Genomic DNA, 57671 nt, shown 5'->3' on the forward strand with positions numbered 1-57671 from the left:
CTCGACAGGCCCGCCCGAAGCCCCCGCCCCCGGCCCCGCCAGGGGCCCCTGCACGGCCCCGCCGTAGTACCCCGAGAACCCCGCCCACTCCGGCTCCGGATCCCGCGGCCCGAACGCCGCCGTCAGCAGCAGGTGGACCCCCATCGCCGCGAACGGCCACGCCAGCACCGCCGCCCACACCGCGTGCAGCTCCAGCGGGGCGTCGAACGTCACGCCCCGGCCCGCCTCCCGGGCCCGCGCCACCACGTCGGAGGAGGGCCCGAGCCAGACGCCGACGCGCCAGGCGATCAGCGAGGCGGCGAGCGCGCCGAGCGCCAGACCCACGACGACGAGGACGCCCCCGCGCCGCAGCCGCCAGAAGACGGCGGCCGCCGAGAGCGCGCCGAAGCCGAGGGCCAGCAGCACGAACGTTCCGTCCGCCCCGATCGCCTCCTCGCCCTCGCTGTTCTTCAAGAAGACGGCCGTGTCGTCGGCGACCAGCGGAACGCGCGGCGCGAGCCACAGCCACAGCAGCCCGAGCACGATGCCCGCGAGCGCGACCAGGACGGCGACGAGGGCGGCCTGACGGAGCTCCGTGGCCGTGTCCGGGTCGTCCTGGGAGCCCGAGGCGTACGCGAGGTGGGAGCCCGAGGGCGGGGCCTGCCACGGATCGTGGGGGCCGGGCTGGTCGGGCGGCGTCAGAGGTGCGGTCACCGTGCCATCGTGCCAGGCCACCCTGTGCGGCGCCTCACCGGATGCCGCACCCGTGCCCAGCGTCCCGTACCGGCGTCGGACGGCGGACGACACGCCCGCGCCACGCAGGCGGGGGACGGACCCTCGAACGCGGGGACCGGCCCCTACCGAACGGCCGCCCGCCGGTACGCCCACGTGGCGACCGCCAGCGACAGCACGCCCACCGCCGCGCAGACCGCCAGGAAGAACGCGATGAGCCCCCAGTCCGGGCGGGCGTCGAAGGAGCGGGCCAGCGCCTCGACCCCGTACGTCGAGGGCAGCAGGTCGCGCGCCCAGCCCACCGGCCCCGGCAGCCGCTCGGCGGGCAGCACCCCGAGCAGCAGGGCGGCCGACATCCCGAGCTGGCCCAGGAGCGTCGCCAGCTCCGGGCGCGGGGCGAGCAGCCCGAGGGCCGCGCCGAGCCCGGCCAGGGCGGCCCCGGAGAGCGGGACGACGGCGACCAGGACCCACAGATGGGTGAGCGGCAGCTGGAACAGCACGCTTCCGGTGATCGCGGTGAAGACCGTGCCCGGCACGGTGAACGAGGCGTACGCGGCGGCCGCCCCGAGCACCACGGCGGCGGGCGGCACCGGCAGCGTCGCGTAGTGGTCGAGTCCGCCGCTCGCCCGCAGCTGTCCGAAGTACTGGGCGAGCAGGTTGAGCGCGACGAACGCCACGACCAGGACGCTGGAGCCCGCGACCACGGCTCGCGCCTCCGCGCCGCCGTCCACGACGCCCCGCATCAGGATCATGATCCCCACGGACTGGAACGTCGCCACGAAGAGCAGCGGGATGCGCGCGACCCGCGCCCGGGAGAGCTGGGCGCGGTAGACGGCGGCCAGCGAGGGCAGCAGCCGGGCGCGCGGGGCGAGGGGGGCCGGGGCGGTCCGGGGGGAGGCCGGCCCCGCGGGGCCGGAGGCGGGGCGGACGCGCGACGGTGCGGTCCTGGCCGGAATGATGCTCGTCACCTGCGGCCGCTCCCCTCGTACACGTCCCACCCGTCCCGCCTGTCGCGTCCCTCCGGTCCGGTCACCGCGTCCACGCCGACCACCGCACGGCCCACGAGGCCCACGCCTCCCCTGCCGCCCGCACCATCCGCGCCGAACCTGCCGCTCACGCCTTCACCAGTCCCTTGGTCGCATCGGCCGCGTCCCCGCCGAGCGCGAGGTAGACATCTTCCAGGCTGGGTGTGGCCAGGGTGAAATCGTCCAGCGCGGCGAAGGCCGCGCCGCCCGTCACCGCGGCGACCGCGGCCCGTGCCTCGTCGGGTCCGAGCCGCAGCACCCAGCGCCGTCCGGACTCCTGGGCGGACGGTCGCAGCGCCGCCACCTCGGGGACGTCCAGCGGGGCCCGTTCGCGCCACACCAGCTCGACGCGGACCTCGCCGGCGACCTGTTCCTTGAGCCCGGCGGGCGTGTCGCAGGCGATGACCCGGCCGCGTTCGAGGACGGCGACCCGGTCGAGGACCGTCTCCGCCTCGATGACGTTGTGGGTGACCAGCAGGACCGTGGCCCCGCGCTCGGCCCGGCGGCGGTCGACGGCGGCCCAGACGGCGCGGCGGGCGACGGGGTCCATGCCGGTGGTCGGTTCGTCCAGGACCAGGACGGGCCGTTCCCCGACCAGGGCGGCGGCGAAACAGGCGAGGCGGCGCTGTCCGCCGGAGAGCTTCTTCAGGGGCCGCCCGGCGAGCGCGGTGAGGCCCAGCTCCTCCAGGACCGCGTCGCGTTCGGCGCGGGCCTCGCGGACGGGGAGGCCGCGCAGCCGTCCGGTGGTCTCGGCGGCGAGCGCGACGGTCAGCTCGTCGAGGGCGGTGGACTCCTGCCCGAGGTAGCCGATCAGCCGGGAGGCCCGCTCGGGGTGGCGTACGAGGTCGTGGCCCAGCACCTCGACGCTGCCGGAGTCGGGCCGCATGAGTCCGGTGAGCTGGCGGACCAGGGTGGACTTGCCGGCGCCGTTGGGGCCGAGCAGTCCGAAGATCTCACCGCGCTCGACGTCCAGGCTGATGCTGTCGGTGGCGCGGATCTCGGGCGCCGCCGGGGCGCCGCGGCGGCCCCGGGTCGCGGGATAGGTCTTGACCAGATCGCGCACCGCGCACACGGTGCCTGTGTCCCGCTGCGCCTGTGCTGTGCCCGTACTCACGAGGTACGAGGGTACGGGGTCACATGCCCCGGTTCGCGCCCGGGGCCACCCCGCGTCGCCCGTCCGCAGGGGCGGCTACTCCGCCGCCGGCACGTGCTCGGCGGCGGCCCGCACGTCGATCTCCCGCCAGAAGCCGGCCCGGATCGCGTAGCGGTCGTGCTCGTCGATCTGGTCGTCCTTGTGGGCCAGGAGCCCGAAGCGGGCCGCGTACCGCAGGAGTTCGCCGTCGATCCGGTGCGGGATGCGCGGGTACATGGTGGAGAGCTTCTGCAGGTGGACGGTCTCCGGGAGGCGTTCCATCCAGCGGCGGGCGAAGACCTGGCCCACCTCGAAGGGGTCGCCGCCGACGGTGGTGATGTCCTCCTCCCGGTCGGCCCAGCGCTGTTCGGCGCTGGTGACCTGGGCGAGGGTCGGCAGGGACGCGGTCTCCGGGGGTTCGCCGAGGCCCCCGCCGCGCTCCACCCACCCCTTGTCGGAGGACCAGCGCAGCGTGGCGCCGGCGGGCTGGTGCGGCTGCGGGCGGTCCGGCTGGGGGGCGTGGGCGCGCAGCGCGGCCAGGTCCTTGGGGGTGGGGACGCCCTTGTGGCCGGCGGCGGGCGTGTCGGGCACGGCCGGCTCGACGGCGGGGGCGGTCTCGTCCGGGGCCGGGGGGCCTCCCCGGGCGGCGGCGGCCCGGGTTGCCTCGGAGGCGCGTTCGGCGGAGGCGGCGAGGGCCGCCTCGGGCAGCGGCGCGGAGAGGATCGCGGCGATCTCGGGACGGGTGGCGGGCGGCGGCGCGCAGACGCCGCCGGTGTCCTTGGCGCGGACGGCCTTGGTGATCCAGGCCCGGTCGAGGACCCGGCGCTCGTCGGCCTCGGCGACCAGGTCCTCGGACTGGTTGTAGTCGCCGTCGGCGGCCTGTACGGCCCAGAGGTGGACGGCGACCCCGTGTTCCTTGGCGGACATCAGTCCGGGCAGCAGATCGCCGTCGCCGGTCACCAGGACGATGTCGGAGCAGGCCCGGTTGCGGGCCAGTTCGGTCAGCTCCGCGTGCATCGCGGCGTCGACGCCCTTCTGCGCCCAGCGCCCGTCGCTGCGGGTCAGGGCGCCCAGCCGTACGGTCACGCGGGGCATCACGCGGAGCCGGCGGTGTTCGGGCTGGGGCACCCGGTCGGGGGCTCCGTCGAACCAGTAGATGCGCAGCAGCGGCTGCTGGGTGTCGGCCTCGGCTCGTTCGCGCAGTCCCTGGATGAGGGCCGCGTGATCCACGGTGATGCGGGAACGCGCGGGCTCTCCGGCCAGCAGACTCGCGGCTGCGCCCAGCAAGTAGCCGGCGTCCACCAGGACGACGCAACGGTCCACGCGTTCCACCCTCTTCCAGGACTCGGGAGCGGTTCGGCGCCCGCTCCCCGGTGACCGGGCCCGCTCACCCAGGGTTTTTGTCGAGTCTGCCCGACCGCGCGGGGCTTGACGGCCGGAACTCGATCATCGGCGTGGCGAATCGGGAGAGGAATGGTGAAAGAAGGCGGAAAGGGAACGAAGCGGCGGCGGGAGCGGTGATGTGCCGACCGGAAGCCGGCCGGCCACCACGGCGCACCTTACGCACGGTAATGATCCAACATGCACGGTTTGCGGGGCTATGTGAGTCTGACAGCGGTCCTGGACAGCCAGGACTCCCCACAGGAGGCATTCACCATGGCCAAGAACAAGAACCGCAAGCAGGGCAGCCGGCACGATCGCTCGTCCGCGTCGGAGCGTAGTGCGGAGCAGGCCAAGTCGACGGCGTTCGAGTCGCAGACCCAGACCCAGACGCAGGCGCAGGTCCAGGGCAGCCCGTCCGACGTGGCGCGCAAGCACCAGCGGCGCTTCGGCCACAACTGACGCGTCGGCCGCTCGCGGTCATCATGACGAGAGGGGCGTCCCGCACCGGCGGGACGCCCCTCTCGTCAGATCCGCGCGTCGGGCTCAGCCGGCCAGGCAGGACGGGCCGAGCAGCACCTTGAGGTCGCCGAAGAGGGCCGAGTCGGCCTTGACCCGGTGCCGGTCGAGCCGCAGGACCGTCGTCTTGCGGGGGCCCTGGAGCCTGATCCGCACCTCGGTGTCGCCCCGGTGGTGGCTGAGCACCTCGCCGAGCCGGGAGACCATGGGCGGGGTGATCTTCACGGTGGGGATGGTGAGGATGACGGGCGCGTTGGTCCCCGCGTTGGAGATGTCGGGGACCTGCATCTCCATCGCGACCAGCCGGGGCACGTCCTCGCGCTTGTCGAGGCGCCCCTTGACGAAGACGACGGTGTCCTCGACGAGCTGGGTGGAGACCAGCTGGTAGGTGGCGGGGAAGAACATGCACTCGATGGTGCCCGCCAGGTCCTCCACCGTGGCGATGGCCCAGGCGTTGCCCTGCTTGGTCATCTTGCGCTGGAGGCCGGAGATGATGCCGCCGACGGTGACGACGGAACCGTCCGAGTAGTCCCCGCCGGTGAGCTGGGAGATCGAGGCGTCGGCCTTGTCGGACAGCACGTGCTCCAGCCCGAACAGCGGGTGGTCGGAGACGTACAGGCCGAGCATCTCCCGCTCCTGGGCGAGCAGGTAGGACTTCTCCCACTCGATGTCGGAGAACTCCACGTCGAGCCCGAAGCCCGGCTCGCCGCTCTCCTCCTCGCCGCCGCCGAAGAGGTCGAACTGCCCCTCGGCCTCCTTGCGCTTGACCTGCACCACGTTGTCGATCATCGGCTCGTGGTGGGCGACGAGCCCCTTGCGGGTGTGGCCCATCTCGTCGAAGGCGCCGGCCTTGATCAGCGACTCGACGGTGCGCTTGTTGCAGACGACGGCCTCGACCTTGTCCAGGAAGTCGGGGAAGGAGCTGTACTTCCCCTTCGCCTTCCGCGACCGGATGATCGAGTCGACGACGTTCTGGCCGACGTTGCGGACGGCGGTCAGGCCGAAGAGGATCACGTCGTCGCCCTGGGCGGCGAAGTTGGACAGCGACTCGTTGACGTTGGGCGGGAGCACCTTGATGCCCATGCGGCGGCACTCGTTGAGGTAGACCGCGGACTTGTCCTTGTCGTCCTTGACCGAGGTCAGCAGGGCCGCCATGTACTCGGCCGGGTAGTTCGCCTTCAGGTAGGCGGTCCAGTAGGTGACCAGCCCGTACGCCGAGGAGTGCGCCTTGTTGAACGCGTATCCGGCGAACGGCACCAGGACGTCCCACAGCGCCTTGATAGCCGCGTCGGAGAAGCCCTTCTCCTTGGCGCCCTTCTCGAAGAGGACGAAGTTCTTCGCCAGTTCCTCGGGCTTCTTCTTGCCCATCACGCGGCGCAGGATGTCGGCCTCGCCGAGCGAGTACCCGGCGACGATCTGGGCGGCCTTCTGGACCTGCTCCTGGTAGACGATCAGGCCGTAGGTGAGGCCGAGGACCTCCTTGAGGGGCTCCTCCAGCTCCGGGTGGATCGGGGTGATCTCCTGGCGGCCGTTCTTGCGCTCCGCGTAGTTCGTGTGCGAGTTCATGCCCATCGGGCCCGGCCGGTAGAGGGCCGAGACGGCGGAGATGTCCTCGAAGTTGTCGGGCTGCATCTGGCGCAGCAGGGAGCGCATGGGCCCGCCGTCGAACTGGAAGACGCCGAGCGTGTCACCGCGGCAGAGCAGTTCGTACGTCTTGGGGTCGTCCAGCGGCAGGGCGAGCATCTCCAGGTCGATGCCCTTGTTGGACTTCACCATCTTGATGGCGTCGTCCATGATCGTCAGGTTGCGCAGGCCGAGGAAGTCCATCTTCAGCAGGCCGAGCGACTCGCACTGCGGGTAGTCCCACTGGGTGATGGTGACGCCGTCGGTGTGCCGCACCCAGACGGGGGCGTGGTCGACGATCGGCTCGCTGGACATGATGACGCCGGCGGCGTGCACGCCCATCTGCCGGACCAGGCCCTCGACGCCCTTGGCGGTGTCGATGACCTTCTTGACGTCCGGCTCGTTCTCGTACATCCCCCGGATCTCGCCCGCCTCGCTGTAGCGCGGGTGCTTGGGGTCGGTGATGCCGTTGAGGTCGATGCCCTTGCCGAGGACGTCGGCGGGCATGGCCTTGGTGAGGCGGTCGCCCATCGCGTACGGGTAGCCCAGCACGCGGGCGGAGTCCTTGATGGCGTTCTTCGCCTTGATCTTGCCGTACGTGCCGATCATGGCGACCTTGTCGGCGCCGTACTTCTCGGTCACGTACCGGATCACCTCGACGCGCCGGCGCTCGTCGAAGTCGATGTCGACGTCGGGCATGGAGACGCGCTCGGGGTTGAGGAACCGCTCGAAGATCAGCCCGTGCTCGATCGGGTCGAGGTCGGTGATGCCCATGGCGTACGCCACGATCGAACCGGCCGCCGAACCACGGCCGGGGCCCACCGCGATGCCGTTGTTCTTGGCCCACATGATGAAGTCGGCGACGACGAGGAAGTACCCCGGGAACCCCATCTGGATGATGATGTCCATCTCGTACTCGACCTGCTTCTGCCGGTCGTCGGGGACCCCGTTCGGGAAGCGGCGGGCCATGCCGACCCGGACCTCCTCCTGGAACCAGGTGACCTCGGTGAAGCCCTCCGGGATCTCGAACTTCGGCATCAGGTCGCGCTTCTCGAACATGCCGGTGGTGTCGATCTGCTGCGCGACCAGGAGGGTGTTGCGGCACCCCTCCTGCCAGGCGTCGGAGGAGTCGACGGCGTACATCTCGTCCGTCGTCTTCAGGTAGTAGCCGGTGCCGTCGAAGCGGAAGCGGTCCGGGTCCGAGAGGTTCTTGCCGGTCTGGATGCAGAGCAGGGCGTCGTGGGCGGTGGCCTCGTGCGCGTACGTGTAGTGGGAGTCGTTCGTCACGAGCGGCGGGATGCCGAGCTTCTTGCCGATCTCCAGGAGTCCGTCGCGGACCCGGCGCTCGATCTCGATGCCGTGGTCCATCAGCTCCAGGAAGTACCGGCCCTCGCCGAAGATGTCCTTGTAGTCGGAGGCCGCCTGCACCGCCTCGTCGAACTGGCCGAGCCTCAGCCGGGTCTGCACCTCGCCCGAGGGGCAGCCGGTGGAGGCGATGAGTCCCTCGGACCACTGGGAGATGGTCTCCTTGTCCATCCGGGGCCACTTCTGGAGCCAGCCCTCGGCGTACGCGTCGGAGGAGAGCCGGAAGAGGTTGTGCAGCCCGGTCCTGTTCGCCGCCCAGATGGTCTTGTGGGTGTACCCACCGGATCCGGACACGTCGTCGCGCTTCTGGTGCGGCTGCCCCCACTGCACCTTGCGCTTGTGCTTGCGCGACTCCGGGGCGACGTACGCCTCGATGCCGATGATCGGCGTGACCTCCGCCTTCTGCGCCGAGTGGAAGAAGTCGTAGGCCCCGTGGAGGTTGCCGTGGTCGGTCATCGCGATGTGCGTCATGCCCATCTCGTTGGCCGCTTCGAACATGTCCTTGAGCCGCGCCGCACCGTCCAGCAGCGAGTACTGGGTGTGAACGTGCAGGTGCGTGAAGGGCGGCTTGGTCACGGCGTCGGGCCTCCGGGAAGTCGGGCGATGACGGACGGGGGGACAGCGTGGAAGTCTACGACGTGACGGAGTCGGACGACGGGCACTCCAGGCTTCCGCCGAGCGTTGGAGAAGGCGGGACACGTGTCCGTTTTGTCATGCACTCGGTCACGTCGGTCCCCGGTTCGGCCCATACGCCAGCTACAGCAGGAGGCAGCCAGAGATGTCGGAGACGCAGACCGGCGCGGAGCGGCGCGGGGAGCAGATTCTCGCCGTTTTCGACACCGCGTTCGGAGAGCTGCTGGCCGCCGATCCGGCGGCCTTCCGGGTCAAGTTCCGCAAGATGGCGGGGTCGGCCTTCGCGTTCTACCGGGGCACCGCCTGCCTGTTCTACGGCGACCTGGAGCGGGAGCGGCACGGCGGCCCGTACGTGGACGAGCGCACCGGCCGGGTGTGGATCCACGGTGATCTGCACGCGGAGAACTTCGGCACCTACATGGACGCCAACGGCCGCCTCGTCTTCAACGTGAACGACTTCGACGAGGCGTACGTGGGCCCCTTCACCTGGGACCTGAAGCGGTTCGCCGCCTCCGTGGCGCTCATCGGGTACGCCAAGGCCCTGGCCGACGAGCAGATCACCGACCTCGTCGGGACCTACGCCGCCGCCTACCGCGAGCGGATCCGCGCGCTGGCGACCGGCGCGAAGAACGACGAGGTGCCGCCGTTCACGCTGGACACGGCTCAGGGACCGCTGCTGGGCGCGCTGCGGGCGGCCCGCTCGCTCACCCGGTTCTCGCTGCTGGACTCGATGACGGTGATCCGGGACTTCGAGCGCCGGTTCGCGGACGGCGGCGGGGCGATCGACCTGGACGCGGCGACGCGGTACAAGGTGCTGGCCGCGTTCGACGGCTATCTGGAGACGCTGCCGGAGTCGAGTCTGACCCGCCCCGACTCCTACCGGGTCAAGGACGTGGTGGGCCGCCGGGGCATCGGCATCGGATCGGCCGGGCTGCCCTCGTACAACATCCTCCTGGAGGGCAACAGCGACGCCCTGGAGAACGATGTGGTGATCTACCTCAAGCAGGCGCAGACCCCGGCGGTGTCCCGGCACATCACCGACGCCGCCGTGCGGGACTACTTCCAGCACGAGGGCCACCGCACGGTGATCTCGCAGCGGGCGCTCCAGGCGCACGCGGACCCGTGGCTGGGCTGGACCGAGCTGGACGGGGCGGGCCAGCTCGTCGCGGAGGTCTCGCCGTACGCGGTCGACCTGGACTGGTCCGAGATCGACGAGGTGGACGAGATCGCGGCGGTCGTCGCGGACCTGGGCCGGGCGACGGCCACGATGCACGCGGCGGCGGACGACGAGAGCGGCCACTCGCTGGTGCCGTTCTCCACGGAGCGGGCGATCGACGCGGCGATCGCCGCCGACGAGGAGGGGTTCGCGCCGATGCTGGTCGACTTCGCCCACGACTACGGGGCGCGGGCCCGCGCGGACCACCAGATCTTCGTGGACCTGTTCCGCAACGGGAAGATCCCCGGGCTGCGGGGGCCCGCCTGAGCACGAGGCGGGCCCGGCCGCCGGGCTCCCGCCCCTCCGGAAGCCCGGGCCCGGTCCCTCGCCGGACTCTCAGCCTCTTTTAAGGTCCGCTTACCTCGGCGCATGACACACTTTCCGGCGATGGACATCTCAGGGACGCAGCTCAGGGTCGCGCGCGCGGCAATCTTCACCGCGCTCGTCGTCACCCTGTCCACGGCGTCCCACGTGCTGCTCTCCCGGGTCCCGCTGCCGCTGACCGCGGTCGGTCTGCTGGCCGCGGTGGTCTTCGCCGTGGCGTATGCGCTGGCCGGCCGGGAGCGCGGCTTCGGGGCGATCGCGGGGCTGCTGGTCCCGCTGGAGCTGGCCGCCGACACGCTCTTCACCACCGGCCAGCACCTCTGCTACGGGGCGGCCGGCGGCCCGGTCGCGGGCCCGCTGCGCGCGGTGGGCTTCGACGTGCTGTGCGGCGGCGGCGAGGTCGGCACGGGCGGGGCCCGGATCGCGGGCGTCGGCGCGGTGGGCACCCCGCTCGCCGACGTGGCCGGGGCGGGCGACCGCGCCGCCGCCCTGCTGGCGCACCCCGGGCCGGCCGTGCCGTGGCTGCTGCTCGCCGCCCATGTGGCGGTCGGGCTGCTGGCCGCGGCCTGGTTGCGGCGCGGTGAGGCGGCCCTGTCGGGGCTGGTGCGCACGGCGGCGCTGCTGGCGTTCCGGCCGCTGCTGACGGCGGTCGCGGTGGTGGGCGCGGGCGTCCGGTCGGCGGCCCGCCGCTCCCGGCCCGCCGACCGCCCGTACCCGCCGCTGACCGCCCGTTTCCTGGTGCACTGCGTGGGCCGCAGGGGCCCGCCGTCCGTGACGTACGCCGCTGCCTGAGGGGCACGGCGGGACGACGACGGCAGGACCCTTCACTCCCCGCACACGTACCGACGGAGAACGATCATGAGCAAGCGCAACACCCAGGCGAACAAGGCAGCGGCCCGTGAGCGGCTGCGCGCCGAGCGCGAGCGCCAGGCCAAGAAGGACAAGACCCGCAAGCAGCTCGTCGTCGCGGGCTCGGTCGTCGCCGCCCTCGCGGTGATCGGCGGCATCAGCTACGGCGTGATGCAGCTGAACAAGCCGGGCGCCTGGGAGGAGGCCGCCGACGCGAAGAACGTCAGCGCGCCGAAGAACACCTCGGGCAAGGACGGCACCACCGTGGTGATCGGCAAGGCCGGCGCGAAGAAGACGCTGGAGCTCTACGAGGACTCGCGCTGCCCGGTCTGCGCCACGTTCGAGCAGGGTGTCGGCGAGACGGTCTCGAAGGACGTCGAGGCCGGAAAGTACAAGGTCAAGTACGTCGGTGCGACCTTCATCGACAACACCGACAACGGCGAGGGCTCCAAGAACGCCCTGAGCGCGCTCGGCGCGGCGCTGGACGTGAGCCCCGAGGCGTTCATGGAGTACAAGGCGGCGCTGTACTCGGCGGAGTTCCACCCCGAGGAGAGCGACGACAAGTTCTCCAAGGACAGCTACCTGATCAAGGTGGCGGACTCGGTCGAGGCGCTGAAGGGGAACAAGGACTTCCAGAAGAACGTCGAGGACGGCACGTACGACGCCTGGGCGATGAAGATGTCCAAGACGTTCGACAAGAGCGGGGTGCGGGGCACGCCGACCCTGAAGATGGACGGCGAGAAGATCACGTCCGAGGGCAGCGACAACGCCCCGATGACGGCCGACGAGTTCACCAAGGCCGTCGACAAGGCGCTCAAGGCGTAACGTCCCGCGACGTCGTGGAACCCGGCGTTCCCGGGCGGCTCGACCGCCCGGGAACGCCGGGTTCTCCGCGTTTCTACAGCGTGGCGAGGAAGCCGAGCGCGACCTTCCAGGTCTGCTCGGCGGCCGCCTGGTCGTAGTCGTGCCGGTCCGGGTCGGTGAACAGGTGCCCGGCCCCGGGGTAGCGGTAGATCTCCACGTCCGCTCCGGTGCGCCGCATCTGGAGGTACCAGCTGTTCAGCCAGTCGTGGGACTCGAAGGGGTCCGGGTCCGCGACGTGCAGCTGGACCGGCAGCTCGTCCACCGAGGCGTTCTCCGCGATGTCCGACGTGCCGTGGAACAGCAGCAGCCCGCGGGCCTTCGCGTCGCCGAGCGCCAGGGTCTGCGCGGTGGCCGCCCCGAGGGAGAAGCCGGCGTAGACGAGTCCCTGGTCGGAGTAGGGCGCGGAGGCCAGCACGGCCCGCTTCAGCAGCTCGTCCTTGCCGACCGCGTCCTTGTGAGCCATGCCCTCTTCCACCGTGTCAAAGGTGTGCCCCTCGAACAGATCGGGCACGCGCACCTCATGGCCGGCGTCCCTGAGGCGTGCGGCTGCCGCGTGCACGGCGGGCGTCAGCCCGTACGTCGAGTGGAAAAGCATGATGTTCATGAGGCCCATGGTGCCATTCGCACCCTTCGAGGGCCGCCCTACAGCTGGGAGGACGAGCGAATGGAGAGCGTGCTGCGCCCGCTGATCGTGATCGGCGGTTCCGTGGTGGTCACGCTGTTGGCCGGCTGGGCGGTCGACCTGCTTCTGCGGCGGGCCGACAGCCGTCACCACGAGACCCCGCTGTGGGGGCTGCTCCGACGCTGCCGGCCACCCTTGCAAGTGGTGATCATCACGGCGCTGCTGCGCGGAAGCTACCGCCAGACGAAGATCGACTGGGTGTGGGAGCACCGGGCCGGCATCGGTCAGGCGCTGTCCCTGGTGCTGATCGGTGCGTCGGCCTGGCTGGTGGTGCGGGCCGCGGCGACGGTCGTGGAGGCGAGCTACGCCCGGTACGCGACGTCCACCCGCGACCCGGCCCGGGTCCGCCGGGTCCGCACGCAGGTGACGCTGATCCAGCGGGTCGTCATAGCGGTGGTGACGGTGGTCGCGATCGCCGCGATGCTCCTGACCTTCCCCCCGATGCGGGGCGTCGGCACGTCGATGCTGGCCTCGGCCGGTCTGCTCGGCATCGTCGCCGGTGTCGCCGCCCAGTCGACCCTCGGCAACCTCTTCGCCGGGCTCCAGATCGCGTTCGGCGACATGGTGCGGATCGGCGACACCGTGGTGGTGGACGGCGAGTGGGGCACGATCGACGAGATCACCCTGACGTTCCTGGCGGTCCGGACCTGGGACGAGCGGCGGATCACGATGCCGGTCTCGTACTTCACCAGCCAGCCGTTCGAGAACTGGTCGCGCGGCGGGGTGCAGATGACCGGCACGGTCTACTTCCACCTCGACCACTCCGCCCCGGTCGCCGCGATGCGGAAGAAGCTGCGGGACATCCTCGGGGACATCGCCGCCTGGGACGGCCGGGACTGGTCGCTGGCGGTCACGGACACCACGCCGTCCACGATCCAGGTGCGGGCCGTGGTCACGGCGAAGGACGCGGACGACATCTGGACGGTGCGCTGCGCGGTGCGCGAGCAGCTGATCGGCTGGCTGCGGGACCACCACCCGTACGCGCTGCCGCGGATCGCCACCTCGCCCGCCGCCCTGCCGCCGGGCGAGCAGTGGGCGGAGCTGACCGGCGCCGGGGTCCGGCCGCGCCGCAACGGGACCTCGTCCCCCGCGGAGCCGGCCCCGCGCACGGGCCGCGGCTGACCGGAGCCCGGGGCGGGCGCCCCGGGCTCACCGCAGCGAGCGGTAGTCCAGGTACTGCAGCACCCGGTCCACGACCTCCGGGTCGGAGCCGGGCTCGCTGCGCGCGGAGAGCACTTCGTGGCGGGCGGCCGACATCATCTCGCGCTGGACGCGGCTGATCGCCTTGAAGCGCTCCGCCCGCTTGGCGACCGCCTCGCGCCGCTCCTCGTCGACCATGTCGGGGCTGATCCGGGCGCCGATGTCGTACGCGGCGCGCTGGAGCCGCTCCACCACCTCCTCGGGGAACTCCTCGACCTCCTGGATCTCCTTGAGCCGGTACTTGGCGGCCTTGGCGGCCCGGATCGCGAGGTCGCGCTCCAGGGCCTCCTCGGCGGCGGTGTCGGCCCGGACGTTCAGCTTCCGCACCAGCCAGGGCAGGGTGAGCCCCTGGAAGACCAGGGTGGCCATGATCACGGCGAACGCGATGAAGATGATCTCCTCGCGGCCGGGGAAGGGCTGCCCGTCGTCGGTCTCCAGCGGGATCGCCAGCGCCAGGGCGACGGAGGCCACCCCGCGCATCCCCGCCCACCACATCACCACGGTCTCGCGCCAGCTGGTGGGGATCTCCTCGCTGACGTCGCGCCGGGTGTGCAGCCGTTTGGCCAGCCAGGTTGCGGGGAGCAGCCAGAGCAGCCGTACGCCGACGACGACCGCGACGACCGCGAGCCCCCAGCCGACCATCTCCAGGGCGTGCCCGTCGGCGGTGCCGAACACCGTGTGCAGCTCCAGGCCGATCAGCCCGAAGGCCACGCCGGTGACGAGGGTGTCGACGATGTCCCAGAAGGTACGTCCGGTGAGCCGGCCCAGCACGTCGTCGGCGTCGGCGGTGTGCTCGGCGAGGAACAGGGCCACGGTCAGCACGGCCAGCACCCCGGAGCCCTCCAGCTCCTCGGCGAGGACGTAGGCGACGAAGGGCACCAGCAGGGTCAGGCCCACCTGGAGCGTGGCGTCGCCGAGCAGGTTCATCAGCTTGATGGTGACCCAGCCGAGCGCGAGGCCGACGGCCACCGCGACGACCGCGGAGAGGACCAGCAGCCCGAACGCCTCGGGGAGCGAGAAGGTGCCGCTGACGGCGGCGGCGATCGCCACGTGGTAGAGCACGATGGCGGTCACGTCGTTGAAGAGGCCCTCGCCCTCCAGGATCGACACCAGCCGCCGCGGCAGCCCCACCGAGCCCGCCACGGCCGTCGCGGCGACCGGGTCGGGCGGGGCGACGAGCGCGCCGAGCGCGACGGCCGCGGCGATCGGCAGCCCCGGCACGATGGCGTTGGCGACCGCGGCGACGGCGGCCGTGGTGACGAACACGAGGGCGACGGCCAGCAGGAAGATCGGGCGCCGGTTGGCGGCGAACTGCCTCCAGGAGGTGCGCTGCACCGTCGCGTAGAGCAGCGGCGGGAGCAGGGCGGGGAGGATGATCTCCGGCGGGATGTCGACGTTCGGGACGAACGGCATGAACGCCATCGCGACGCCGGCGAGGGTCATCAGCACCGGGGCGGGCAGCCCGAGCCGGTCGCCCAGCGGCACCGTGACCACGGCTCCGAGCAGCAGCAGGAGCAGGAGGGACATCTGTTCCACGGGTGGCCTTCCGGAGCGTGCGGGTCCGGCGGGTCACAAGCGGCCGAACAGGGGTCCACCCTGCCATGCACGGTGCACGATTCGGCCGATACCCCCCTCTTCCGGCACTCAGGCCGGGTGGATCTCCCGCCGCATCGCCCGGTGCGGCATGCCCGCGTCGGGGAATTCGGGGCCGTACGCGACGTATCCGAGCCGCTCGTAGAAGCCGAGGGCGTGGGTCTGGGCGTGCAGGTCGACGGCGGTCAGGCCGAGTGCGCGCGCCTCGTCCTCGATGGCGCGGACGAGCGCCGCGCCGACCCCGAGGCCCCGGGCCTCCCGGCCCACGGCGAGCCGGCCGAGCGAGCCGACGCCCGGGGCGCCGCCGGTCTTCCCGGCCGCGGCCGCGCCGTGCAGCAGGCGCCCGGTGCCGAGCGCGGTGCCGTCCGCCGCGACGGCCAGCACGTGCACGGCGGTCGCGTCGTACGCGTCGTACTCCAGCCTCTCGGGCACGTTCTGCTCGCCGACGAAGACGTCCTTGCGGACCTGGAAGCAGGCCGCCAGATCGCTCTCCTCGACGGCCCTGCGCGTGCTGTACGCGCCGGGTCCGGGCGTCACTGGCTCTCCGCCGCGATGGTGTCGAGGGCCTGCCGCAGATCGGCGGGGTACTCGCTGGAGAACTCCACCCAGCTCCCGTCCGCCGGGTGCTCGAAGCCCAGCCGGACGGCGTGCAGCCACTGCCGGGTCAGCTTGAGGCGCTTGGCCAGCGTGGGGTCCGCGCCGTAGGTGATGTCCCCGACGCAGGGGTGGCGGTGAGCCGACATGTGGACCCGGATCTGGTGGGTGCGGCCCGTCTCCAACTTGATGTCGAGGAGGCTGGCGGAGCGGTACGCCTCGATCAGGTCGTAATGGGTCACCGACGGCTTGCCCTCGGCGGTGACCGCCCACTTGTAGTCGTGGTTGGGGTGGCGGCCGATGGGGGCGTCGATGGTGCCGCTCATCGGGTCCGGGTGGCCCTGGACGAGGGCGTGGTACTTCTTCTCGACGACCCGGTCGCGGAACTGGGCCTTGAGCAGGGTGTACGCGCGCTCGGACTTGGCGACGACCATCAGTCCGGAGGTGCCGACGTCGAGGCGGTGGACGATGCCCTGGCGCTCGGCGGCGCCGGAGGTCGAGATCCGGTACCCGGCGGCGGCGAGGCCGCCGATGACGGTGGTGCCGGTCCAGCCGGGGCTGGGGTGGGCGGCGACGCCGACCGGCTTCACGATGACCACGATGTCGTCGTCGTCGTGGACGATCTCCATGCCCTCGACGGGCTCGGCGACGATCTGGACCGGCGGAGCGGCCTGCGGCATCTCCACCTCCAGCCAGGCGCCCCCGTGGACCCGCTCGGACTTCCCGGCCACCGAGCCGTCCACCTGGACCTTCCCGGCGGCGGCCAGCTCGGCGGCCTTGGTGCGGGAGAAGCCGAACATGCGGGCGATGGCGGCGTCGACGCGCTCGCCCTCCAGACCGTCCGGTACGGGCAGGGTGCGGATCTCGGGGTGCGTACTCACCAGTCGAGTATGCCTTGCGCGACACGCTCCCCGTACAGCCCGGTCAGTCCTTGTGGACGGTCCCGTCGGGGTCCAGGCCCTTGAAGGAGAGGATCACGATGAGGATGCCGCCGCAGACGATGGCGGAGTCGGCGAGGTTGAAGACGGCGAAATGCTTGGGGGCGATGAAGTCGACCACCGCGCCCTCGAACACGCCCGGGGCCCGGAAGAGGCGGTCGGTGAGGTTGCCGAGCGCACCGCCCAGGAGGAGTCCCAGGGCGATGGCCCACGGCAGGCTGTAGAGCTTGCGGGCGAGCCGGACGATGACCACGATCACCCCGGCGGCGATGATGGTGAAGATCACCGTGAACGCCTCGCCGAACCCGAACGCGGCGCCCGGGTTCCGGATCGCCCGGAACTGCAGCCAGTCCCCGATGATGTCGATCGGCGGCTGGTGCTCCAGCTTCGCCACCACGATCATCTTCGTGACCAGGTCCAGCGCGTAGGCCACGACGGCCACGGTCAGCAGGGCGAGCACCTTCCGCTTGCCCCTGACCGCGTTCGCGGCGGCGTCGGCGGCGGTGCTGCCGCCCTCGTCCGCGCCCTCGACATCGGGGTTCTCCGGCGTACCGATGATGCGCTCCGCCTCTGCCACGTGAGTCCCTCAACCCTAGGTGCCTGCCTTCGGATGAGGGTACGGCACACCTGTGCGGATCAGCCGCGCCGCTCCTGCTTCTGCTTGTCCTCGACGCAGAGGGTCGCCCGGGGGAACGCCTGCATCCGCGCCTTGCCGATCGGCTTGCCGCAGATCTCGCAGAGCCCGTACGTCCCCGCCTCCAGCCGGGCCAGCGCCCGCTCGGTCTGCTCCAGCATCTCCTGGGCGTTGGCCGCGAGGGCCAGCTCGTGCTCGCGGGTGATGTTCTTGGTGCCGGTGTCGGCCTCGTCGTCGCCCGCGCCGTCGCCGGAGTCCCGCATCAGCCCGGCCAGGGCCGCGCCGGACGTCTCCAGCTCGCTGCGGAGCCGCAGGACCTCGCTGGTCAGCAGGGTGCGCGCCTCGGTGACCTCCTCGGGCGTCCAGGGATCCTCGCCGGGCCGGACGGCCAACTCGTCGGGAGCGGCGGCACGGGCGGGCGGCACGGGGGCGGCGGCCCCCGCGCCTGCTGCGGGACGACTCGCGCTCTTCTTGGCTACCACCGTGGGGGCTCCCGTCTGCTCGGCGGCCGGGGCCGCCTCCGTGGCCGCCGGTGCGGCCTTGTCCGACGCCTTCTCGGCGGCGTCCTGCTCGTCGGCCGGCTCCGTGCCGGCCGCCGTCTTCACGGCCTTCTTCGCCGCCGTCTTCCTGGCGGCGCTCTTCTTCTTCGCCGCCGTCTTCTTGGCGGCGGCCTTCCCGGTGCTCCCGCCGGCCGTCTTGTCCGCGGCCTTCTTCGCCGCCCTCCCGGCCGCCTTCTTCACGGTTCCGGCCGGTGGCTCGTGGGCGTCGTCGTGCTCGGCCGCGGTCTCGTCCGCCGTCTTCTTCGCCACCATGGCCGCGGCCCCTTCACATATTGTGATCTTGCTCGCGAATCGTGCTGGGACGATAAATCGACTCCAGCCCCGCGGCAACGGGGCACGCCGCCCGCTCCCCTTCCCCCGCGTCCGGTCGTGGCACACCTCCCACCGTTGTGCCCAGCTCACCGCCGGGTAATCCGGCCCGCTGGCCCCGTCGCCGGTCCCTCGGGCCCGTCCCGCCACACGGGTCACGCCCGCGCACCCCCGATAACCGGTCGGCCGTCGCCCGTACAGGCCCGTACACTGGCCCCAGCGAGAGGCAGGGACGGGACGAGTAGCGCCGTACGCAGCCGAGAGCGACCCGGGGACGGTGGGAGCCCGGGGGCGAGCGCGTCGTGAAGATCACCCCGGAGCCGCCGGAAGAACACCCCGGACCGTGGACTCCACGGCGCGGGGCCACTAGACCCGGCATCGCACCCCAATGAGGGGGCCGCGGGCGCACGCCCGGGGCCAAGGAGGGTGGTACCGCGGGAGCCGAGACGCTCTCGTCCCTCCGACGGAAGTGGAAGACGTCCGCCGGAGGAAGCCGCACATGACATCGCCGCAGTACCGCCAGGTGCCCGCCCAGGTCGACCTTCCCGCGCTGGAGCACGCCGTGCTCGACTTCTGGCGCGAGAGCAAGGTCTTCGCCAAGAGCCTGGAGCAGTCCGAGGGCCGCCCCGAGTGGGTCTTCTACGAGGGACCGCCCACCGCCAACGGCATGCCGGGCGCCCACCACATCGAGGCCCGCGTCTTCAAGGACGTCTTCCCCCGCTTCCGCACCATGCAGGGCTACCACGTGGGCCGCAAGGCCGGCTGGGACTGCCACGGCCTGCCGGTCGAGCTGGCGGTCGAGAAGGAGCTGGGCTTCAACGGCAAGAAGGACATCGAGGCGTACGGCATCGCCGAGTTCAACGCCAAGTGCCGTGAGTCGGTGACCCGGCACACCGACGCCTTCGCCGAGCTGACGACCCGGATGGGCTACTGGGTCGACCTGGACGACGCGTACCGCACGATGGACCCGGAGTACGTGGACTCCGTGTGGTGGTCGCTGAAGGAGATCTTCGCCAAGGACCTGCTGGTCCAGGACCACCGCGTCGCCCCCTGGTGCCCCCGCTGCGGCACCGGCCTGTCCGACCACGAGCTGGCCCAGGGGTACGAGACGGTCGTCGACCCCTCGGTCTTCGTCCGCTTCCCCCTGACGTCGGGCCCGCTGGCCGGCGAGGCGTCGCTGCTGGTCTGGACGACCACACCCTGGACGCTGGTCTCCAACACGGCGGTCGCCGCGCACCCCGAGGTCCGCTACGTCGTCGCGACGAACGGCGAGGAGAAGCTCGTCGTCGCCGAACCGCTGCTGGAGAAGGCGCTCGGCGAGGGCTGGGAGACGACCGGCGAGTCCTTCACCGGCGCCGAGATGGAACGCTGGACCTACGAACGCCCCTTCGCCCTGGTCGACTTCCCGGCGGAGGCCCATTACGTGGTCAACGCCGAGTACGTCACCACCGAGGACGGTACCGGTTTGGTCCACCAGTCCCCCGCCTTCGGCGCCGACGACCTCGTGGTCTGCCGCTCCTACGGCCTCCCGGTGGTCAACCCGGTCCGCCCCGACGGCACCTTCGAGGAGGACCTGCCGCTGGTCGGCGGCGTCTTCTTCAAGAAGGCCGACGAGGCCCTCGCCGCGGACCTGGACGCGCGCGGCAAGCTCTTCCGCCACGTCCCGTACGAGCACAGCTATCCGCACTGCTGGCGCTGCCACACGGCACTGCTCTACTACGCGCAGCCGTCCTGGTACATCCGCACGACGGCGGTCAAGGACAAGCTGCTCCAGGAGAACGAGAAGACCAACTGGTTCCCGGACTCGGTCAAGAACGGCCGGTTCGGCGACTGGCTGAACAACAACGTCGACTGGGCGCTCTCCCGCAACCGCTACTGGGGCACGCCGCTGCCGATCTGGCGCTGCGAGGACGACCACCTGACGTGCGTGGGCTCGCGGGCGGAACTGACGGAGCTGACGGGCCGGGACCAGTCGTCCCTCGACCCCCACCGCCCCTTCATCGACGAGATCACCTTCACCTGCACGCACGAGAACTGCCAGTTGGAGGCGTACCGCGTCCCGGAGGTCATCGACGCCTGGTACGACTCGGGCTCGATGCCGTTCGCGCAGTGGGGCTACCCGTACAAGAACAAGGAAGTCTTCGAGAGCCGCTACCCGGCGCAGTTCATCTCGGAGGCCATCGACCAGACCCGCGGCTGGTTCTACACGCTGATGGCGGTCGGCACCCTGGTCTTCGACAAGTCGTCCTACGAGAACGTGGTCTGCCTGGGCCACATCCTCGCCGAGGACGGCCGCAAGATGTCCAAGCACCTGGGCAACATCCTCCAGCCGATCCCGCTGATGGACCAGCACGGGGCGGACGCGGTGCGGTGGTTCATGGCCGCCGGCGGCTCCCCGTGGGCGGCCCGCCGGGTGGGCCACGGCACGATCCAGGAGGTCGTCCGCAAGACCCTCCTGACGTACTGGAACACGGTCGCCTTCCAGGCCCTGTACGCGCGCACCTCCGGCTGGGCGCCCTCGGAGGCCGACCCGGCCCCGGCGGACCGCACGGTCCTGGACCGCTGGCTGCTGAGCGAACTCAACGCGCTGGTCGAGCAGATGACGGTCGCGCTGGAGAGCTACGACACCCAGCGCGCCGGCAAGCTGCTCTCGGCGTTCGTCGACGACCTCTCCAACTGGTACGTCCGCCGCTCCCGCCGCCGCTTCTGGCAGGGCGACAAGGCCGCGCTGCGCACGCTGCACGAAGTGGTCGAGACGGTCACGCGGCTGATGGCCCCGCTGGTCCCGTTCATCACCGAGCGGGTCTGGCAGGACCTGGTCGTCCCGGTCACCCCGGGCGCCCCGGAGTCGGTCCACCTGTCGTCGTGGCCCACGGCGGACACCTCGGCGGTCGACCCGACGCTCTCCTCGCAGATGGCGCTGGTGCGCCGCCTGGTGGAGCTGGGCCGGGCGACCCGTGCCGAGTCCGGCGTGAAGACGCGCCAGCCCCTCTCCCGCGCGCTGGTCGCGGCGAGCGGCTTCGAGCACCTCTCCTCCGAACTGCGCGCCCAGATCACGGAGGAGCTGAACGTCTCGTCGCTGGCGTCGCTCTCCGAGGTCGGCGGCTCGCTGGTCGACACGACGGCGAAGGCCAACTTCCGCGCCCTGGGCAAGCGGTTCGGCAAGGGCGTCCAGGCCGTGGCGAAGGCCGTGGCGAACGCGGACGCGGCGGCGCTCTCCCAGGCCCTGCGCGAAGGCACGGCGTCGGTGGAGGTGGAGGGCGAACGGATCGCCCTCGCCCCCGACGAGGTCATCATCACGGAGACCCCGCGCGAGGGCTGGTCGGTCGCCTCGGACTCGGGCGCGACGGTCGCCCTGGACCTGGAGATCACCCCGGAACTGCGCCGCGCCGGTCTGGCCCGTGACGCGATCCGCCTGATCCAGGAGGCCCGCAAGAACAGCGGCCTGGACGTGGCGGACCGTATCGCCGTCCGCTGGACCTCGACGTCCCCCGCGACGGCCGAGGCCCTCACCGAGCACGCCTCCCTCATCGCGGAGGAGGTGCTCGCCCCGGACTACGCACAGGGCGAGGCGGACGAGACGTACGGCACCCCCTTCGAGGACGAGGGCCTGTCCCTCACGTTCCGCCTCCGCAAGCGGTAGCCGCACCCGACCCGCACGACCAGGAGGGCCCGCCGACCCGGCGGGCCCTCCCGCGTACCCGCACAGGCCCTCCCATCCGGTCCGCCCGGCACTACCGAGGACATCTCCCAGCCTCTCCCGCACTTGAGGAACGGGACCCGGCACAGCACCACCCGCGGTCTTCGTCTTCCCAGCCCTTCCGGCACTTGAGGAACGGGACCCGGCGCAGCACCACCGGCAATCTTCGTGCTCCCAACCCCTCCGGCACTTGAGGAACGGAGCCCGGCGCAGCACCACCCGCAGTCTTCGTCTTCCCAGCCTCTCCGGCACTTGAGGAACGGAGCCCGGCGCAGCACCACCCGCAGTCTTCGTCTTCCCAGCCTCTCCGGCACTTGAGGAGCGGAGCCTGGAGCGGAGTCACCCGCAGTCTCCATCTCCCAGCCCCTCCGGCGTTTGAGGAGCGGGGTCCGGGGCGGAGCCCCGGTTTCGGGAAGGGGCGGGGAGGGGAACAGCCCGCCGCAGGCGCCCGCCCCCAGCCCGGCCCGCCCCGGTGGCCGGGGCCCACGCCAAAGGGCCGGGCCCCGGGGAAAATCCCCGGGGCCCGGCCCTCAGCCTGCCGACGGCTACGCGCTCAGCGAGCGCGCCCCGCTCAGTTGTCGTCCTCGTCGATCAGGAACCCGCGCATCGGCGACGGCGCCTGCTGCATCGGCTGCGGCGCCTGCGGCCGCACCGGCGCCATCGGCTGCGTCATCGCGGGCGACATCTGCTGCTGGCCGCCGTAGGACGGCGCGCCGCCCAGCGAGGACTGACCGCCACCCATCTGCTGGCCGCCGTGCCCACCGTGGCTGGAGCTGCCCATGGAGTGACCCATCGCACCCGCACCGGCCGGGGCCAGCGACGGGGACGGCGGCAGCGAAGCCGCGGCCGGGGTCCGCGGCGGGGCGAGCGAGTCGTCCGCCTGGGTCTCCAGCTGACGCAGCTGGCTCTCCAGGTACGACTTCAGCCGCGTGCGGTACTCGCGCTCGAAGCCGCGCAGGTCCTCGACCTTGCGCTCCAGCGTCGCGCGGGCGGACTCCAGCGAGCCCATCGCCACGCGGTGCTTCTCCTGCGCGTCCCGCTCCAGGGCGTCCGCCTTGGCACGGGCGTCCCGCTCCAGGCCCTCGGCGCGGCTGCGCGCCTCGCCGACGATCTTGTTGGCCTCGGAACGGGCCTCCGCGATCGCCTGGTCGGCGGTCTGCTGCGCGAGCGAGAGGACACGGGCGGCGCTGTCGCCACCGGGGCCCTGCCCCTGCTGCTGCATCTGCGGCGGCTGCATCTGCTGCATCTGCTGCTGGGGGTGCTGACCCATGGGGCCGCCCATCGGGCCACCCATGGGACCGCCCTGCATCGGGCCGGGGCCGTGCGGGCCCTGCGGACCGGGGCCGTGGCCACCCTGGGGGCCGTGACCACTGGGACCTGCGGGCAGCTGCGGCGCGCCACCGGGCAGCTGGGGCGGACCCATCTGCGGCTGCTGCTGCTGCTGCGGCGGTCCCGATATGGCGGCGGGCACGGGGGCCCCGGGCCGGTCCTGCTGCTCCGGGGGCTTGCGCATACCCTGCTGCTGCTGTTGCTGCTGCTGGTTCTGCGCGGCGGCACGCGTCGCGGCGGCCAGCTTGGCGCGCAGGTCCTCGTTCTCGCGGAGCAGACGGGTCAGCTCCGATTCGACCTCGTCGAGAAAGGCATCGACCTCGTCCTCGTCATAGCCTTCTCGGAGGCGGACGGTCGTGAACTGCTTGTTCCGCACGTCCTCGGGGGTCAACGGCATCTCTTCTTCACCTCTACGTAGTCGTCGGCAGTCGGCAAGACCGTATCGCTCACAACTTGATCACAACGCTGATCAGGATGTAGACGATGATCATCAGAACGAAGAAGGACAGGTCGAGTGCCACGCCCCCGAGACGCAGCGGCGGAATGAACCGCCGCAGAAGCTTGAGCGGTGGATCGGTGACAGTGTAGGTGGCCTCAAGGACCACCACCATCGCCTTGCCGGGTTGCCATGAACGTGCGAACTGGAAGACGTAGTCCATGACCAGCCGGAAGATCAGCACGATGAGGAAACACATCAGCGCGATGTAGACCACATCCAGTGCGACGCCCATGTCTCGCGCTTCCCTCTCCCCTGGCTCTCGTCAGCTCCGGCCTCATGGCCGGCACCGGCCTCTCGGCCGGGTCGTTCCCGGTGTCGTGTTCTCAGCTCTGGTTGAAGAATCCGCCCTCTGCGATGCGGGCCTTGTCCTCCGCCGTGACATCGACGTTAGCAGGCGACAACAGGAACACCTTCTGCGTCACGCGCTCAATGCTGCCATGGAGACCGAAGACGAGTCCCGCGGCAAAGTCGACAAGTCGCTTCGCGTCCGTATCGTCCATCTCCGTGAGATTCATGATCACCGGAGTGCCCTCACGGAAGTGTTCCCCGATGGTACGGGCCTCGTTGTAGGTCCTGGGGTGCAGCGTGGTGATGCGGTACGGCTCCCGCTCGGACACGACCTTGGGCATGATCACCGGTGCGTTCTTCTCCATGTTGGGACGTTCAGGTGTGATGGACGCCACGGGTGCGATCCGGGCGGGTCGCGGGCTTTCCGCGGGGAGCTGAACCGGCTCGCGCGGAGCGGGCGGTTGCACTACTCGTACCGGTTCGTCCCTTTCGCGCTCACGCTCGCGTTCGCGCTCCACCTGATGTGGGGGCTGGTGCCGCCGCCGGTCGCGTTCGGGCTCCGGCTCAGGTTCGAATTCGTCGTCGGGGTCGAACCCCGGGCCGTCGTACCCATCGTCCTCCACGAGGCCGAGGTAGACCGCCATCTTGCGCATCGCGCCGGCCATGCTCCGAGTCCTCCGCTCTGTGGTGGATCGGCATTCGTCACCAAGTGCCCGCGATCCACGGTGGCCTGCCCGCCATGAGCGGGAATGACCATATTTTCTGCTGTGGTCCGACCTGCTTCGCGACGTTACCCGAGCCGGGGTCGGACTCCGAGTACCGCCGTACCGACGCGGACATGTGTCGCTCCGGCCGCCACCGCGTCCTCCAAGTCCCCGCTCATACCCGCGGAGACCATGTTCGCAGCCGGATGAGCCGACCGCAGTCGGGATGAGATTTCCATCAGCCGCTCGAACGCGGCCCGTTGCCGTCCGGCGTACTCACCGGCCAGCGGGGCCACGGTCATCAGCCCGCCGAGCCGGAGCCCGGGAGCCGCCGCGATCGCGTCCGCCAACTCCTCGACCCCGTCCGGCGCGACGCCGCCGCGCTCACCGCGCTCGCCGCTCTCCGCGTCCAGGGCGACCTGGATCAGACAGCCGAGTTCCCGCTCACCGCGGACCGCGGCGGCCGAGAGCGCGGTGACCAGCTTGGGGCGGTCCACCGACTGCACGATATCGGCATAACTGGTCACAGAACGAACCTTGTTCGTCTGCAGCTGTCCGACAAAGTGCCATGTCAGCGAAAGATCCGCACAGGCGGCGGCCTTGGGGGCGGCGTCCTGGTCACGATTCTCGGCGACATGGCGCACACCGAGTTCGCGCAGGATCCGCACATCGCTCGCGGGGTAGGTCTTGGTGACCACGACGAGGGTCACGTCCTCGCGCGCGCGGCCGGCCGCCGCGCAGGAGGCGGCGATCCGCTCCTCCACCCGCGCGAGGTTCGCGGCGAGTTCAGCCTTACGGTCCGTCATGCCCTATCCGTCCAGCCAGACATATCCGGCGAGCCGCCCGGTGGTGCGGTCGCGTCGGTACGAGAAGTGGTCACCGGATTCGAGGGTGCAGTGCGGCGAGGAGTGCCGGTCCGTCACCCCGAGGGCGGCGAGCTGGGCGTGGACTCCGCCGGTGACGTCGACCGCCGGGGTTCCCCAGCTCGTCTCGGACCAGGTGCCCGGGACCGCTTCGGCGACCTCGGCGCGCATCGCCTCCGGCACCTCGTAGCACCGGCCGCAGACGGCCGGCCCGGTGTGCGCCGTGATGCGGGAGGGGTGTGCGCCGAGCGCGACCATGGCCTCGACCGTCGCCGGAACGACTCCGGCGACCAGTCCCGGCCGCCCGGCGTGCGCCGCCCCCGCGACCCGGGCGACCGGGTCCGCGAGGAGGACGGGCGTGCAGTCGGCGGCGAGGACCGCGAGCGGCAGCCCGCGCCGGGCGGTCACCACCGCGTCCACCGCAGGGATGTCGGCGTCCGCGCCCCAGGGCCCGTCCACCACGGCGACGTCCCGGCCGTGCACCTGGTTCATCCAGACGACCCGCGCCGGATCGATGCCCAGGTCGCGGGCGGCACGCTCCCGGTTCGCGCCGACGGCGGCGGGGTCGTCTCCGACCGCGCCGCCGAGGTTGAGCTCACCGTACGGGGCGGAGCTCACCCCGCCCCACCGGTCGGTGAAGGCGAAGTGGGCACTGCCCGTGACGGCTACCGCCGGGTGCTGTCCTATCACTTCAAGAAGTCCGGTACGTCCAGCTCTTCGGCCTGGGTGTCCTGGTAGGGACGGGCCGTCGGGACGTGCGGCGGGGAGACGGGCGGGAGCGTGCTCTCGCTCGCGGCCGGCGCGGGGGCCGGCTGCTCGGCCGGGGCCGGGCTCTCCTCGCGCGGCGGAACGGAGCCGAGTCCGCCCGCCGGGCGCACCGGCTCGGGGGTGGCGGGCCTGGCCGGAGCGGCCGGCTCCTCCCGCTTGGCGCTGTTGGCGCCGAGCACGTTCTCGCGGCGGGCCGGCGGCTGTCCGCCGTCGAAGCCGGCGGCGATCACGGTGACCCGGACCTCGTCGCCCAGGGCGTCGTCGATGACGGCCCCGAAGATGATGTTGGCCTCGGGGTGGGCCGCCTCGCTCACCAGTTGGGCGGCCTCGTTGATCTCGAAGAGACCGAGGTCGCTGCCGCCGGAGATGGAGAGCAGGACCCCACGGGCGCCGTCGATGGAGGCTTCCAGGAGCGGCGAGGAGATCGCCATCTCGGCCGCCGCCACCGCGCGGTCGTCGCCGCGCGCCGAACCGATGCCCATGAGCGCCGACCCGGCCTCGGACATGACCGACTTGACGTCGGCGAAGTCGAGGTTGATCAGCCCCGGGGTGGTGATGAGGTCGGTGATGCCCTGGACGCCCGAGAGCAGTACCTGGTCGGCCGACTTGAACGCGTCGAGCACGCTGACCTGGCGGTCCGAGATGGACAGCAGGCGGTCGTTGGGAATGACGATGAGGGTGTCGACCTCTTCGCGGAGCTCGGCGATGCCGTCCTCCGCCTGGTTCGCGCGTCGCCGGCCCTCGAAGGTGAACGGGCGGGTGACCACACCGATCGTCAGGGCGCCGAGCGAGCGCGCGATGTTGGCGACGACAGGTGCGCCGCCGGTGCCGGTGCCGCCGCCTTCTCCGGCGGTGACGAAGACCATGTCGGCCCCCTTGAGGACCTCCTCGATCTCCTCACGGTGGTCCTCTGCCGCCTTACGACCGACGGCCGGGTTCGCCCCGGCGCCGAGGCCCCGGGTGAGTTCACGGCCGACGTCGAGCTTGACGTCGGCGTCGCTCATCAACAGAGCCTGTGCGTCCGTGTTGATGGCGATGAACTCGACGCCCTTGAGACCGACCTCGATCATTCGGTTGATGGCATTGACACCACCGCCGCCGACACCGATGACCTTGATGACTGCGAGGTAGTTCTGCGGTGCTGCCACGTCGAAGGCCTCTCGCCTCGAGTTACGTGTCGTCGCTCTGCGGTGGCCCCGCGGCGACGACTGATGTCGATGGGGACGGTCCGAACGCCGACCCAAACCCTAACGTTCAAGTTTAGGGTTAACAGTGTGTCTGCTTCCTGGACTCTTCCGAACAGGACACTAAGTCGACAAGTGGCGCCCGTTCAACGAACACGCCGAACCTCCCGTTTTTCTTTTCACCCTATGTGATCACCCGTAGCGCTGACCAACCAGGGTGCTGGCCAGCACAAATACCCGTCAACTCCCCGAAACCGCCGGGGCGGTGGGGGCACTTACGTCGAAGTGTTCCGCTTTGGGCGACGCCTTCATCAGCGCGGTCAGGACACGCGCCTTGACCGCCCCGTCCTCGCCGCTCCCCCAGGTCACCACGCGGTCGCGGGTGAGCCGCAGGGAGATGGCGTCGTACGAGAGGACCCGGACGGCTTGCGCGTCGGACGCCACGGCCTCGGGGAGGTCGCCGGCGACCCGGACGGCTTCCCGCACCAGGCGGTCCTCGCCGAACCGGCGCAGACTCACGGACGGTTCGGGCTCCAGTTCCAGCAGGGGAACGCCCTTCGGGGCCTTGTCCACCGTCGCGAAGCGCACGCCCTCGGTGTCCACTTCCACGAACTTCCCGCCCTTTTCGACGAGAAGTACCGGTTTCCGCTCGGTCACCTCGAGGCCGATGCCGTCCGGCCACGACCGAACGACGTCGACTGTGTCGATACGAGGCAACTTCTGGCGCAACCGGCGTTCCATGGCGTCGGTGTCCACGGAGACGAGGGGGGCGCCGAGCGGAGTGGCCGCAGCCGCTTCCACTTCTTCGCGGCTCAGCACCTCGACCCCGCTCGTCCGGACCTCCGCCACGCGGAACCAGGAGGAGCCGTAGAGGGCCCAGACCACGAACGCGGTGAGCAGGGCGGCCGCGACGCCGATCAGGACCAGCAGCAGACGGCGGCCGATCCGGGGCCCCTCGGGGCCGATGTGCGGGGGGCGGGCGGAGGTGTCCGTCCGCCCGGGTGCGCCGCGCTGGGCGGTCGTCGGTCCGGCCACGCTCGCTCCTTCGCCGGACCCGGGGCGCCCGCCCCGGGTCCGCACCGCATCGCGCCGCACGCCTAACGGCGCGCGGCGATCGCTTCGTACACCATGCCGACGAGCAGGTCGTCGGCGTCGCGCCGGCCGAACTCCGCCGCGGCACGTGACATTTCGTACAGCCGGTGCGGATCCGACAGTACCGGCAGGACGTTGCCCTGCACCCATTCCGGGGTGAGCGCCGCGTCGTCCACCAGCAGACCGCCGCCGGCGTTGACCACCGGCTGGGCATTGAGCCGCTGTTCGCCGTTGCCGATGGGCAGCGGGACGTACGCGGCGGGGAGCCCGACGGCGGAGAGTTCGGCGACGGTCATCGCGCCCGCGCGGCAGAGCATCATGTCGGCCGCGGCGTACGCGAGGTCCATCCGGTCCACGTACGGTACCGGGATGTAGGGCGGCATTCCGGGCATGTTGTCCACGCGCGGCAGTTCGTTCTTGGGGCCGACCACGTGGAGGATCTGGATGCCGGAGCGCTGGAGCAGCGGCGCGACCCGCTGGACGACCTCGTTGAGGTGGCGCGCGCCCTGCGAGCCGCCGGAGACCAGCAGCGTCGGCAGGTTGGGGTCGAGCTGGAAGGAGGCGCGGGCCTCCGGCCGGACCCGGGCGCGGTCCAGGGTGGCGATGGTGCGGCGGAGCGGGATGCCGATGTAGCGGGCGCCGCGCAGCTTGCTGTCCGGAGTGGAGACGGCGACCCCGTGCGCGTACCGCGAACCGATCTTGTTGGCCAGGCCCGGGCGGGCGTTGGCCTCGTGGACCACGATCGGCACCCCGGCGCGCTTGGCGGCGAGGTAGCCGGGAAGGGCGACGTAACCGCCGAAGCCGACCACGCAGTCCGCCTTGGTGCGCTCCAGGATCTGCTCGGCGGCCTTGATGGTGCCGCGCAGCCGGCCCGGGACGGTGATCAGCTCGGGCGTGGGCTTGCGGGGCAACGGCACGGCGGGGATGAGCGCCAGCTCGTACCCCCGCTCGGGCACGAGCCTGGTCTCCAGTCCGCGTTCCGTGCCGAGGGCAGTGATTCCCACGGTCGGGTCCTGCCTGCGCAGGGCGTCTGCGAGGGCAAGCGCGGGCTCGATGTGTCCGGCGGTCCCCCCGCCGGCGAGTACGACATGCACCGAAATTCACCGCTCTCCGGACGAACGCTTCTTGACGCGCCGTCTCATCGTCTTCCATCTCACCCCGGGCTTCCGCATGGCCAGGGCCGTCTTCGCGGCGGGGTCGTCCCGCGCGAAGGCGATCATGAGCCCGACCGCGAACATCGTCGGCAGCAGGGCGGACCCGCCGTAGGAGAACAGCGGGAGCGGGACACCGGCAATCGGCAACAGGCCGAGCACCGCACCGATGTTGATCACGGCCTGGGCCATGATCCAGGTGGTCACGCCTCCCGCGGCAAACCTGACGAAGGGGTCCTCCGTGCGTCCGGCCACGCGGATACCCGCATAGCCTAGAGCCGCGAACAGGGCGAGCACGGACAGCGTCCCCGCCAGACCCAGTTCCTCACCGGTGATCGCGAAGATGAAGTCGGTGTGGGGTTCCGGGAGTTGGCCCCATTTTTCCACACTCGCACCCAGCCCGGAACCGAACCATCCGCCGGAGGCCAGCGCGTAGATTCCGTGAGCGGCCTGCCAGCAGCCGGCCTCCGGATCGGGTTCGCCGACGACGCCCATGCAGGAGAGCCGGGACATCCGGTTGGGGCTGGTCCAGATCAGCAGGACCGCCATCGCGGCGGCGAACCCCAGCACTCCGGCGAAGAGCCGCGTGGGGGCCCCGGCCAGCCAGAGCAGCCCGAACAGGATCGCCGTGAGAATGATCGCGGTCCCCATGTCGCCGCCGAGCATGATCAGCCCGAGCAGCATGAAGGCCACGGGGACGAGCGGCACGAGCATGTGCTTCCACTGCGTCAGCAACCGCTTGTCCTGCTTGCGGGCGAGCAGGTCCGCGCCCCACAGGATGAGGGCGAGCTTGCCGAACTCGCTGGGCTGGAGCTGGAACGGGCCGCCGAGGTAGATCCAGTTCTGGTTGCCGTTGACCGACATCCCTATCCCCGGCACCTGGACCAGCACCATGAGGAAGACGGTGACCATCAGTATCGGGTAGGCCAGCGCCCGGTGCAGTTTCACCGGCATGCGGGCGGCGGCGGCCATCAGCCCGCCGCCGATGACCGCGGCGACGAACTGTTTGCCGAAGAAGTACGTCGCGGGCTTGCTGAGGTTCAACGCCTGGATCATCGAGGCGGAGTAGACCATCACCAGGCCCAGCACGGTGATCAGGAGGCTGGAGCCGAGGATCACGTAGTAGGCGGTCAGCGGCCGGTCCCAGGCCCGCCGTGCCCGTTCGTACGCCCGACGCGGCCCGCCGCCGCGTCCGGTGCTCGGAGTACGGGGACCGGAGCCGCCGCGTCCGGAGCCGCGGGGCGTCTCGGGGCGCCGGGAGCCGGTGGCGAGCCGTCCGCGCAGGGCGAGGCCCGCGGGCAGCGGCACGGCGCCCGGGGCGGGCGCCGCGGTCAGGGGGCGCGGCACCGAGGCCCGTGCGCTCCCCCGCCGTACGGCGGATCTCTCGTCGGCCGGCATTGTCGCTGTCCCCTCCACTGCTCGTGCCCGGGGCCCGTGACCCCGGGCGCGGAGGCCCGGTCGGTCAGGCGGTCTCGTCGGCGCGCGCGCGGACCGCGTCCGCGAACGCCTCGCCCCGCTTGTTGTAGTTGGTGAACATGTCCATCGAGGCACAGGCCGGGGCCAGCAGCACCGTGTCGCCCGGCCGGGCGAGCTCGGCGGCCCGCGCCACCGCTTCGGACATCGCCCCAGTGTCGGTCCGGTCGAGGTCGACCACCGGGACGTCGGGGGCGTGTCGTGTGAGGGCTTCGTGGATCAGGGCGCGGTCGGCGCCCATCAGCACGACCCCGCGCAGCCGCTTCGCCGCGCCGGTGACCAGCTCGTCGAAGGTGGCGCCCTTCGCCAGTCCGCCGGCGATCCAGACGATGGAGTCGTAGGCGGCGAGCGACGCCTCGGTGGCATGGGTGTTGGTGGCCTTGGAGTCGTCCACGTAGGCGACTTCGCCGATGTCCGCGACGTGTTCGATGCGGTGGGCGTCCGGCCGGAAGGCCCGCAGCCCGTCGCGTACGGCGGCCGGCTCCACGCCGAACGCGCGGGCCAGGGCCGCGGCCGCGAGGGCGTTGGCGACGTTGTGCGGGGCGGGCGGGTTGACGTCGGCGACCTCGGCCAGCTCCTGGGCCTGCTTCTGGCGGTCGGCGACGAACGCCCGGTCGACGAGGAGGCCGTCGACCACGCCGAGCTGCGAGGGGCCGGGGGTGCCGAGGGTGAAGCCGATGGCGCGGCAGCCCTCCTCGACGTCGGCCTCGCGGACCAGCTCCTCGGTGGCCGGGTCGGCCGCGTTGTAGACGCAGGCGACGGTGTTGCCCTCGTAGACCCGGCCCTTGTCGGCGGCGTACGCCTCCATCGAGCCGTGCCAGTCGAGGTGGTCCGGGGCGAGGTTGAGGACGGCGGCGGAGTGGGCGCGCAGGGAGGGCGCCCAGTGCAGCTGGTAGCTGGAGAGTTCGACGGCGAGGACGTCGTACTCCGTCTCGCCGAGCACGGCGTCCAGCAGCGATACGCCGATGTTGCCGACGGCCGCGGTGCGCAGGCCCGCGGCCTCCAGGATGGACGCCAGCATCCGTACGGTGGTGGTCTTGCCGTTGGTCCCGGTGACCGCGAGCCAGGGCGCGGGCTCGCGGCCGTCGTCGCCGCGCAGGCGCCAGGCGAGTTCGACGTCGCCCCAGACCGGGACGCCCGCCTCGGCGGCAGCCAGGAAGAGCGGTTTGTTCGGCTGCCAGCCGGGGGCGGTGACGACGAGTTCCGTGGACGGCGGCAGGGTGGCGCCGTCGCCGAGGCGCACGGTGACACCGAGCGCCTCCAGTTCGGCCGCCTGCGCGCGGGAGCGTTCGTCGTCGCCGTCGTTGACGACGGTGACGAGCGCGCCGCGCTCGTGCAGGGCGCGGGCAGCGGGGATGCCGCTGACGCCGAGCCCGGCGACGGTGACGTGCTTGCCCTGCCAGTCCACGGTGCTCACTTCTTGGCTGCCCATCCCGCGTAGAAGAGGCCGAGTCCGACGATCACGCACATGCCCTGGATGATCCAGAAGCGGACCACGACGAGGACTTCGGACCAGCCCTTGAGTTCGAAGTGGTGCTGGAGCGGCGCCATCCGGAAGACCCGCTTGCCGGTCATCTTGAACGAACCGACCTGGATGACCACGGACATGGTGATCATCACGAAGAGGCCGCCGAGGATGGCGAGCAGGAACTCCGTGCGGGACAGGATCGCGAGGCCCGCGAGGGCGCCGCCGAGGGCCAGCGAACCGGTGTCGCCCATGAAGATCTTGGCCGGCGAGGTGTTCCACCACAGGAAGCCGAAGCAGGCGCCCATGAGCGCGGCGGCGACGACGGCGAGGTCGAGCGGGTCGCGCACCTCGAAACAGGCGCTCGGGTTGGTCAGGTTGTCAGCGTTGGCACAGGACTCCTGGAACTGCCAGAGGCCGATGAAGGTGTACGCGCCGAAGACCATCACCGAGGCGCCGGTGGCCAGACCGTCGAGGCCGTCGGTGAGGTTCACGCCGTTGGACATGGCGAGGATCATGAACAGCGCCCAGACGCAGAACAGCACCGGGCCGATCGACCAGCCGAAGTCCTCGACGAACGAGAGCCGGGTGGAGGCCGGGGTGTAGTTCATGGAGTTCGGGAACTGGAGCGAGAGCACCGCGAAGGCGATGCCGACGATCAGCTGCCCGGCCATCTTCGCCTTGGCCCGCAGACCGAGCGAACGCTGCTTGACGATCTTGATGTAGTCGTCGAGGAAGCCGACGAGGCCCATGCCCGCCATGAGGAAGAGCACGAGCACGCCGGAGTAGCGGATGTCCTCACCCGTGATGATCTTCGCGAGGAGGTACGCGATGATCGTCGCCAGGATGAAGGCGATACCGCCCATCGTGGGCGTGCCCTTCTTGCTGCCGTGGGTGCGCGGGCCGTCGTCCCGGATGAACTGCCCGTATCCCTTGCGGGCCAGCAGCTTGATCAGCAGCGGGGTACCGACCAGGGTCAGGAAGAGCCCGATGGCCCCCGCGAAGAGGATCTGCCTCATCGGCCGGTGACCTCGCCCTCGGTCGAGTTCTCCAGCAGTGCCTGGGCGACCTTCTCCAGGCCGACCGACCGGGACGCCTTCACCAGCACGACGTCTCCCGGGCGCAGTTCACTGCGCAACAGGTCGACGGCCGCCTGTGCGTCGGACACGTGCACCGACTCCTCACCCCACGAACCCTCGTTAGATGCGCCCAGTTGCAGCCAGGAGGCTTCTCTCCCCCCGACAGCGACGAGCTTGCTGACGTTGAGCCGGACGGCGAGCCGTCCGACCGCGTCGTGCTCGGCGAGCGACGCGTCACCGAGCTCGGCCATCTGACCGAGCACCGCCCAGGTGCGCCCCCCGTCGGCCCCTCGGGCCTGGCCCATGGCGGCCAGCGCACGCAGTGCGGCTCTCATGGATTCGGGGTTCGCGTTGTAGGCGTCGTTGACGACGGTCACACCGTCCGGACGCTCGGTGACCTCCATGCGCCAGCGGGAGAGGGTGCCCGCCTCCGAGAGCGCCTCGGCGATCTCGGTCACGGACATGCCCAACTCATGGGCGACGGCGGCCGCGGCGAGCGCGTTCGACACGTGGTGCTCACCGTACAGGCGCATGGTCACATCGCTGCACCCGGTGGGTGTGTGGAGCTCGAAGGCGGGCCGCCCGTCGGGGGTCATCCGGACCTTCTCGCCCCGTACGTCCGCTTCGGGCGCTTCTCCGAAGAGCAGGACGCGGGCCTTGGTGCGCGAGGCCATCGCCCGGACGAGGGGGTCGTCGGCGTTGAGCACCGCGCAGCCGTCCTCGGGGAGGCCCTCGACCATCTCGCCCTTGGCCTGGGCGATGGCCTCCCGGCTGCCGAACTCGCCGAGGTGCGCGGAGCCGACGTTGAGGACCAGGCCGATGCGGGGCGGGGTCAGCTCGGTGAGGTACCGGATGTGGCCGATGCCCCGGGCGCCCATCTCCAGGACCAGGTGCTCGGTCTCGGGGGTGGCGGTGAGGGCGGTGAGTGGCAGTCCGATCTCGTTGTTGAGCGAGCCGGGCGTCCAGACGGTCGGGCCCTTGCGCTGGAGGAGCTGCGCGATGAGGTCCTTGGTGGACGTCTTGCCCGCCGATCCGGTGAGGGCGACGACGGTGGTGCCGAGGCGCTCCACGGCGGCCCGGGCGAGGGCGCCGAGCGCGCCGACGACGTCGTCCACGACGATCGCCGGAACGCCGACGGGGCGGGCCGCCAGGACGGCTGCCGCACCCGCCTCGACGGCCCGCCGGGCGTAGTCGTGGCCGTCGACCCGCTCGCCGGCGAACGCGGCGAACAGGCTGCCGGGCGCGACCTCGCGGGAGTCGATGACGACGGGCCCGGTCACGGTGACCGCCGGATCCGGTATGTCGTGCGACTGCCCGCCGACGATTTCGGCGATCTCGGCGAGGGAAAGGGTGATCACTTGGTCATCCCTGACTGTTGTTCTCGTGGTGAGGGGCACGGTCGGCGCCGGGGTGCGCCAGGGACCGCTCGATGGCTGCGTACAGGACCTCGCGGTCGTCGAAGGCCCGGACCACGCCGTGGACGTCCTGGCCCTGCTCGTGGCCCTTGCCCGCCACCAGGACGGTGTCGCCGGGCTCGGCGCGGGCGACGGCGGCGGCGATCGCGGCGGCCCGGTCGGCGTCGACCAGGACGTCGCCGCGTTCGTGGACGGGCACCTCGGCGGCGCCGGAGAGCATCGCGGAGAGGATCGCGAGGGGGTCCTCGGAGCGGGGGTTGTCGGAGGTCAGTACGGCGGTGTCGGCGAGCCGGGCCGCGGCGGCGCCCATCGGGCCGCGCTTGGTGGTGTCGCGGTCGCCGCCGCAGCCGAGGACGATGTGCACCTTGCCCTCGGTCACCTTGCGCAGGGAGCGCAGGACGGACTCGACGGCGTCGGTCTTGTGCGCGTAGTCGACGACGGCGAGGTAGGGCTGTCCGGCGTCCACCCGCTCCAGCCGGCCCGGGACGCCGGGGACCGCGGCGACGCCGTCGGCGGCGATCTGCGGGTCGATGCCCGCGACCGCCAGCGTGACGATCGCCGCGAGGGTGTTGGCGACGTTGAACGGGCCGGGCAGCGGGGCGCGGGCGGTGATCCGCTCGCCCTTGGGGCCGACGGCGGTGAAGGTGCTGTCCTGGGGGCCGACCTCGACGTCCTCGGCGTGCCAGTCGGCGTCCGGGTGGCCCTCGGCGGAGAAGGTGGTGACGGGGACGCCGGACTCGGTGATGAGCCTGCGGCCGTACTCGTCGTCGAAGTTGACGACGCCTCGGTGGCTGCGCTCGGGGGTGAAGAGCTGGGCCTTCGCCTGGAAGTAGTCCTCCATGCCGGAGTGGAACTCCATGTGCTCCGGGCTGAGGTTGTTGAAGACGGCGACGTCGAAGACGCAGCCGTCGACCCGGCCGAGCACCAGGGCGTGGCTGGAGACCTCCATCGCGACGGCCTCGACGCCGCGTTCGCGCATGACGGCGAACAGCGCCTGGAGGTCGGTGGCTTCGGGGGTGGTGCGCTCGGACTTGATGCGCTCGTCGCCGATCCGCATCTCGACGGTGCCGATGAGCCCGGTGGGGCGGCCGGCGGCACGCAGTCCGCCCTCGACGAGGTACGCCGTGGTGGTCTTGCCGGAGGTGCCGGTGATGCCGATCTGGAGCAGGCCGATGCCGGGCCGTCCGTAGATGTCGGCGGCCAGTTCGCCCATCACGGCGCGCGGGTTCCCGGTGACCAGGACCGGCAGGCCGGTGGCGGCGGCGCGGTCGGCGCCGGCCGGGTCGGTGAGGACGGCCGCGGCGCCGAGGCCCGCGGCCTGGGCCGCGAAGTCGGCGCCGTGGAGGCGGGCGCCGGGCAGGGCCGCGTACACGTCACCGGGGCGCACGGCCCGTGAGTCGTGCGTGATGCCGGTGATGTCGCCGTCCCCGGCGGTTTCGACGCCGAGCCGCTCGGCCAGCTCGCCGAGGGGGGTGGGCCGGAGCCGGTCCGGTCGGGGCGCTCCCGGGTAGTTCACAGGCGCGTCCTTCTGAGAGGTTTGGGACTGATCAGCGTGGGGCACGGCGGTGAGCGTACCGGGCCGGTGCGGGCTCTCGCGAAGCGAGGCTCCCCGGTTGCGGTGGTTCGCGTTCCGGTTCCCCGGGTCGGGGGTGATGGTTGTCACTGGGGGTTCCCTTGGTGGGGATGCTCGCGCATCCCCTGTTCACTCGCCGGGTTCGAAGGACACCGGCAGCCGGGGCGGCTTGCTGCCGGACGGTGGGATCTGGAGCGACTTGAGCGCGAACTCCATGACCTGCTTGTAGATCGGGCCGCAGATCTGGCCGCCGAAGTAGCTGCCCTTGGTGGGGTTCTGGATCGCGCAGTAGACGGTGATCTGCGGGTCGTCCGCGGGGGCGAAGCCGGCGAAGGAGGCGGTGTAGCCCTTGTAGACGCCCCGGACGGGATCGACCCGGTTGGCCGTACCGGTCTTGCCCGCGACCCGGTAGCCGGGGATGGCTGCCTTGGTGCCGGTCCCCTCGGTGTCGTCGACGACGGACTCCAGCATGGACGCCAGGGTCTTGGCCGTCTTCTCGCTGACCACCCGGGTCTCCTCGGGGGCCTCGGCCGGGGTGAAGCGGCCGTCGGCCCCCTTGGTGCCGCGGACGAGCGTGGGGGCGACCCGTACGCCTCCGTTGGCGACCGTGGAGTAGACCGAGGCGGCCTGGACGGCGTTGATGGAGAGGCCCTGGCCGAAGGGGATCGTGTACTGCTGCGAGGTCGACCAGTCTTTCGGGTGGGCCAGCAGGCCGGGTGACTCGCCGGGGTAGCCGAGACCGGTCTTCTCACCGAGGCCGAACTTGCGCAGGTAGTCGTACAGGACCTTGTTCGACTCCGCCTGGGTCTTGCCGAGCTGACCGGTCGCCAGGATGGTGCCGATGTTGCTGGACTTGGCGAGCACCCCGTTGAGCGTGAGGTACCAGGTGGGGTGGTCGACGTCGTCCTTGAAGAGGCGGTCGCCCCGGTGCAGCCGGTTGGGGACGGTCACATGGGTGCCGGGGGCGGCGGCGCCCTCCTCCAGCACGGCGGCGATCGACATGACCTTGCTGGTGGAGCCGGGCTCGTACACGTCCTGGAGGGCCGCGTTGCCGAGCGAGGCGGAGGTGGCCTCGGAGAGGTCGTTGGGGTCGTAGCCGGGGGCGTTGGCCATGGCGAGCAGCTCGCCGGTCCTCGTGTTCTGGACGATGACGTAGCCGCGATCCGCCTTGGACTTCTCGACCTGGTCGCTGATGGCCTTCTGCGCGGCCCACTGGATGTCGCGGTCGATCGTGAGCTCGATGTCGGATCCGGGAACGGCCGGGGTCTCCTTGCTGCCCGCGGTGGGGACTCGCCGGCCGCCCGACTGGGCGTAGCGGATCTTGCCGTCCTCGCCCGCGAGTTCCTTGTTCAGCTGGGATTCGATCCCGCCGCCGCCCTTGCCGTCGGCGCTGACGAATCCCAGTATCCCGGCGGCGAGACCGCCGTTGGGGTAGACGCGCTTGGTGGTCGGCTCCTGGAGGACGCCGGCCAGGACGTTGGCCCCGGGGCCGCCCTTCAGCTTGTCCTCGGACGCCTTCTCGGCGAAGGCGGCCTTGAGGTCCTTGATCTGCTTCCATACCTGGGGGGTCTGCCGGTGGGCGAGGACGGTGTAGCGGCTCTTGGCGGAGAGCTGCTCGGTCAGCTTCTCGACGTCCTTGCCGAGGATCGGGGCGAGCAGGGCGGCGGCCTGTCGCGGGGCGTCGGGCGCCTTGCTCTCCTCGGGCGTGAAGAGCTTGGGGTCGGCCGTGATGTTGTGCGCGTCGACGCTGGTGGCGAGGGCGACGCCCCTGCGGTCGGTGATCTCGCCGCGCTCGGCGGCGACCGTGTACTCCAGGTAGCGGTTCTTCTGGGCCTTGGAGGCGTACGCGTGGGCGTCGACGGCCTGGACCTGGAGGAGCCGCGCCACGAAGGCGAGCATGACCAGGGTCAGCCCGAGGCCGACGAGCCGCAGCCGGGGGCGCGGGCTGCCCAGGCGCAGGGAACGCGGCGCCTTGCCGCGCCGGGTGGTGCCGCCCGCCGGGGAGCGCGGCCGGCGGGCCTGGGGGCGCGCGGGGCGGCCGGCCGCGCCGCGGGGGCGGGCCGGGCCGGGTACGCGGCGGCGCGGCGGATCCTTGGGCGGCACTGCGTCACCTGCCGGGGCTCGTCGGGGGCGGGCTGTCCTGCGCCGAGGGGACGGCCGCGGGGTCCGGCGCGGGCACGGACCCCGAGGGCGAGGCGGAGGGACCGGGCGCGGGGGCGTCGGGGTCCGCCGTGGCGTCGGCGCTCGGGGTGGGGCTGGGGCTGGGCGACGGGGGCGGGGCGGTGGCCCTGGTGGGCTTGCCGCGGACCGTGCCGTCGGGACCGAGGAAGGCGGGGCTGCCGCCGGGGACCATGCCGAGCTCGCGGGCGCGGCGTTCCAGGGCGTCGGGCTGGGAGCGGCCGTCGACGTCGCGCTGGAGTGCCTGCTGCTCGTCGGTGAGTTCGGTGGTGTCCCGCTTGAGCTCGCTGAGCCGGAACGAGCCTTCGTTGAGGGCGGAGTTCAGCAGGAGCAGGGTGATGAGTCCGCCACCCAGGAGCAGGACGACCAGGAGGACGAAGGGCGTGCGGGCGGCGGTGCTGGGCCCGGTGGACGGCATCAGCCGGGCGAGCCGCGCGGCGCGCCCCTTCAGCGGTGCGGTCGGCTTGGTCACCGCGCCGCTCCCCCGGGTGAGGCCGGGCCGCGCCCGGTCCCGCCGCTCACCGCTCCTCCTCGCGGATGCGCTGGGCGCCGCGCAGCCGGGCGGGGGCGGCGCGCCGGTTCTCGGCGACCTCTTCCTCGGTGGGCAGTTCGGCGCCCCGGGTGAGCTGCTCGAGGCGGGGCTGGTAGCGCTCGGGGACGACGGGCAGGCCGGGGGGCGCGGTGTTGGCGGCGCCGGCCGCGAAGACCTGCTTGACCAGCCGGTCCTCCAGCGAGTGGTACGAGAGCACGGCGATGCGGCCGCCGACGGCGAGGCTGTCGACGGCGGCGGGGATGGCGCGCTCCAGGACGCTCAGCTCGCCGTTGACCTCGATGCGCAGGGCCTGGAAGGTGCGCTTGGCGGGGTTGCCGCCGGTGCGCTTGGCGGCCTGCGGCAGTGCGTCGCGGATCAGCTCGACGAGCCGGGCGCTGTTGCTGAACGGCTCCTTCTCACGTTCGCGGACGACGGCGGAGACGATCCGCTTGGCCTGCTTCTCCTCGCCGTACGCGCGCAGGATGCGGACCAGTTCGCCGGGCGGGTAGGTGTTGAGGACCTCGGCGGCGCCCATGCCGGTGGACTGGTCCATCCGCATGTCGAGCGGGGCGTCCTGGGCATAGGCGAACCCGCGGTCGGCCTCGTCCAGTTGCATCGAGGAGACCCCGAGGTCGAACAGCACGCCCTGGACCTTCGGGACCCCGAGCCGGGCGAGGACCTCGGGGAGTTCGTCGTAGACGGCGTGGACGAGCGTGGGCCGGTCGCCGTAGGGGGCGAGCCGTTCACCGGAGAGGCGGAGCGCTTCCTTGTCGCGGTCCAGAGCGATCAGCCGGGCGGTGGGGAACGCGGCGAGCAGGGCCTCGCTGTGGCCGCCGAGGCCGAGGGTGCAGTCGACGACGACGGGTTCCGGGTGGGCCGGGTCCTCGAGCGCGGGGGCCAGCAGGTCCAGACACCTCTGGAGCATCACCGGGATGTGTCGGGTCTGGCTCAATGCGCCCTCTCAGGCTCTGTCCCGTCCGGCCGGCACGTACGTCCTGGTCCCCGCCCGCTCCGAAGGGGAGGTCCGCCGGCGCCGGGGAAGTGGCGTCGGCCGACCGGGAGCGGGAGAGGGCCGGGCCGCACGTACGCCGCACATCACGGGGGGAAAACGGAATATGCAGGGGTGCAGATGGTGCGGGTGGTGCGATAGGCCGTGGGTACGGAGGGTGGACGGTGACTTCGCGTTACTTTAGTCCACCCTGCCATCCGATCGATGCGCGATCAACGAACCGCCCAGCGCGTCGCGCCACCCGTTCGGACGTGGCGGTCTCACCCATCCGGACGCGTCCGGACGCCCTGTGGGTTACCTCACAACAAGCCGCGTTGACGTTCTTTGTCCGCTCTCACAGCCCCTCGCGCCAGGCCGGAGGGCTACCGTCGTAGCCATGTCGACTTCCGCTCATTCCCCCGCCGGGTCCGTGACGTCCTCCGCTCCGGCGGTCCGTGAAGGGGGCCAGGTCACCGACCGCCTCGTCGCGCTGAACGCCACGTACGCCGAGGACTTCCGCGACCCGGGCATGGACGCCCGCCCCGTCCTCCAGGTCGCCGTCGTCGCCTGCATGGACGCCCGCCTCGACCTGCACGCAGCGCTCGGTCTGGAGCTCGGCGACTGCCACACCATCCGCAACGCGGGCGGTGTGGTGACCGAGGACGTGATCCGCTCCCTGACCATCAGCCAGCGTGCGCTCGGCACCCGCAGCGTGGTCCTGATCCACCACACCAACTGCGGTCTGGAGTCCCTCACCGAGGACTTCCGCAACGACCTGGAGCGCGAGGTCGGCCAGCGGCCGGCCTGGGCGGTGGAGGCGTACAAGGACGCCGACCAGGACGTGCGCCAGTCGATGCAGCGGGTGCGGACCTCGCCCTTCCTGCTGCACACCGACGACGTGCGCGGATTCGTCTTCGACGTGACGACCGGCCTGCTGCGGGAGATCGACTCCGTTTCCTGAACGGATCCCGCCCGCCACCCGGCCCTCAGCCGCACCTCACGCACGCATCGACGTGTCCCGCAGTGCCGGAATCGTGACAGACACCGCCTTTTCGCACCCACTTATCCACAGGCGAGTGACACGAAGCGGTGACGGCAACAAGAATGCGGGTGTGACGTTCCCCGGACCTTCCGGCGGGGTGTCCGATTCTTCGGGGTGGGCCGCGCGGGTACGCGCGACGGCCCCTGTGCGAAAGGGCCGAGGAGGGCCGGGTGACGACCTATGACGATCGAGCGAGCCTCACTGATCTGACCACCACCGCCGAGCGGGTGCGCAGGTCGGTCGAGAGGGTGATCGAGGGCAAGCCCGAGGTCGTACGGCTCTCGCTGACAGTGCTGCTCGCCGAGGGGCACCTGCTCATCGAGGACGTCCCCGGCGTCGGCAAGACGATGCTGGCCAAGGCGCTGGCAAGGTCCATCGACTGCTCGGTGCGGCGCATCCAGTTCACACCGGACCTGCTGCCCTCCGACATCACCGGTGTGTCGATCTTCGACCAGCAGCGTCGGGACTTCGAGTTCAAGCCGGGCGCGATCTTCGCCCAGATCGTGATCGGCGACGAGATCAACCGCGCCTCGCCGAAGACGCAGTCGGCGCTGCTGGAGTCGATGGAGGAGCGCCAGGTCACCATCGACGGACACACCTACGAGCTGCCCGACCCGTTCATGGTGGTGGCCACGCAGAACCCGGTCGAGATGGAGGGCACCTACCCGCTGCCCGAGGCCCAGCGCGACCGCTTCATGGCCCGGGTCTCCATCGGCTATCCCAGCCCGGAGGCCGAACTCCAGATGCTCGACGTGCACGGCGGCCTGTCCCCGCTGGACGACCTCCAGCCGGTGGCCCACGCGCACGACATCGTGAAGCTGATCGACGCGGTGCGCACGGTGCACGTCGCCGACGCCGTACGGCGCTACGCGGTGGAGCTGGTGGCGGCCACCCGCAGCCACCCCGACCTGCGGCTCGGCGCCTCCCCGCGGGCGACGCTGCATCTGCTGCGCGCCGCGAAGGCGTCCGCCGCGCTCTCCGGCCGCGACTACGCGCTGCCGGACGACGTGCAGGCGCTGGCCACCCCGGTCCTCGCGCACCGGCTGCTGCCCACCGCCCAGGCACAGCTGAACCGCCGCACCGCGGAGCAGGTGGTGCTGGAGATCATCCAGCGCACCCCGGTGCCGACCTCGGCGGGCGGAACCGCGCCGCCCGTGCAGCACCAGGGCCGGCCGCTGTACCACCAGCAGCCCGGGACCCGGCAGCCGTGATGGCGGCCGGCGAGCCCGGCGCCGTGGAGGACGGCGACCGGAAGGGCGGCCTCCGCGCGGCCCTGGGCGGACTGACCACCCGGGGGCGCTCGTTCCTGGCCGCCGGCCTGGCCGCCGCCGCCTGCGCGTACGTCCTCGGCCAGAGCGATCTGCTGCGGGTGGGACTGCTGCTCGCCGTGCTGCCCCTGGTCTGTGTGACCGTGCTCTACCGCACCCGCTACCGGGTCACCGGCACCCGGCGGCTCTCGCCGTCCCGGGTGCCGGCGGGCGCGGAGGCCCGGGTGCACTTGCGAATGGAGAACGTCTCCCGGCTGCCCACCGGTCTGCTGATGCTCCAGGACCGGGTCCCGTACGTGCTGGGTCCGCGCCCCCGCTTCGTCCTGGACCGGGTGGAGGCGGCCGGTCGCCGCGAGGTGTCCTACCGGGTCCGCTCCGACCTGCGGGGCCGCTATCCGCTGGGCCCGTTGCAGCTGCGGCTCGGCGACCCGTTCGGGATGTGCGAGCTGACCCGCTCGTTCAGCGCGTACGACACCCTCGTCGTCATCCCGCGGACCGTGCCGCTGCCCGCGTTGCGGCTGGCGGGCGAGGCGTCCGGGTACGGCGACGGGCGGCAGCGCTCGCTCGCGCTGGCCGGCGAGGACGACATCATTCCGCGCGGCTACCGGCACGGCGACGATCTGCGCCGGGTCCACTGGCGCTCCACCGCACGCCACGGCGAGCTGATGGTGCGCCGCGAGGAGCAGCCGCAGCGGGCCAGGTGCACGGTCCTGCTGGACACCCGGCAGATCGGCTACGAGGGCGCCGGGCCCGATTCGGCGTTCGAGTGGGCGGTGTCCGGGGCGGCGTCCGCCCTGGTGCACATGCTGGAGCGGGGCTTCGCCGTCCGGCTGCTCACCGACGACGGGAACGCGGTGCCCGGTGAGGGGACCGGCGGTTTCGCGGGCACGACCCAGGAGTCGGCGGACTCGGCAGGGCTCATGCTCGACACGCTCGCGGTGGTCGGCCACTCCGACGGCGGGGGCCTCTCGCGCGCCCACGACGTGCTGCGCGGCGGCAACGAGGGGCTGCTCATCGCCTTCTTCGGCGATCTGGACGAGGAACAGGCCGCGGTCGCGGCCCGGATGCGGCAGCGCGCCGGGGCGGGAGTCGCCTTCGTGCTGGACAGCGCCGTCTGGGCCGGGGAGGCCGGCGCGGCCGGGCGGGCCGAGGAGCGGCTGCGGCGGCTGCGCGAGTCCGGCTGGACCGCGGTGCCGGTGGAGCCGGGGGACGAACTGCCCGATCTGTGGCAGGTGGCGGGCGGGATGCGCTCGGACACGCCGTCCGCCCCGAGCGGGGGCGCGACGGGATTCGCGGGGGGATGGTCATGAGCGGGCGGACCAGGCTGGCGCTGTGCGCCTACGCGGCGACGCTGCTGGCGGCGGGTTCGCTGATCCCGCTGGTGGAGGAGGCCGGCTGGCTGGTGCCGGCGGCGGTGCTGCTCGGCGTCCAGAGCGGGGTGGGCGCGCTCGCGCGCCGCGCGCCGCTGGCCAGGTCGGTGACGGTCGCCGTCCAGACGCTGGTCACGCTGGTGCTGCTGACGCTGGTGTTCGTCCGGGACCTGGCCCTGTTCGGGGTGGTGCCCACGCCGGGGGCCCTCGTGGGGCTCGGCGAGCTGCTGATGGCGGGCGGCGAGGACGTCGGCACGTACGCCATTCCGGCCCCGCTGACCGACGGCATCGAGCTGATGATGGTCGGCGGTGTCCTCGTGATCGGTCTCGCGGTGGACGCGATGGCGGTCACCTTCCGCAGCGCGGCCCCGGCCGGACTGCCGCTCCTCGCCCTGTACTCGGTCGCGGCCGGGCTCTCCGACGGCGGGGCGGGGTGGCTGTGGTTCGTGCTGGCCGCCTCCGGCTACCTGCTGCTCCTGCTGGCGGAGGGCCGGGACCGGCTCTCCCAGTGGGGCCGCGTCTTCGGCGGCGCCTCGCGGACCAAGGGAGGCCTGGCGGACGGGCTGTCCGGGGTGAGCGGCGGGTCCTCCCCCGTCCGCACCGGCCGGCGGATCGGCGTGCTGGCGCTCGGCGTGGCCCTGGTCGCCCCGCTGGCCCTGCCCTCCCTGGACACCGGTCTGCTGGGCGGCAGCGGGCCGGGCAACGGCCGGGGCAGCGGGGGCGGCACCATCTCCGCCGTCAACCCGCTGGTCTCGCTGCAGAACAACCTCAACCAGCCGGAGAACCGGGAGGTGATGACGTACCGCAGCAACATCCAGGACCCGCAGAGCCTCTATCTCCGCATCCTGGCGCTGGACGAGTTCAACGGCAGCGAGTGGCGTTCCTCCACCCGCCGGCTCACCGACATCCCGGACCGGCTGCCCCTGCCCGAGGGGCTGGGAGCGGACGTCTCCGTCACCGAGGTCCGGACGAACATCTCCGCCTCCCGTTCCTACCAGCAGACGTATCTGCCCCTCCCCTACCCGGCGAGCGAGGTCCGGATCGGCGGCCGGTGGCGGTACGAGCCCGAGGGCCGCACCCTGGTCGGCGACGACGGGCAGACCACGCGCGGGGCGCAGTACGAGGTCGGCAGCCTGGTCGTGGAGCCGACGGCGGAGCAGCTGGCGGCCGCCGGGGCACCGCCGGAGAAGCTCCTGCGGGAGTACACCCGGGTCCCCGACTCGCTGCCGGCCGTGGTCGCCGAGACCGCCGAGCGCGTCACCGAGGGGTCGGCCAACGCCTACGAGCGGGCGGTGAAGCTCCAGGACTGGTTCGCCTCGGAGGGCGGCTTCACGTACGACACGTCGGTCACCTCGGGCACGGGGACGACCGCCATCGCCCGGTTCCTCCGCGACAAGGAGGGCTTCTGCGTCCACTTCTCGTTCTCGATGGCCGCGATGGCCCGGACGCTGGGCATCCCGGCCCGGGTCGCGGTGGGCTTCACCCCGGGCACCATGAAGTCGGACGGGGCGATCTCGGTCGGACTGCGGGACGCGCACGCCTGGCCAGAGCTGTATTTCGAGGGCGTCGGCTGGACCCGTTTCGAGCCCACGCCGAGCCGGGGCAGCACCCCGTCCTGGACCCGGCCCGAGGTACCCACGGACGGCGCGAGCGATGTCGCCGAGCCCTCGGCGACCGCCTCGGCAGCGCCGTCCGCCGCGCCCTCCGCCGAGAACAGCTGCCCGCCGCAGTTGCGCCAGGAGGGTGGCTGCGGCCCCTCGCAGGAGCCGGGAGCGGCGCTGCCGACCGACCGGGGGACCCCGGCGGGGACGGTGCTGCTGGTGGTTCTCACGGCGGTCGCGGTGCTGGTGCTGCCGTTGTCGCCGCTGCTGTGGCGGACCCGGACGCGGAACCGCCGCCTGGGTACGGGGGGCCGGACGCCCGCCGACGCCGCCGCGCGCACGATGGCCGCCTGGCGGGAGGTCTCCGACACGGCCTGGGACCACGGCGTCGCGCCGGACGATTCGCTGACGCCCCGGAAGGCGGCGGCGAGAATCGTGCGGCTGGGCCGCCTCGACACCACCGCGGCCGAGGCCGTGCACCGGATCGCGGGCTCGGTGGAGCAGGTGCTGTACGCCCCCGAGCCGCGCCCCGCGGCCGGGGCGGCCGACGACGCCCTCGCCGTTCGGGCGGGACTGGAGGCGGCCGCGGGCCGGGGGGCCCGGCTGCGGGCGATGTTCCTGCCACGATCGTCCGTCCGGGTGGTGTGGGCGCTCGCCGACCGCCGTGCGGCGCTCGCCGAGCGCTGGGCGGCCCGCCCGGGGGCCGGCCGCTGGTCGGCCCGGCTGCGCCGCCTCTCACGCCAGCACGGCTGACGCGGCCCACGGGTCGAGACCCGTGGGCGCCGCCGGGCGGCCCGTGGGACGGCGGGCGAGCCGTGCGGGCAGGGGGACGGCTGTGGCCGTTGCGGCCCGGGGACCGCAGCCGCTGTGGGGGCTGAGTCCGCGGCTGTGGGACTGCGGCTACGGAGCTGAGGCTGCGGCTGTGCGGCCCATGAGGGAAGGCGTCTGCGGCAACGGCTGAGGGGCGGCCGCGAAAACGCGGCCGCCCCTCACCCATCAGTGGTGTATCCCAGGTCCTCACCCGGCCCTGTCGCGAAGAACAGGGCCGCGGTGTCCTACTGGCCCTGTTCGTCGCGGCGGCGCTGCCACCGCTGCTCGATGCGGTTCATCATCGACCGGCGCTGTCTCGGTCGGCGGCTCGCGCCGCTGTCCCCGCCGCCTGCGGCGGCCGGCTGCTGTTCACCGGGCTTGGGCGCCTTGCGCCATCCGGTGACCGCGAGCACGGCACAACCGAGCATGACGAGGAACCCCACCACGCTGATCCAGATCTGCTGGGCGACCATTCCGGCCATGAGGAGCGCGATACCCACCAGGAAGCCTGCGACCGCCTGGTAGACCCTTCGTCGGGTGTACGTACGCAGTCCGCTTCCCTCGAGCGCTGTCGCGAACTTGGGATCTTCGGCGTACAGCGCTCGCTCCATCTGCTCGAGCATGCGCTGCTCGTGCTCCGAGAGCGGCACGGGATCCTCCTCGTCGTCGGCCGCGGGGGCGACCGGTATGCGGCCCTTCCAGGATAGGCAGGGATTCGCCCCCGTGAAACCCGCCCTCTAGCCTTCAGCCAGTCCGGACCGCTATGTCGGCTCGGCTGTTGAGGCGTAGATTCCCCGACGACCGTTCCGCCATGCCGGATGGTGTACCCCGATCATACGGGGCTCGCGCGCCGTACGGGGGTCCTGAGTCCGAGTCCGTTCGGCGGCTGCGTCGCTGATCAGCGGCGCTTCTCGCCCAGAACGTGGAGCTGGGTGGCGACGGAGTGGAAGGCTGGCTGTTCGGCGACGGCCGCTTCGAGCTTGAGAAGCGCCTCCACCGCGCCCGGTTCGGTGTCCACCAGGACGCCCGGCACCAGGTCGGCGAAGACCCGGACGCCGTGCACGGCGGCGATCTCCAGACCGGCGTCGGAGACCAGGCCGGAGAGCTGTTCGGCGGTGAAGCGGCGGGGCACCGGGTCGCCCTCGCCCCACCGGCCGGCCGGGTCGGTGAGCGCCTGGCGGGCCTCGGTGAAGTGGCCGGCGAGCGCGCGGGCCAGGACGGCTCCGCCGAGACCGGCGGCCAGCAGGCTGAGCGCGCCCGAGGGGCGCAGCGCCTCGACCGCGTTGCGCACGCCCTCGGCGGGCTCGTCGACGTACTCCAGGACGCCGTGGCAGAGCACGGCGTCGAAACCGCCGCGGTCGACGACGTCGAACAGGCCGAGGATGTCGCCCTGGACGCCCCGGACCCGGTCGGCCACCCCGGCCTCGGCCGCGCGGCGCTCCAGTGCGAAGAGCGCGTTGGGGCTCGGGTCGACGACGGTGACGCGGTGGCCGAGCCGGGCGGCGGGCACGGCGAAGTTGCCCGTGCCGCCCCCGGTGTCCAGTACGTCCAGGGCGTCCCGGCCGACCGCCTCGGCCTGACGGTCCAGAGCGTCCTTGAGGACCTCCCAGACCACGGCGGTACGAAGGGAGGCGCGGGGGCGCGGCTGGTCCGACACGGCAGATGACTCCTCGACACGGTGCCGCCGGGAACGGCGGAGCGTGGACAGTGCGGTGGTGATGTGAGCGATCACCACCCTATGGCCTCGCACCGCCGCCGGGTGTGCGGCGTCCGCCTGCCGTCGCCGCCGGGGCGGCGGCACGACGGCGGGCCCCCGGGTCACCCGCCGCCGGGCTGCTCCGCGCGGGGCTGCGGAAGGTCCGGCTGGAGCACCAGGAGCCGTTCGACCAGGCGCAGGAACATGGCGGCGTCGCGCAGCACGTCGTCGGCGTCCCTCCCGCTGGCGGCTCCCGGCATGCCCGCCTCCGCGCGGGCCCGGCGGTCGGCCCCCGCGGCGAAGAGGTCGCTCCATTCGGTCAGCTCCGGCGCTATCTCCGGGAGCACCTCCCAGGCGCTGCGGATGCGGTCGCGGCCGCGCTTGTTCGACTCGGGCCGGCCCCGGGCGGCCAGCACGGCCGCGGCGGTGCGCAGGGCGGCGAGGTGGGCCGTGGCGTACCGCTCGTTGGGCTCGTCGAGCACGGCGGCCTCGTCGAGGCCGGAGCGGGCCTTGGCGAGCAGATCGAGAGCGGCGGGCGGCGCCGTGGTGCGGCGCAGGACGGGGTGGACATCGCTAGCCGGACCGGTCAGTGAGGGGGCAGGGCTGCCTGCGCGGCGCCGCGGGACGGCGGCTGCGGACGAGCTGGCCATGACGAACCTCCTGTCGTCGTGTGACGGCTCCGTGGCCGTCTGTGTCCATGGTGGCAACCACCACTGACAATCGGTTCGTGTACCCCGACGACCTGCGGTTTTGCGTCAGACACCCGTACGGGCTAGTTTTTGCACTGACTGGTCAGTTCATAAAGGGGAGGGTCTGTGGAGAGCCCGCACGGCGCGGCGGTCACCGCCGAGAGCTTGGGAATGAGGGGACCGCGCGGCTGGGTCTTCCGGAACGTGACGTTCAGCGCCGCGCCCGGGGCACTGGTGGCCGTCGAGGGGGCGTCCGGCTCGGGCCGCACCTGTCTGCTGCTCGCCCTGACCGGCCGTATGCGCACCACCGAGGGCCGTGCCGAGACCGGGGGCCTGCGGCTGCCCAAGCAGGCCGCGGCCGTCCGCTCGATCGCCGCCCTCGGGCCGGTGCCGATGGTCAGCGAGCTGGACCCGGCCTTCACGGTCGCCGAGCACTTGGGCGAACGCGCCCTCCTCCAGGGCCGCTACGGGGCCTCCCTGCGCAGCCTGCTGCGGCCGCGCGCCGAGCGCCGCGCCGCCGCGACGGCCCGCGTCGACGAGGCCCTGGAGGCGGCGGGGCTCGACATCGCCGCGCTCCCCAAGGCGGGACGCACCTCCGTACGGGATCTGGAGCGGCTGGAGGCGCTGCGGCTGTCCGTGGCGCTGGCGCTGATCGGCAAGCCGCGCCTGCTCGCCGTGGACGACACCGACCTCAAGCTCTCGGACGCCGAGCGTGACCAGGCATGGGCGCTGCTGCGCTCCGTGGCGGCCGGCGGAACGACCGTGCTCGCGGTGTGCAGCGAGGCCCCCGAGGACGCGCTCGTCGTCCGTACCGACGCGGCGGCCGGCGACCGGGCGCCCGGAACGGACGCCGGGCCGGCCGGCGCGACGGCCGCGGCCGGGACCGCACCCGCCACCGACGACCCGACCACCATCACCACCGACGAGGAGACGGCCGATGCGTTCGCCGAAACTGGCCGCTCTTGAGCTGAAGCGGTTCGGCAGGGGCAAGCTGCCGGCCGCCGCGCTGGTGGCCCTGCTGCTCCTGCCGCTGCTCTACGGCGCCCTGTACCTGTGCTCGTTCTGGGACCCGTACGGAAAGCTCGACAAGCTCCCCGTCGCCCTGGTCAACGACGACAAGGGGGCGACCAACGACGGCAAGCGCCTGGTGGCCGGGGACGACATCAGCGAGAAGCTGCTCGACTCCAAGGTGTTCGACTGGCACGAAGTGGGCTCCGCCGAGGCCGAGAAGGGCGTCGAGGAGGGCACGTACTACCTCTCGCTCACGATGCCTCCGGACTTCAGCGAGAAGATCGCCTCCAGCGGTGGCGACTCCCCCGAGACCGGGGCTCTCCAGGTGCGGACGAACGACGCCAACAACTACATCGTCGGCCAGATCTCCCGGACCGTCTTCGGCGAGGTCCGCAACGCCGCCTCCACGAACGCCTCCCGGTCCTTCCTGGACCGCATCTTCATCAACTTCTCCGACCTGCACGACAAGACCGCCGAGGCGGCCAAGGGCGCCGACGACCTCAAGGGCGGCATAACGAAGGCCAAGAAGGGCTCCAAGGACCTCGCGGACGGCCTCAAGGACTCCAAGGCGGGCAGCAAGAAGCTCTCGGACGGCATCGTCAAGCTGAACCAGGGCTCGCGCGAACTCGCCACGGGCTCCGGCCAGGTCGCCGGGGGCACCCAGCTCCTGGCCGACAAGGTCAACGGCATCGCCGGCGACGTACGCCCCTTCTTCAAGGACAACGGGAAGTCCATCCGCGACACGGCCGTGCTGGTCGCCGACGCCTCCGCGGCCGTACGGCACAACCTCGACCTGCTCGTGAAGAGCGCGCCCGCCGCCGCGTCCGGTTCCAAGAAGGCGGCCGACGAGCTGGCGGAGATCCACCGCACCCAGTGCGAGGAGGCCGAGGAGCCCGACGCCACGGCGTGCCCGGCGCTGGAACGCGCCGAGGTCACCGCCGCCGACGCCGCGAGGATCGCCGCCGACGTGAACACCCTGGTCACCAACCAGAACGGCGACCTGAAGAAGCTGAGCACCCAGCTCACCGCCTTCCAGAAGCAGGCCGAGGACCTCGCGAAGCGCGCGCCCACCCTGGACGACGACCTGGCGGCGGCCGTGGCCAAGGTCAACGAGCTCAACACCGGCGCCCAGAAGGTCGCCAAGGGCGCGCAGGCGCTGCACACGGGCCTCGGCACCGCGCAGACCGGCTCCAGCGACCTGGACACCGGCGTCGGCAAGCTGAAGACCGGCGCGGAGAACCTGGACGGCGGGCTGTTCCGGCTCGGCGACGGTTCGACCGAGCTGGCCCAGGGCCTCAACGACGGCGTGGAGAAGATCCCGGACTACGACAAGAAGGACCGCGACGCCCGGACCGACGTGATGGCCGACCCGGTCAAGCTCGCCTCCCAGTCGCTGCACGCGGCCCCCAACTACGGCACCGGCTTCGCCCCGTACTTCATCCCGCTGTCCCTGTGGGTCGGCGCGATGGTGGCGTACATGCTGATCCAGCCGCTGAACAGGCGGGCGCTCGCCGCCGGGGCCTCCTCCTGGCGGATCGCCCTGGCCGGCTGGCTCCCGGTCGCCGCGATCGGCACGCTCCAGGTCGGCGCGCTGATGGCCGTCCTGCACTGGGGCCTCGGCCTCCAGATGACCCACGCCGCCGGAACGATCGGCTTCCTGGCGCTGGTGACCTGCTGCTTCGCCGCGATCGTGCAGTGGCTGAACGCCTGCTTCGGGGCGGCCGGGCGCATCCTGGTGCTGGTGGTGCTGATGCTCCAGCTGACCTCGGCCGGGGGCACGTACCCCGTCCAGACCAGCCCGGGCTTCTTCGGCGCGATCCACCCGTACCTGCCCATGACGTACGTCGTCGAGGGGCTGCGCCGGCTGATCACGGGCGGTCCGCTGACCCCGGTCTGGCTGGGCTGCGCGGTCCTGGCGGCCTTCACCGTCGGCGCGCTCGCCCTGACCGCCTTCACCGCCCGCCGCAAGCAGGTCTGGAGCCTGAGCCGGCTGCACCCGGAGCTGAGCCTGTGAGCGCCCCCGCCGTCGAACCCCCGGGCACCGTGCGGCCTGGAAGAATCGGCCCCATGGAAAGCAGTGGCACGACGCGCCGCCAGGCCACCCGGCAGAAGCTCTACGAGGCGGCGGTGACCCTCATCGCCGAGAAGGGCTTCTCCACGACCACGGTCGACGAGATCGCCGATCGGGCCGGGGTCGCCAAGGGCACGGTCTACTACAACTTCAAGAGCAAGACCGAACTGTTCGAGGAGTTGCTCCGGCACGGCGTGGGACTGCTCACCGCCTCCCTGCGGGCCGCCGCCGAGGAGTCCGAGGAGCGCGGTGGCACCCGGGTCGAGGCGCTGGACGCGATGATCCGCGCCGGGCTCGCCTTCATCGACCGCTACCCGGCCTTCACCCAGCTGTACGTGGCCGAGCTGTGGCGCACCAACCGCGCCTGGCAGTCCACGCTGCTGGTGGTGCGTCAGGAGGCCGTCGCGGTGGTCGAGGGCGTCCTGCGGGACGGGGTGCGCGACGGTGAGCTGAGCGAGGAGATCGACATCCCGCTGACGGCGGCCGCGCTGGTCGGGATGGTGCTGGTGGCGGCGCTGGACTGGCAGGCGTTCCAGCCGGAGCGCTCGATCGACGAGGTCCACTCGGCGCTGTCCCTGCTGCTGCACGGGCGGGTCAGCGGGCGCTGAGGCCCCGCTTCCGCTCCTCGGCACGAGGAGCGGGCCGCCGGGCCCACCCGCACGGGGCGGCCCATCGGAGCGTGCGTACGGCGACATCGAAGACGCCGGCCGTCGGAGTTCGCGTTCCCCCGTGAACTCCGACGCCGGCGTCTTCCGTACCTCCGGAAACCCGTCCCCCGTGACCCCGTGTCCCCCGTGGTCCCCGGATCTCCGTCGTGCACCCCCGTTCCGTCGGGGGTACCGCGCCGTTCCGCCGCCCCGTGCCGGCGGTACCGGCGCAGCGCCCCTTCCGTGGTCATCACTCTGCCGTCCGCGCAGGTGGGGGCCCATCCGCGCGGGTACTCATCTGCGCTTCTAGGTACGGGTACTCAGAGCCTCGCGCCGAACCTCAGCCGGGGCCTGCGGGCGGTCGCTACGATCGACGGCGTGTCGGTCATACCCCTGGTGTTCACAAGCGGCTGGGCGAGCGGGATCAACGCGTACGCGGTGGTGCTGCTGCTCGGTCTGTTCGGCGCGACCGGCGTCTCGGACGACGTGCCCGCCGCGCTCCAGCGCACCGATGTGCTGATCGTGGCCGCGGTGCTGTTCCTCTGCGAGGCGATCGCCGACAAGGTCCCCTACGTGGACTCGGTCTGGGACACGGCGCACACGGTCGTCCGGCCGGTGGCCGGGGCGGTGGTGGCCGCGCTGCTGGCCGGGGAGAGCGGTTCGCTTCCGGAGCTCGCGGCCGGCGCGATCGGCGGGTCCACGGCGCTGGTGAGCCATCTGGTGAAGGCCGGGACGCGGATGGCCGTCAACACCTCGCCCGAGCCGTTCAGCAACATCGGGATGAGCGTCGTCGAGGATCTCGGGGTCGCCGGGATCATCACCTTCGCGATCTTCAACCCGGTGGCGGCCGCCGTGATCGCGGGCGTGCTGCTGGTGCTCGGCATCGTCGTCGTGCTCTTCCTCGCCTCCCGGATCCGCCGCTTCCTGCGCCGCCGGGCCCAGCGGCGCGAGGAGAAACGCCTGGCCGGCGCGGGTGGGCCCTGGCCACCCGGCTGAGCCGCCGGGGCCGGTCGGTAAAGTCACCGGCATGGCACGCATTGCGGTGATCGGCGCCGGTACGGGCGCGATGGCGGCGGCCGCCCGGCTCGCCGTCGCGGGCGAGAAGGTGACGGTCTACGAGCGGTCCGCTAGCTACGGCGGCTCGGTCGGCCGCCATGAGCACGAGGGCTTCGTCTTCGACACCGGGCCCGGGCTCCTGCACCTGCCCGCCGTCCAGCGCGACCTCTTCGTGAAGACCGGCAAGGAGTCCCTGGAGCAGTGCGTGTCGCTGACCCAGGTCGACCCGGCGAGCCGTCACCTCTTCGCGGACGGCACGGCGGTGTCCCTGCCCAACGCCTCCCGCGCCGGGGTCGCCGCCGCCCTGGACGGGGCGCTGGGCGCGGGCGCCGGGGCGCGCTGGAGCGACTTCATGGACCGGGCCCGGGACGCCTGGGACCGCTCGCGCCGGCCGCTCCTGGAGGAGCCGCTGCGCCCGGACCACCGGGTGCTGGGGCGCGACCCGTACCCGGCGGTGCGGCAGCGGCGGCTGCTGCGTCCGGCCCGGCAGGCGGGGACGGTCGCGGAGATCGGCGCGTGGGAGCTGGCGGACCCCCGGCTGGCCGCCCTGCTCGACGGGTACGCGCTCGCCCACGGCCTGGACCCGCGGACCGCCCCCGCGAGCGCCGCGCTGCTGCCGTACATGGAGCAGACCTTCGGCAGCTGGTACGTGGAGGGCGGGATGCGGGAGCTGGCCCGCGCGGTGTACGAGCGGTGCGTGGCCCGCCGGGTGACGTTCGTCTTCGGGGCCGAGGCGGTCCGGGTCGTCGAGAAGGACGGCCGGGCGGCGGGCGTGGAGCTGGCGGACGGCGAGGTGGCCGAGGCCGACCGGGTGGTGCTCGGGGTCCGGCCGCGCCCGGGGCTGGTGCCGGGTCAGGTGTGGGGCGCGGACGATGTGGCGGTGCGCGCGGGCGCGGCGGGCCGGTTCACGGTGCTGCTGTCGCTGCGCGGGGGCCGGGAGGCGGACGCGGTGCACCGGACCGTGGTGCACGGCGCGGACGGGGCGGCGGAGCAGGAGGCCGTGTTCGGGGGCCGGGTGGCCGCCCACCCCACGGTGACGGTGCTGCGGCCGGACGATCCGGCGACCCGGCCCGACGCGGAGCACGAGGCGGTGACGCTCACCGCGACGACGGCACCGCAGGGTCCGGTGGACTGGCGGGACCCGGAGGTGCGGCGGCGGTTCGCGGACGTCCTGGTGGAGCGGGCCGCGGCGGCCGTTCCCGGGCTGCGGGAGCGGATCCTGCACACGGAGGTCCGCACGCCCGCGGAGACCGAGGCGGAGACGGGGGCCGAGGGCGGTGCGGTGCCGCCGCCCGCGCTGGCCGGGGCGGCGGGCGCGTATCTGCACCCGGGCAACCTGACCCGGCTGCCGGGCCTCTACCTCGCGGGCGGCTGGGCGCACCCGGGCGGCGGGCTCGCGCACGCCGGGATGTCCGGGACGCTGGTGGCCGGGCTCGTGGTGGAGGGCGACGGGTTCCGGGGCTCGCGGTGAGAGGCGGCCTCCGCCGGGCCTGACGCACGCGCCGCGCCGCCGCTCCCGGAGACTCCCGGGTCGGCGGCGCGGTGGGTTCAGTAGCGGTACTGCTCGTTCTGGCCGGTGTCGTAGCCGTTGCCGTAAGGGGTGGGCTGCTCGGACGGCATCGGGGGGTACGGCTCGGCGTCGCGCTGCTGCGGGACCCAGACGCCGCCGGGCGGGGTGTCCGTGGCGTACTGGTCCGTGCCGTGGCCCTGGGCGTAGGGGTCGGTGTGACTCTGCTGCCCGCCCTGGCCGCCCTGGCCGTCGTGGCCGTAGCCGTCGTAACCGCCGTAGGAGGGCGTCCCGTTGGTGGTGCCGATGTACGGGTCGGAGTAGGCGGCGTAGCTCTGCCGGCCGGTGCCGTAGTCGTACGTTCCGGCGTAGGCGTCCTGGTCCGGCTGCCGGTCGTATCCGCCGTACGGGTCGTACGCGGGGTACTGCGACGTCTCCGCGGGATCGGCGTCGGCGTGGCCGGAGTTCTGGTCGCCGGCGCCGCTCGTGTCGTGGCCGGCGGTCCCGTAGACGCCGTACTGGCCGGTGTCGTCCGGCATCGGCTGCGTCTCGTAGACGGACGGGTCGGGTGGTGCGGCCGGGGGTGTGTCGTACCCGGCGGGCTCACCGTCCGAGACCTCCAGGCCGGAGACCCGCAGAGTGGGTTCCTTCGCCTCGGCGCCCTTCGCGCCGGACCTGCGCCGGCGGCTCTCGCCCGGACTGCCGCCGATGGCCCAGCCGGTGGAGAAGCCGCGCCGGAACGACAGCGTCACGAACGTCTGGCCGGTGGCGAAGGCGAGCGTCCCGAGGACGATCACCGGCACCGAGGACAGCAGCACCCCGGCCACCACGCCGAGGAACCCGCCGAAGGCGAGGAGCCGCCAGCGCAGCCGCGCCTTGTACTGGAGCAGCACCTCACCGAGCAGCCACAGCGCCACCAGACCGAATGCGATGTAGAGGACCGTCCAGCCCACGCCCGCCCCCTCCTGCGGCCGTAGCCGCGTCGGCGGCGGGTACGACCGGTCACGACTGCTTGTGCAGTCCGAGTTTCTCGTAGATTTCGAGCGTAGCCGTCGAGTTGTTGAGCGTGATGAAGTGCAGTCCGGGCACACCCTCGGACAGCAGCTCCGCGCAGAACTCCGTTGCGAACTCGATGCCAATGGAGCGTACAGCGGCGGGATCGTCCTTGGCTGCGAGGATGCGCTCTTTCAGCGCCTCGGGGACGGTCGCGTTGCTGAGCTGGGAGAATTTTTCCAGTTGCTTGACGCTCGTGAGGGGCATGACCTCGGGGATCACCGGCGTCTCGCAACCGGCGGCGACCACGCGGTCACGCATCCGGAGGTAGTCCTCGGGGCGGAAGAACATCTGGGTGATCGCGTAGTCCGCGCCGGCGCGGCACTTGTCCACGAAATGGCCGATGTCCGTCTCCCAGTCGGTGGACCGGGGGTGCATCTCCGGGAACGCGGCGACGCCGACGCAGAAGTCGCCCGCCTCCTTGATGAGGCGCACGAGGTCGGCGGCGTACTTCACGCCCTGCGGGTGCTCGATCCACTCGCCCATCGGGTCGCCCGGCGGGTCGCCGCGGACCGCGAGAATGTTCCTGATGCCCGCGTCCGCGTACTGGCCGACCATGTTGCGCAGTTCGGCGACGGAGTGGTTGACGGCGGTGAGGTGGGCGACGGGGGTGAGCGTGGAGTCCGCCGCGATCTCCTGGGTGGCCTTGACCGTCCCGGCGCGGGTGGATCCGCCGGCTCCGTACGTCACCGAGACGAAGCTCGGGCGGACCGCCTCGACCCGGCGCAGCGCGTTCCAGAGGTTCCGCTCGCCCTTCTCCGTCTTGGGCGCCCAGAACTCGAAGGAGTACGACGTCTTGCCGGTCGCTAGCAGGTCACGCACGGTGCGCGCGTGATCCGTCCTGGTGGAGGGTGTGCCGAGGGCCATGAGGGGAGGTTAACCAGGGTGTGGACGCTCCCCCAACCGAGGTGGGGAATTTTGTCTCGTTTCGCCGGACTGTTGTCCACCCATCGGACAGAACCCCGAGACGCCTGCCGCCGGGAGGGCGTGGACTCAGAGGGCGTGGGCGCGCACGCGGCGGGCCAGCTCGGCGGTGGCGGCGGCCGGGTCGGCGGCCTCGGTGATGGCGCGGACGACGACGACCCGCCGGGCCCCCGCGTCCAGCACCTGGTCCAGATTGCCCGTGTCGATCCCGCCGATGGCGAACCAGGGGCGCGGCTGCTCCAGCGAGGCCGCGTAGCGCACGAGGCCGAGCCCGGGGGCGTGGCGGCCGGGCTTGGTGGGGGTGGGCCAGCAGGGGCCGGTGCAGAAGTAGTCCACGCCGTTCTGGGCGACGGCCGCGTCGACCTCGGCCTCGGCGTGCGTGGAGCGGCCGATCAGCCGGTCGGCGCCGATGATCGCGCGGGCGGCGGGGACCGGCAGGTCGCCCTGGCCGAGGTGGAGCACGTCGGCGCCGGCGGCATGGGCCACGTCGGCGC

The 57671-nt window shown here is 72.2% G+C and carries 48 protein-coding genes (1 of these 48 running past the window's edge); 15 read left to right on the forward strand and 33 right to left on the reverse strand.

The window, feature by feature from the left end:
• From IF19_RS0109365 to IF19_RS0109385, 4 genes are all read right to left on the reverse strand, one after another.
• On the reverse strand, positions 1 to 714 hold a 714-nt coding region (locus IF19_RS0109365), incomplete at its 3' end, for a hypothetical protein (protein WP_030289940.1).
• Between the two features lie 122 nt (positions 715 to 836).
• Positions 837 to 1679: an ABC transporter permease gene (locus IF19_RS0109370; RefSeq protein ID WP_030117758.1), complete on the reverse strand. Its 843-nt coding sequence runs from the start codon at positions 1677 to 1679 to the stop codon at positions 837 to 839.
• 145 nt (positions 1680 to 1824) lie between these two features.
• Complete coding sequence (locus IF19_RS0109380; RefSeq protein WP_030117759.1) at positions 1825 to 2808, reverse strand: ABC transporter ATP-binding protein; 984 nt, start codon at positions 2806 to 2808, stop codon at positions 1825 to 1827.
• Positions 2809 to 2925: 117 nt separating this feature from the next.
• Entirely contained in the window at positions 2926 to 4200 is a 1275-nt protein-coding gene (locus IF19_RS0109385) for an NYN domain-containing protein (protein WP_030117760.1), read from the reverse strand.
• Between the two features lie 324 nt (positions 4201 to 4524).
• Here IF19_RS0109385 and IF19_RS0109390 point away from each other — a divergent pair, with 324 nt between their 5' ends.
• Positions 4525 to 4710, forward strand: coding sequence for a hypothetical protein (locus IF19_RS0109390; RefSeq protein ID WP_030117761.1), 186 nt, complete (start codon positions 4525 to 4527; stop codon positions 4708 to 4710).
• An 84-nt stretch (positions 4711 to 4794) separates the two neighbouring features.
• Here the strand turns inward: IF19_RS0109390 and dnaE are convergent, their stop codons facing one another.
• Positions 4795 to 8331 carry a DNA polymerase III subunit alpha gene (gene dnaE, locus IF19_RS0109395; protein WP_030117762.1) on the reverse strand — a complete coding sequence of 1179 codons (3537 nt, stop codon included), beginning with the start codon at positions 8329 to 8331 and terminating at the stop codon, positions 4795 to 4797.
• A gap of 202 nt (positions 8332 to 8533) precedes the next feature.
• Between dnaE and IF19_RS0109400 the strand changes: the two genes are divergently transcribed.
• From IF19_RS0109400 to IF19_RS0109410, 3 genes are all read left to right on the forward strand, one after another.
• Positions 8534 to 9871: a DUF2252 domain-containing protein gene (locus IF19_RS0109400; protein WP_030117763.1), complete on the forward strand. Its 1338-nt coding sequence runs from the start codon at positions 8534 to 8536 to the stop codon at positions 9869 to 9871.
• Positions 9872 to 9991: 120 nt separating this feature from the next.
• Positions 9992 to 10720, forward strand: coding sequence for a hypothetical protein (locus IF19_RS0109405; RefSeq protein ID WP_030277290.1), 729 nt, complete (start codon positions 9992 to 9994; stop codon positions 10718 to 10720).
• Between the two features lie 66 nt (positions 10721 to 10786).
• Complete coding sequence (locus IF19_RS0109410) at positions 10787 to 11602, forward strand: DsbA family protein (protein ID WP_030117766.1); 816 nt, start codon at positions 10787 to 10789, stop codon at positions 11600 to 11602.
• A gap of 73 nt (positions 11603 to 11675) precedes the next feature.
• Here IF19_RS0109410 and IF19_RS0109415 read toward each other — a convergent pair whose 3' ends face one another.
• Entirely contained in the window at positions 11676 to 12254 is a 579-nt protein-coding gene (locus IF19_RS0109415; RefSeq protein ID WP_030117767.1) for a dienelactone hydrolase family protein, read from the reverse strand.
• A 51-nt stretch (positions 12255 to 12305) separates the two neighbouring features.
• Here IF19_RS0109415 and IF19_RS0109420 point away from each other — a divergent pair, with 51 nt between their 5' ends.
• Entirely contained in the window at positions 12306 to 13445 is a 1140-nt protein-coding gene (locus IF19_RS0109420) for a mechanosensitive ion channel family protein (RefSeq protein WP_030117768.1), read from the forward strand.
• Positions 13446 to 13472: 27 nt separating this feature from the next.
• Here IF19_RS0109420 and IF19_RS0109425 read toward each other — a convergent pair whose 3' ends face one another.
• The 5 genes from IF19_RS0109425 to IF19_RS0109445 form a co-directional block, all read right to left on the reverse strand.
• On the reverse strand, positions 13473 to 15059 hold the full coding sequence (locus tag IF19_RS0109425; protein ID WP_030117769.1) for a Na+/H+ antiporter: 1587 nt from the start codon (positions 15057 to 15059) through the stop codon (positions 13473 to 13475).
• A gap of 108 nt (positions 15060 to 15167) precedes the next feature.
• Positions 15168 to 15653 (reverse strand): GNAT family N-acetyltransferase, encoded by a 486-nt coding sequence (locus IF19_RS0109430; RefSeq protein ID WP_030117770.1) that lies wholly within the window; start codon positions 15651 to 15653, stop codon positions 15168 to 15170.
• On the reverse strand, positions 15650 to 16591 hold the full coding sequence (locus tag IF19_RS0109435; RefSeq protein WP_030191712.1) for an RluA family pseudouridine synthase: 942 nt from the start codon (positions 16589 to 16591) through the stop codon (positions 15650 to 15652). Before IF19_RS0109435 ends, IF19_RS0109430 begins: the two co-directional genes overlap by 4 nt.
• Positions 16592 to 16634: 43 nt before the next feature.
• Positions 16635 to 17225, reverse strand: coding sequence for a signal peptidase II (gene lspA, locus IF19_RS0109440; RefSeq protein ID WP_030117772.1), 591 nt, complete (start codon positions 17223 to 17225; stop codon positions 16635 to 16637).
• Positions 17226 to 17284: 59 nt separating this feature from the next.
• Entirely contained in the window at positions 17285 to 18094 is an 810-nt protein-coding gene (locus IF19_RS0109445) for a TraR/DksA family transcriptional regulator (protein ID WP_030117773.1), read from the reverse strand.
• A 556-nt stretch (positions 18095 to 18650) separates the two neighbouring features.
• Here IF19_RS0109445 and ileS point away from each other — a divergent pair.
• Positions 18651 to 21794 carry an isoleucine--tRNA ligase gene (gene ileS, locus IF19_RS0109450; protein WP_030117774.1) on the forward strand — a complete coding sequence of 1048 codons (3144 nt, stop codon included), beginning with the start codon at positions 18651 to 18653 and terminating at the stop codon, positions 21792 to 21794.
• A 628-nt stretch (positions 21795 to 22422) separates the two neighbouring features.
• Here ileS and IF19_RS0109455 read toward each other — a convergent pair.
• The 16 genes from IF19_RS0109455 to rsmH all read right to left on the reverse strand — a co-directional run bounded on the left by IF19_RS0109455 (position 22423) and on the right by rsmH (position 40396).
• Positions 22423 to 23577 carry a DivIVA domain-containing protein gene (locus IF19_RS0109455; RefSeq protein ID WP_030277292.1) on the reverse strand — a complete coding sequence of 385 codons (1155 nt, stop codon included), beginning with the start codon at positions 23575 to 23577 and terminating at the stop codon, positions 22423 to 22425.
• Positions 23578 to 23626: 49 nt separating this feature from the next.
• Complete coding sequence (locus tag IF19_RS0109460) at positions 23627 to 23911, reverse strand: YggT family protein (protein ID WP_030117776.1); 285 nt, start codon at positions 23909 to 23911, stop codon at positions 23627 to 23629.
• 91 nt (positions 23912 to 24002) lie between these two features.
• Entirely contained in the window at positions 24003 to 24632 is a 630-nt protein-coding gene (locus tag IF19_RS0109465; RefSeq protein WP_030117777.1) for a cell division protein SepF, read from the reverse strand.
• Positions 24633 to 24757: 125 nt separating this feature from the next.
• Complete coding sequence (locus tag IF19_RS0109470; RefSeq protein ID WP_030117778.1) at positions 24758 to 25477, reverse strand: YggS family pyridoxal phosphate-dependent enzyme; 720 nt, start codon at positions 25475 to 25477, stop codon at positions 24758 to 24760.
• A 3-nt stretch (positions 25478 to 25480) separates the two neighbouring features.
• A complete protein-coding gene (gene pgeF, locus IF19_RS0109475) occupies positions 25481 to 26224 on the reverse strand; it encodes a peptidoglycan editing factor PgeF (RefSeq protein WP_030117779.1) in 744 nt (247 codons plus the stop codon).
• A complete protein-coding gene (gene ftsZ / locus IF19_RS0109480; RefSeq protein ID WP_030121774.1) occupies positions 26221 to 27450 on the reverse strand; it encodes a cell division protein FtsZ in 1230 nt (409 codons plus the stop codon). Before ftsZ ends, pgeF begins: the two co-directional genes overlap by 4 nt.
• Before the next feature lie 276 nt (positions 27451 to 27726).
• The gene (locus tag IF19_RS0109485) at positions 27727 to 28521 is read right to left on the reverse strand and encodes a cell division protein FtsQ/DivIB (protein ID WP_030117781.1); all 795 of its coding nucleotides are present in this window, start codon (positions 28519 to 28521) and stop codon (positions 27727 to 27729) included.
• A gap of 62 nt (positions 28522 to 28583) precedes the next feature.
• Positions 28584 to 29672, reverse strand: a complete 1089-nt coding sequence (murG, locus tag IF19_RS0109490; protein ID WP_030117782.1) for an undecaprenyldiphospho-muramoylpentapeptide beta-N-acetylglucosaminyltransferase — start codon at positions 29670 to 29672, stop codon at positions 28584 to 28586.
• Between the two features lie 6 nt (positions 29673 to 29678).
• Positions 29679 to 31127: a putative lipid II flippase FtsW gene (gene ftsW, locus IF19_RS0109495; RefSeq protein WP_170757442.1), complete on the reverse strand. Its 1449-nt coding sequence runs from the start codon at positions 31125 to 31127 to the stop codon at positions 29679 to 29681.
• A 64-nt stretch (positions 31128 to 31191) separates the two neighbouring features.
• On the reverse strand, positions 31192 to 32634 hold the full coding sequence (gene murD, locus IF19_RS0109500) for a UDP-N-acetylmuramoyl-L-alanine--D-glutamate ligase (protein WP_172674273.1): 1443 nt from the start codon (positions 32632 to 32634) through the stop codon (positions 31192 to 31194).
• A complete protein-coding gene (gene mraY, locus IF19_RS0109505; protein WP_030117785.1) occupies positions 32616 to 33686 on the reverse strand; it encodes a phospho-N-acetylmuramoyl-pentapeptide-transferase in 1071 nt (356 codons plus the stop codon). Before mraY ends, murD begins: the two co-directional genes overlap by 19 nt.
• On the reverse strand, positions 33683 to 35104 hold the full coding sequence (locus IF19_RS0109510; RefSeq protein WP_030277295.1) for a UDP-N-acetylmuramoyl-tripeptide--D-alanyl-D-alanine ligase: 1422 nt from the start codon (positions 35102 to 35104) through the stop codon (positions 33683 to 33685). Before IF19_RS0109510 ends, mraY begins: the two co-directional genes overlap by 4 nt.
• Before the next feature lie 4 nt (positions 35105 to 35108).
• The gene (locus IF19_RS0109515; RefSeq protein WP_030117788.1) at positions 35109 to 36677 is read right to left on the reverse strand and encodes a UDP-N-acetylmuramoyl-L-alanyl-D-glutamate--2,6-diaminopimelate ligase; all 1569 of its coding nucleotides are present in this window, start codon (positions 36675 to 36677) and stop codon (positions 35109 to 35111) included.
• 186 nt (positions 36678 to 36863) lie between these two features.
• Positions 36864 to 38837 carry a peptidoglycan D,D-transpeptidase FtsI family protein gene (locus IF19_RS0109520; protein ID WP_030277297.1) on the reverse strand — a complete coding sequence of 658 codons (1974 nt, stop codon included), beginning with the start codon at positions 38835 to 38837 and terminating at the stop codon, positions 36864 to 36866.
• A gap of 4 nt (positions 38838 to 38841) precedes the next feature.
• A complete protein-coding gene (ftsL, locus tag IF19_RS0109525) occupies positions 38842 to 39384 on the reverse strand; it encodes a cell division protein FtsL (protein WP_030117790.1) in 543 nt (180 codons plus the stop codon).
• Between the two features lie 46 nt (positions 39385 to 39430).
• A complete protein-coding gene (gene rsmH / locus IF19_RS0109530; protein WP_030117791.1) occupies positions 39431 to 40396 on the reverse strand; it encodes a 16S rRNA (cytosine(1402)-N(4))-methyltransferase RsmH in 966 nt (321 codons plus the stop codon).
• 433 nt (positions 40397 to 40829) lie between these two features.
• Here rsmH and IF19_RS0109535 point away from each other — a divergent pair, with 433 nt between their 5' ends.
• The 4 genes from IF19_RS0109535 (at position 40830) to IF19_RS0109550 (ending at position 46466) form a co-directional block, all read left to right on the forward strand.
• On the forward strand, positions 40830 to 41393 hold the full coding sequence (locus IF19_RS0109535; protein WP_030117792.1) for a beta-class carbonic anhydrase: 564 nt from the start codon (positions 40830 to 40832) through the stop codon (positions 41391 to 41393).
• Between the two features lie 251 nt (positions 41394 to 41644).
• Positions 41645 to 42685, forward strand: coding sequence for an AAA family ATPase (locus IF19_RS0109540; RefSeq protein ID WP_030117793.1), 1041 nt, complete (start codon positions 41645 to 41647; stop codon positions 42683 to 42685).
• Positions 42685 to 44052 (forward strand): DUF58 domain-containing protein, encoded by a 1368-nt coding sequence (locus IF19_RS0109545; protein WP_030277299.1) that lies wholly within the window; start codon positions 42685 to 42687, stop codon positions 44050 to 44052. Before IF19_RS0109540 ends, IF19_RS0109545 begins: the two co-directional genes overlap by 1 nt.
• The gene (locus IF19_RS0109550; protein ID WP_030277301.1) at positions 44049 to 46466 is read left to right on the forward strand and encodes a transglutaminase TgpA family protein; all 2418 of its coding nucleotides are present in this window, start codon (positions 44049 to 44051) and stop codon (positions 46464 to 46466) included. Before IF19_RS0109545 ends, IF19_RS0109550 begins: the two co-directional genes overlap by 4 nt.
• 302 nt (positions 46467 to 46768) lie before the next feature.
• Here IF19_RS0109550 and IF19_RS0109555 read toward each other — a convergent pair whose 3' ends face one another.
• The 3 genes from IF19_RS0109555 to IF19_RS0109565 form a co-directional block, all read right to left on the reverse strand.
• A complete protein-coding gene (locus IF19_RS0109555; RefSeq protein ID WP_030117797.1) occupies positions 46769 to 47173 on the reverse strand; it encodes a DUF3040 domain-containing protein in 405 nt (134 codons plus the stop codon).
• A gap of 248 nt (positions 47174 to 47421) precedes the next feature.
• Entirely contained in the window at positions 47422 to 48180 is a 759-nt protein-coding gene (locus IF19_RS0109560; protein WP_030117798.1) for a methyltransferase, read from the reverse strand.
• Positions 48181 to 48341: 161 nt separating this feature from the next.
• Positions 48342 to 48869: an SAV_6107 family HEPN domain-containing protein gene (locus tag IF19_RS0109565; protein ID WP_030117799.1), complete on the reverse strand. Its 528-nt coding sequence runs from the start codon at positions 48867 to 48869 to the stop codon at positions 48342 to 48344.
• A gap of 165 nt (positions 48870 to 49034) precedes the next feature.
• Here IF19_RS0109565 and IF19_RS0109570 point away from each other — a divergent pair, with 165 nt between their 5' ends.
• From IF19_RS0109570 to IF19_RS0109590, 5 genes are all read left to right on the forward strand, one after another.
• Positions 49035 to 49874, forward strand: coding sequence for an ATP-binding cassette domain-containing protein (locus IF19_RS0109570; protein WP_030117800.1), 840 nt, complete (start codon positions 49035 to 49037; stop codon positions 49872 to 49874).
• Positions 49846 to 51933, forward strand: a complete 2088-nt coding sequence (locus IF19_RS0109575) for a YhgE/Pip family protein (protein ID WP_030277303.1) — start codon at positions 49846 to 49848, stop codon at positions 51931 to 51933. Before IF19_RS0109570 ends, IF19_RS0109575 begins: the two co-directional genes overlap by 29 nt.
• Before the next feature lie 53 nt (positions 51934 to 51986).
• Positions 51987 to 52598 (forward strand): TetR/AcrR family transcriptional regulator, encoded by a 612-nt coding sequence (locus tag IF19_RS0109580; protein WP_030117803.1) that lies wholly within the window; start codon positions 51987 to 51989, stop codon positions 52596 to 52598.
• 417 nt (positions 52599 to 53015) lie between these two features.
• Positions 53016 to 53633, forward strand: a complete 618-nt coding sequence (locus tag IF19_RS0109585) for a DUF4126 domain-containing protein (protein ID WP_030117804.1) — start codon at positions 53016 to 53018, stop codon at positions 53631 to 53633.
• A gap of 31 nt (positions 53634 to 53664) precedes the next feature.
• Positions 53665 to 55164: a phytoene desaturase family protein gene (locus tag IF19_RS0109590; protein WP_172674274.1), complete on the forward strand. Its 1500-nt coding sequence runs from the start codon at positions 53665 to 53667 to the stop codon at positions 55162 to 55164.
• Positions 55165 to 55241: 77 nt separating this feature from the next.
• Here the strand turns inward: IF19_RS0109590 and IF19_RS0109595 are convergent, their stop codons facing one another.
• The 3 genes from IF19_RS0109595 to thiE form a co-directional block, all read right to left on the reverse strand.
• A complete protein-coding gene (locus tag IF19_RS0109595; RefSeq protein WP_030121799.1) occupies positions 55242 to 56153 on the reverse strand; it encodes a hypothetical protein in 912 nt (303 codons plus the stop codon).
• Positions 56154 to 56202: 49 nt separating this feature from the next.
• Positions 56203 to 57120 carry a methylenetetrahydrofolate reductase [NAD(P)H] gene (gene metF / locus IF19_RS0109600; RefSeq protein ID WP_030117808.1) on the reverse strand — a complete coding sequence of 306 codons (918 nt, stop codon included), beginning with the start codon at positions 57118 to 57120 and terminating at the stop codon, positions 56203 to 56205.
• A 126-nt stretch (positions 57121 to 57246) separates the two neighbouring features.
• Positions 57247 to 57671, reverse strand: the 3' portion of a protein-coding gene (gene thiE / locus IF19_RS0109605; protein WP_030117809.1) for a thiamine phosphate synthase. It continues 226 nt past the right edge of the window; the window shows 425 of its 651 coding nt (coding positions 227–651); its start codon lies off the right edge, out of view — the gene reads right to left on this strand; the stop codon is at positions 57247 to 57249.

The organism is Streptomyces californicus (assembly GCF_000717645.1).
Classification (GTDB): Bacteria; Actinomycetota; Actinomycetes; order Streptomycetales; family Streptomycetaceae; genus Streptomyces; species Streptomyces californicus.

What these genes read in the sequence shown, in the direction of transcription:
- IF19_RS0109390 (WP_030117761.1), top strand. Translation starts at nt 4,525, where the DNA reads ATGGCCAAGAACAAGAACCGCAAGCAGGGCAGCCGGCACGATCGCTCG.
- IF19_RS0109400 (WP_030117763.1), top strand. Translation starts at nt 8,534, where the DNA reads ATGTCGGAGACGCAGACCGGCGCGGAGCGGCGCGGGGAGCAGATTCTC.
- IF19_RS0109405 (WP_030277290.1), top strand. Translation starts at nt 9,992, where the DNA reads ATGGACATCTCAGGGACGCAGCTCAGGGTCGCGCGCGCGGCAATCTTC.
- IF19_RS0109410 (WP_030117766.1), top strand. Translation starts at nt 10,787, where the DNA reads ATGAGCAAGCGCAACACCCAGGCGAACAAGGCAGCGGCCCGTGAGCGG.
- IF19_RS0109415 (WP_030117767.1), bottom strand. Translation starts at nt 12,254, where the DNA reads ATGGGCCTCATGAACATCATGCTTTTCCACTCGACGTACGGGCTGACG.
- IF19_RS0109420 (WP_030117768.1), top strand. Translation starts at nt 12,306, where the DNA reads ATGGAGAGCGTGCTGCGCCCGCTGATCGTGATCGGCGGTTCCGTGGTG.
- IF19_RS0109445 (WP_030117773.1), bottom strand. Translation starts at nt 18,094, where the DNA reads ATGGTGGCGAAGAAGACGGCGGACGAGACCGCGGCCGAGCACGACGAC.
- ileS (WP_030117774.1), top strand. Translation starts at nt 18,651, where the DNA reads ATGACATCGCCGCAGTACCGCCAGGTGCCCGCCCAGGTCGACCTTCCC.
- IF19_RS0109455 (WP_030277292.1), bottom strand. Translation starts at nt 23,577, where the DNA reads ATGCCGTTGACCCCCGAGGACGTGCGGAACAAGCAGTTCACGACCGTC.
- IF19_RS0109460 (WP_030117776.1), bottom strand. Translation starts at nt 23,911, where the DNA reads ATGGGCGTCGCACTGGATGTGGTCTACATCGCGCTGATGTGTTTCCTC.
- IF19_RS0109465 (WP_030117777.1), bottom strand. Translation starts at nt 24,632, where the DNA reads ATGGCCGGCGCGATGCGCAAGATGGCGGTCTACCTCGGCCTCGTGGAG.
- IF19_RS0109470 (WP_030117778.1), bottom strand. Translation starts at nt 25,477, where the DNA reads ATGACGGACCGTAAGGCTGAACTCGCCGCGAACCTCGCGCGGGTGGAG.
- ftsW (WP_170757442.1), bottom strand. Translation starts at nt 31,127, where the DNA reads ATGCCGGCCGACGAGAGATCCGCCGTACGGCGGGGGAGCGCACGGGCC.
- murD (WP_172674273.1), bottom strand. Translation starts at nt 32,634, where the DNA reads ATGGGCAGCCAAGAAGTGAGCACCGTGGACTGGCAGGGCAAGCACGTC.
- mraY (WP_030117785.1), bottom strand. Translation starts at nt 33,686, where the DNA reads ATGAGGCAGATCCTCTTCGCGGGGGCCATCGGGCTCTTCCTGACCCTG.
- IF19_RS0109535 (WP_030117792.1), top strand. Translation starts at nt 40,830, where the DNA reads ATGTCGACTTCCGCTCATTCCCCCGCCGGGTCCGTGACGTCCTCCGCT.
- IF19_RS0109545 (WP_030277299.1), top strand. Translation starts at nt 42,685, where the DNA reads ATGGCGGCCGGCGAGCCCGGCGCCGTGGAGGACGGCGACCGGAAGGGC.
- IF19_RS0109550 (WP_030277301.1), top strand. Translation starts at nt 44,049, where the DNA reads ATGAGCGGGCGGACCAGGCTGGCGCTGTGCGCCTACGCGGCGACGCTG.
- IF19_RS0109565 (WP_030117799.1), bottom strand. Translation starts at nt 48,869, where the DNA reads ATGGCCAGCTCGTCCGCAGCCGCCGTCCCGCGGCGCCGCGCAGGCAGC.
- IF19_RS0109575 (WP_030277303.1), top strand. Translation starts at nt 49,846, where the DNA reads ATGCGTTCGCCGAAACTGGCCGCTCTTGAGCTGAAGCGGTTCGGCAGG.
- IF19_RS0109580 (WP_030117803.1), top strand. Translation starts at nt 51,987, where the DNA reads ATGGAAAGCAGTGGCACGACGCGCCGCCAGGCCACCCGGCAGAAGCTC.
- IF19_RS0109590 (WP_172674274.1), top strand. Translation starts at nt 53,665, where the DNA reads ATGGCACGCATTGCGGTGATCGGCGCCGGTACGGGCGCGATGGCGGCG.
- metF (WP_030117808.1), bottom strand. Translation starts at nt 57,120, where the DNA reads ATGGCCCTCGGCACACCCTCCACCAGGACGGATCACGCGCGCACCGTG.